At 57.1% G+C, this 57,671-nt stretch carries 52 protein-coding genes and 2 tRNA genes (2 of these 54 cut by a window edge); 22 read left to right on the top strand and 32 right to left on the bottom strand.

Annotated elements, in window-relative coordinates; all coding sequences use genetic code 11:
* Nucleotides 1-28, bottom strand: partial view of a complex I NDUFA9 subunit family protein gene (locus ACR0MJ_RS18605; protein ID WP_480762146.1) — the start only. It extends 956 nt beyond the left edge of the window; 28 of the gene's 984 nt are visible here — the first part of the coding sequence; the start codon lies at nt 26-28; the stop codon falls past the left edge of the window.
* A 198-nt stretch (nt 29-226) separates the two neighbouring features.
* Here ACR0MJ_RS18605 and ACR0MJ_RS18600 point away from each other — a divergent pair.
* A tRNA-Leu gene (locus ACR0MJ_RS18600) sits at nt 227-313 on the top strand.
* 310 nt (nt 314-623) lie between these two features.
* Nucleotides 624-1,985, top strand: coding sequence for a homogentisate 1,2-dioxygenase (hmgA, locus tag ACR0MJ_RS18595; RefSeq protein WP_370644329.1), 1,362 nt, complete (start codon nt 624-626; stop codon nt 1,983-1,985).
* 88 nt (nt 1,986-2,073) lie between these two features.
* On the opposite strand, the gene ACR0MJ_RS18590 is transcribed toward hmgA, so the two are convergent.
* Nucleotides 2,074-2,150 (bottom strand) — tRNA-Arg (locus ACR0MJ_RS18590).
* Nucleotides 2,151-2,264: 114 nt separating this feature from the next.
* Here ACR0MJ_RS18590 and ACR0MJ_RS18585 point away from each other — a divergent pair.
* Nucleotides 2,265-3,290 (top strand): LacI family DNA-binding transcriptional regulator, encoded by a 1,026-nt coding sequence (locus ACR0MJ_RS18585; protein WP_170399205.1) that lies wholly within the window; start codon nt 2,265-2,267, stop codon nt 3,288-3,290.
* Nucleotides 3,291-3,296: 6 nt separating this feature from the next.
* On the top strand, nt 3,297-4,511 hold the full coding sequence (locus tag ACR0MJ_RS18580) for a winged helix-turn-helix domain-containing protein (RefSeq protein ID WP_480762145.1): 1,215 nt from the start codon (nt 3,297-3,299) through the stop codon (nt 4,509-4,511).
* Here ACR0MJ_RS18580 and ACR0MJ_RS18575 read toward each other — a convergent pair.
* Nucleotides 4,504-5,418 (bottom strand): helix-turn-helix transcriptional regulator, encoded by a 915-nt coding sequence (locus tag ACR0MJ_RS18575; protein ID WP_170567234.1) that lies wholly within the window; start codon nt 5,416-5,418, stop codon nt 4,504-4,506. The genes ACR0MJ_RS18580 and ACR0MJ_RS18575 overlap by 8 nt on opposite strands.
* A gap of 163 nt (nt 5,419-5,581) precedes the next feature.
* Complete coding sequence (hpaR, locus tag ACR0MJ_RS18570; RefSeq protein WP_170408752.1) at nt 5,582-6,016, bottom strand: homoprotocatechuate degradation operon regulator HpaR; 435 nt, start codon at nt 6,014-6,016, stop codon at nt 5,582-5,584.
* Between the two features lie 127 nt (nt 6,017-6,143).
* Here hpaR and ACR0MJ_RS18565 point away from each other — a divergent pair, with 127 nt between their 5' ends.
* Nucleotides 6,144-7,553: a pyridoxal phosphate-dependent decarboxylase family protein gene (locus ACR0MJ_RS18565; protein ID WP_480762144.1), complete on the top strand. Its 1,410-nt coding sequence runs from the start codon at nt 6,144-6,146 to the stop codon at nt 7,551-7,553.
* Here the strand turns inward: ACR0MJ_RS18565 and ACR0MJ_RS18560 are convergent.
* Nucleotides 7,550-8,692: a DUF3095 domain-containing protein gene (locus ACR0MJ_RS18560; protein ID WP_480762143.1), complete on the bottom strand. Its 1,143-nt coding sequence runs from the start codon at nt 8,690-8,692 to the stop codon at nt 7,550-7,552. The genes ACR0MJ_RS18565 and ACR0MJ_RS18560 overlap by 4 nt on opposite strands.
* Nucleotides 8,693-8,837: 145 nt before the next feature.
* Between ACR0MJ_RS18560 and ACR0MJ_RS18555 the strand changes: the two genes are divergently transcribed.
* From ACR0MJ_RS18555 to ACR0MJ_RS18545, 3 genes are all read left to right on the top strand, one after another.
* On the top strand, nt 8,838-10,010 hold the full coding sequence (locus ACR0MJ_RS18555) for an MFS transporter (RefSeq protein WP_480754928.1): 1,173 nt from the start codon (nt 8,838-8,840) through the stop codon (nt 10,008-10,010).
* 15 nt (nt 10,011-10,025) lie between these two features.
* Nucleotides 10,026-11,060: a glycosyltransferase family 4 protein gene (locus ACR0MJ_RS18550; protein WP_480762142.1), complete on the top strand. Its 1,035-nt coding sequence runs from the start codon at nt 10,026-10,028 to the stop codon at nt 11,058-11,060.
* 113 nt (nt 11,061-11,173) lie between these two features.
* Nucleotides 11,174-12,196 carry an aspartate-semialdehyde dehydrogenase gene (locus ACR0MJ_RS18545; protein WP_480762141.1) on the top strand — a complete coding sequence of 341 codons (1,023 nt, stop codon included), beginning with the start codon at nt 11,174-11,176 and terminating at the stop codon, nt 12,194-12,196.
* A 143-nt stretch (nt 12,197-12,339) separates the two neighbouring features.
* Here the strand turns inward: ACR0MJ_RS18545 and ACR0MJ_RS18540 are convergent, their stop codons facing one another.
* From ACR0MJ_RS18540 to ACR0MJ_RS18530, 3 genes are all read right to left on the bottom strand, one after another.
* Nucleotides 12,340-13,032: a M48 family metalloprotease gene (locus ACR0MJ_RS18540; protein ID WP_480762162.1), complete on the bottom strand. Its 693-nt coding sequence runs from the start codon at nt 13,030-13,032 to the stop codon at nt 12,340-12,342.
* A gap of 401 nt (nt 13,033-13,433) precedes the next feature.
* Nucleotides 13,434-13,970, bottom strand: a complete 537-nt coding sequence (locus ACR0MJ_RS18535) for an SRPBCC family protein (protein ID WP_170408759.1) — start codon at nt 13,968-13,970, stop codon at nt 13,434-13,436.
* Nucleotides 13,971-14,056: 86 nt separating this feature from the next.
* A complete protein-coding gene (locus tag ACR0MJ_RS18530) occupies nt 14,057-14,536 on the bottom strand; it encodes a phosphoribosyl-AMP cyclohydrolase (RefSeq protein WP_480762140.1) in 480 nt (159 codons plus the stop codon).
* Nucleotides 14,537-14,750: 214 nt separating this feature from the next.
* Between ACR0MJ_RS18530 and ACR0MJ_RS18525 the strand changes: the two genes are divergently transcribed.
* From ACR0MJ_RS18525 to ACR0MJ_RS18515, 3 genes are all read left to right on the top strand, one after another.
* Nucleotides 14,751-15,140 carry a hypothetical protein gene (locus tag ACR0MJ_RS18525; protein ID WP_170399254.1) on the top strand — a complete coding sequence of 130 codons (390 nt, stop codon included), beginning with the start codon at nt 14,751-14,753 and terminating at the stop codon, nt 15,138-15,140.
* 63 nt (nt 15,141-15,203) lie between these two features.
* The gene (locus tag ACR0MJ_RS18520; RefSeq protein WP_480762139.1) at nt 15,204-16,586 is read left to right on the top strand and encodes a leucyl aminopeptidase family protein; all 1,383 of its coding nucleotides are present in this window, start codon (nt 15,204-15,206) and stop codon (nt 16,584-16,586) included.
* The gene (locus tag ACR0MJ_RS18515) at nt 16,583-17,320 is read left to right on the top strand and encodes an NlpC/P60 family protein (RefSeq protein WP_170408761.1); all 738 of its coding nucleotides are present in this window, start codon (nt 16,583-16,585) and stop codon (nt 17,318-17,320) included. The genes ACR0MJ_RS18520 and ACR0MJ_RS18515 overlap by 4 nt, the downstream gene beginning before the upstream one ends.
* On the opposite strand, the gene ACR0MJ_RS18510 is transcribed toward ACR0MJ_RS18515, so the two are convergent.
* The 14 genes from ACR0MJ_RS18510 to ACR0MJ_RS18445 all read right to left on the bottom strand — a co-directional run bounded on the left by ACR0MJ_RS18510 (nt 17,317) and on the right by ACR0MJ_RS18445 (nt 31,588).
* Nucleotides 17,317-17,667 (bottom strand): DUF2794 domain-containing protein, encoded by a 351-nt coding sequence (locus tag ACR0MJ_RS18510; protein WP_170399260.1) that lies wholly within the window; start codon nt 17,665-17,667, stop codon nt 17,317-17,319. The two genes, ACR0MJ_RS18515 and ACR0MJ_RS18510, sit on opposite strands and share 4 nt — an antisense overlap.
* 78 nt (nt 17,668-17,745) lie before the next feature.
* A complete protein-coding gene (locus tag ACR0MJ_RS18505; RefSeq protein ID WP_170613512.1) occupies nt 17,746-19,410 on the bottom strand; it encodes an ABC transporter permease in 1,665 nt (554 codons plus the stop codon).
* A 106-nt stretch (nt 19,411-19,516) separates the two neighbouring features.
* A complete protein-coding gene (locus ACR0MJ_RS18500; RefSeq protein ID WP_480762138.1) occupies nt 19,517-20,734 on the bottom strand; it encodes a phenylacetate--CoA ligase family protein in 1,218 nt (405 codons plus the stop codon).
* A 19-nt stretch (nt 20,735-20,753) separates the two neighbouring features.
* Nucleotides 20,754-21,587 (bottom strand): ABC transporter ATP-binding protein, encoded by an 834-nt coding sequence (locus tag ACR0MJ_RS18495; RefSeq protein ID WP_170399269.1) that lies wholly within the window; start codon nt 21,585-21,587, stop codon nt 20,754-20,756.
* A gap of 72 nt (nt 21,588-21,659) precedes the next feature.
* On the bottom strand, nt 21,660-22,943 hold the full coding sequence (locus ACR0MJ_RS18490; protein WP_170408764.1) for an ABC transporter substrate-binding protein: 1,284 nt from the start codon (nt 22,941-22,943) through the stop codon (nt 21,660-21,662).
* A gap of 73 nt (nt 22,944-23,016) precedes the next feature.
* Nucleotides 23,017-24,093, bottom strand: coding sequence for a branched-chain amino acid ABC transporter permease (locus ACR0MJ_RS18485; RefSeq protein WP_170627000.1), 1,077 nt, complete (start codon nt 24,091-24,093; stop codon nt 23,017-23,019).
* Nucleotides 24,094-24,096: 3 nt separating this feature from the next.
* The gene (locus ACR0MJ_RS18480; RefSeq protein WP_170408766.1) at nt 24,097-24,354 is read right to left on the bottom strand and encodes a hypothetical protein; all 258 of its coding nucleotides are present in this window, start codon (nt 24,352-24,354) and stop codon (nt 24,097-24,099) included.
* Between the two features lie 3 nt (nt 24,355-24,357).
* Nucleotides 24,358-25,344, bottom strand: a complete 987-nt coding sequence (locus ACR0MJ_RS18475) for a branched-chain amino acid ABC transporter permease (RefSeq protein WP_480762137.1) — start codon at nt 25,342-25,344, stop codon at nt 24,358-24,360.
* A 29-nt stretch (nt 25,345-25,373) separates the two neighbouring features.
* Entirely contained in the window at nt 25,374-26,192 is an 819-nt protein-coding gene (locus ACR0MJ_RS18470; RefSeq protein WP_480762136.1) for an ABC transporter ATP-binding protein, read from the bottom strand.
* Nucleotides 26,193-26,267: 75 nt separating this feature from the next.
* Nucleotides 26,268-28,241, bottom strand: a complete 1,974-nt coding sequence (locus ACR0MJ_RS18465) for an AMP-binding protein (protein WP_480762135.1) — start codon at nt 28,239-28,241, stop codon at nt 26,268-26,270.
* A gap of 301 nt (nt 28,242-28,542) precedes the next feature.
* Nucleotides 28,543-29,085 (bottom strand): hypothetical protein, encoded by a 543-nt coding sequence (locus ACR0MJ_RS18460; RefSeq protein WP_480762134.1) that lies wholly within the window; start codon nt 29,083-29,085, stop codon nt 28,543-28,545.
* Between the two features lie 28 nt (nt 29,086-29,113).
* Complete coding sequence (locus ACR0MJ_RS18455; RefSeq protein ID WP_480762133.1) at nt 29,114-29,512, bottom strand: (deoxy)nucleoside triphosphate pyrophosphohydrolase; 399 nt, start codon at nt 29,510-29,512, stop codon at nt 29,114-29,116.
* Nucleotides 29,509-30,735 (bottom strand): bifunctional glutamate N-acetyltransferase/amino-acid acetyltransferase ArgJ, encoded by a 1,227-nt coding sequence (gene argJ, locus ACR0MJ_RS18450; protein WP_480762132.1) that lies wholly within the window; start codon nt 30,733-30,735, stop codon nt 29,509-29,511. Before argJ ends, ACR0MJ_RS18455 begins: the two co-directional genes overlap by 4 nt.
* Before the next feature lie 4 nt (nt 30,736-30,739).
* Nucleotides 30,740-31,588, bottom strand: a complete 849-nt coding sequence (locus tag ACR0MJ_RS18445; RefSeq protein WP_223117288.1) for a peptidylprolyl isomerase — start codon at nt 31,586-31,588, stop codon at nt 30,740-30,742.
* Nucleotides 31,589-31,764: 176 nt separating this feature from the next.
* Between ACR0MJ_RS18445 and secA the strand changes: the two genes are divergently transcribed.
* From secA to ACR0MJ_RS18430, 3 genes are all read left to right on the top strand, one after another.
* On the top strand, nt 31,765-34,482 hold the full coding sequence (gene secA / locus ACR0MJ_RS18440) for a preprotein translocase subunit SecA (RefSeq protein WP_170636726.1): 2,718 nt from the start codon (nt 31,765-31,767) through the stop codon (nt 34,480-34,482).
* A gap of 100 nt (nt 34,483-34,582) precedes the next feature.
* On the top strand, nt 34,583-35,500 hold the full coding sequence (locus tag ACR0MJ_RS18435; RefSeq protein ID WP_480762131.1) for a hypothetical protein: 918 nt from the start codon (nt 34,583-34,585) through the stop codon (nt 35,498-35,500).
* A gap of 25 nt (nt 35,501-35,525) precedes the next feature.
* Complete coding sequence (locus ACR0MJ_RS18430; RefSeq protein ID WP_480762130.1) at nt 35,526-37,082, top strand: phosphate ABC transporter substrate-binding/OmpA family protein; 1,557 nt, start codon at nt 35,526-35,528, stop codon at nt 37,080-37,082.
* A gap of 3 nt (nt 37,083-37,085) precedes the next feature.
* On the opposite strand, the gene radC is transcribed toward ACR0MJ_RS18430, so the two are convergent.
* The 3 genes from radC to dnaK all read right to left on the bottom strand — a co-directional run bounded on the left by radC (nt 37,086) and on the right by dnaK (nt 41,133).
* On the bottom strand, nt 37,086-37,841 hold the full coding sequence (gene radC, locus ACR0MJ_RS18425; RefSeq protein ID WP_170399305.1) for a RadC family protein: 756 nt from the start codon (nt 37,839-37,841) through the stop codon (nt 37,086-37,088).
* A gap of 158 nt (nt 37,842-37,999) precedes the next feature.
* Nucleotides 38,000-39,151, bottom strand: a complete 1,152-nt coding sequence (gene dnaJ, locus ACR0MJ_RS18420; RefSeq protein WP_170399308.1) for a molecular chaperone DnaJ — start codon at nt 39,149-39,151, stop codon at nt 38,000-38,002.
* A 74-nt stretch (nt 39,152-39,225) separates the two neighbouring features.
* Nucleotides 39,226-41,133 (bottom strand): molecular chaperone DnaK, encoded by a 1,908-nt coding sequence (dnaK, locus tag ACR0MJ_RS18415; RefSeq protein WP_170399312.1) that lies wholly within the window; start codon nt 41,131-41,133, stop codon nt 39,226-39,228.
* Between the two features lie 213 nt (nt 41,134-41,346).
* Between dnaK and ACR0MJ_RS18410 the strand changes: the two genes are divergently transcribed.
* Nucleotides 41,347-41,949: an alpha-ketoglutarate-dependent dioxygenase AlkB gene (locus tag ACR0MJ_RS18410; RefSeq protein WP_170802745.1), complete on the top strand. Its 603-nt coding sequence runs from the start codon at nt 41,347-41,349 to the stop codon at nt 41,947-41,949.
* Between the two features lie 54 nt (nt 41,950-42,003).
* On the opposite strand, the gene ACR0MJ_RS18405 is transcribed toward ACR0MJ_RS18410, so the two are convergent.
* Nucleotides 42,004-42,831, bottom strand: a complete 828-nt coding sequence (locus ACR0MJ_RS18405) for an ABC transporter permease (RefSeq protein WP_480762129.1) — start codon at nt 42,829-42,831, stop codon at nt 42,004-42,006.
* A gap of 122 nt (nt 42,832-42,953) precedes the next feature.
* On the opposite strand from ACR0MJ_RS18405, the gene cysQ reads away from it, so the two are divergent.
* From cysQ to ACR0MJ_RS18370, 7 genes are all read left to right on the top strand, one after another.
* Nucleotides 42,954-43,751: a 3'(2'),5'-bisphosphate nucleotidase CysQ gene (gene cysQ / locus ACR0MJ_RS18400; protein WP_170426301.1), complete on the top strand. Its 798-nt coding sequence runs from the start codon at nt 42,954-42,956 to the stop codon at nt 43,749-43,751.
* Nucleotides 43,751-44,551 carry a 3-deoxy-manno-octulosonate cytidylyltransferase family protein gene (locus ACR0MJ_RS18395; RefSeq protein WP_480762128.1) on the top strand — a complete coding sequence of 267 codons (801 nt, stop codon included), beginning with the start codon at nt 43,751-43,753 and terminating at the stop codon, nt 44,549-44,551. The genes cysQ and ACR0MJ_RS18395 overlap by 1 nt, the downstream gene beginning before the upstream one ends.
* Nucleotides 44,548-45,531, top strand: coding sequence for a UDP-glucose 4-epimerase GalE (gene galE, locus ACR0MJ_RS18390; RefSeq protein WP_170613528.1), 984 nt, complete (start codon nt 44,548-44,550; stop codon nt 45,529-45,531). The genes ACR0MJ_RS18395 and galE overlap by 4 nt, the downstream gene beginning before the upstream one ends.
* Nucleotides 45,528-46,574 (top strand): glycosyltransferase family 2 protein, encoded by a 1,047-nt coding sequence (locus tag ACR0MJ_RS18385; protein ID WP_480762127.1) that lies wholly within the window; start codon nt 45,528-45,530, stop codon nt 46,572-46,574. The genes galE and ACR0MJ_RS18385 overlap by 4 nt, the downstream gene beginning before the upstream one ends.
* 146 nt (nt 46,575-46,720) lie before the next feature.
* Nucleotides 46,721-47,707: a glycosyltransferase family 2 protein gene (locus ACR0MJ_RS18380; protein ID WP_480762161.1), complete on the top strand. Its 987-nt coding sequence runs from the start codon at nt 46,721-46,723 to the stop codon at nt 47,705-47,707.
* Nucleotides 47,704-49,404, top strand: coding sequence for a DUF5927 domain-containing protein (locus ACR0MJ_RS18375; RefSeq protein WP_170515455.1), 1,701 nt, complete (start codon nt 47,704-47,706; stop codon nt 49,402-49,404). The genes ACR0MJ_RS18380 and ACR0MJ_RS18375 overlap by 4 nt, the downstream gene beginning before the upstream one ends.
* Before the next feature lie 6 nt (nt 49,405-49,410).
* Nucleotides 49,411-50,844 carry a nodulation protein NodH gene (locus ACR0MJ_RS18370; protein ID WP_480762124.1) on the top strand — a complete coding sequence of 478 codons (1,434 nt, stop codon included), beginning with the start codon at nt 49,411-49,413 and terminating at the stop codon, nt 50,842-50,844.
* A 7-nt stretch (nt 50,845-50,851) separates the two neighbouring features.
* Here ACR0MJ_RS18370 and ACR0MJ_RS18365 read toward each other — a convergent pair whose 3' ends face one another.
* The 6 genes from ACR0MJ_RS18365 to ACR0MJ_RS18340 all read right to left on the bottom strand — a co-directional run.
* Nucleotides 50,852-51,370: a L,D-transpeptidase family protein gene (locus tag ACR0MJ_RS18365; RefSeq protein ID WP_170399336.1), complete on the bottom strand. Its 519-nt coding sequence runs from the start codon at nt 51,368-51,370 to the stop codon at nt 50,852-50,854.
* A gap of 62 nt (nt 51,371-51,432) precedes the next feature.
* Entirely contained in the window at nt 51,433-52,218 is a 786-nt protein-coding gene (locus ACR0MJ_RS18360) for an ion transporter (protein ID WP_170515151.1), read from the bottom strand.
* Nucleotides 52,219-52,240: 22 nt separating this feature from the next.
* Nucleotides 52,241-53,464, bottom strand: coding sequence for a class I SAM-dependent RNA methyltransferase (locus ACR0MJ_RS18355; protein WP_480762121.1), 1,224 nt, complete (start codon nt 53,462-53,464; stop codon nt 52,241-52,243).
* A gap of 39 nt (nt 53,465-53,503) precedes the next feature.
* Nucleotides 53,504-55,336 carry an ABC transporter ATP-binding protein gene (locus tag ACR0MJ_RS18350; protein WP_480762118.1) on the bottom strand — a complete coding sequence of 611 codons (1,833 nt, stop codon included), beginning with the start codon at nt 55,334-55,336 and terminating at the stop codon, nt 53,504-53,506.
* Nucleotides 55,333-57,171 (bottom strand): ABC transporter ATP-binding protein, encoded by a 1,839-nt coding sequence (locus tag ACR0MJ_RS18345; protein WP_480762116.1) that lies wholly within the window; start codon nt 57,169-57,171, stop codon nt 55,333-55,335. The genes ACR0MJ_RS18350 and ACR0MJ_RS18345 overlap by 4 nt, the downstream gene beginning before the upstream one ends.
* Nucleotides 57,172-57,365: 194 nt before the next feature.
* Nucleotides 57,366-57,671, bottom strand: partial view of a CCA tRNA nucleotidyltransferase gene (locus ACR0MJ_RS18340; protein ID WP_170515472.1) — the 3' end only. Its footprint extends 849 nt past the window's final position; only the last 306 of its 1,155 coding nucleotides appear in the window; its start codon lies beyond the right edge, outside the window; the stop codon is at nt 57,366-57,368.

Raw genomic sequence — 57,671 nt, 5'->3', positions numbered from 1 at the left:
CACCGTAAATCGTGACGAGTTTCGACATGATGGCGCTCCTGCTGTCTTGGTCTGAATTGATCTAGCGCCCACGAGCCCGTCGAACAAGGCGCAATAACGCCGCGCTTCTCTGAAAATCCGTCGCGTGAACCAGAAGTTGGGGCACGCATCAAAAAACTTTCAAAAACACCCCCGAATCTGGTTGACGCCCCCTGCCAGTCAGCTTAAACGCCCCTCCACGACACCTGCCCAGGTGGCGGAATTGGTAGACGCGCTAGCTTCAGGTGCTAGTGTCCGTATGGACGTGGAGGTTCGAGTCCTCTCCTGGGCACCAAAATTTCCATAAAATTTGAACCCCTGGCACTTCCGGTCACTTGACCGATGTAGAATCAGACTGGTTTGGCCTGTCTGAGTCAATTTCTTTGTTTGACCCCGAGAATCGACCCTTAGCTACCGGAATTAACAATCTCTGTTGCACTACCTTTTGCCAGTCTAAGAAGGACATGGTGCAAGGCTATGGCAATTTCCTGCAAATCAAACTCATCTTTTTTGAAGATACCTTCCCGTCACGCTTGTTAGTTACAAAGTCAACTATTACCACACCGATTAAATTCGATCGTATCTGTCCGGAAGGAACGTGCAAAATGAATGAGCTGACCAAGAATGAACGCATGACAGTTGCCCCATCCTTGAAAGGGCCGCACGAAGGGTACATGCCGGGCTTTGGCAACGATTACGAAACCGAAGCGCTTCCTGATGCTCTGCCCCAGGGTATGAACAGCCCGCAGAAATGCAATTACGGCCTCTATGGTGAGCAGCTTTCAGGCACTGCGTTCACGGCACCTTCGCACCAGAACGAGCGTACCTGGTGCTATCGTATCCGCCCGTCGGTAAAGCATTCACATCGCTATGAAAAAATCGATGTTCCCTATTGGAAATCAGCGCCCAATGTAGATCCTGACGTTGTCAGCTTGGGACAGTACCGCTGGGATCCGGTGCCCCATACCGGTGAACAGACAACCTGGGTCACGGGCATGCACACCATGACCACTGCCGGGGATGTGAACACTCAGGTCGGGATGGCCAGCCATATCTATATGGTGAATACTTCAATGCAGGATGACTACTTCTTCTCGGCTGACTCCGAGCTGCTGGTGGTGCCGCAAGAGGGCGTTCTGAGATTCTACACCGAATTAGGGATCATCGACCTTGAACCCAAGGAAATCGCTATCATTCCACGCGGCCTTGTCTACCGGGTCGAAGTCGTGGAAGGCCCTGCGCGCGGGTTCGTGTGCGAAAACTACGGCCAGAAATTCGAACTGCCTGGCCGCGGCCCGATCGGCGCCAACTGCATGGCCAACCCGCGTGATTTCAAAGCACCGGTCGCGGCGTTTGAGGACCGCGAAGTGCCCTCAACCGTGACCGTCAAATGGTGCGGTCAGTTTCACCAGACCAAAATCGGTCACAGCCCGCTGGACGTGGTGGCGTGGCATGGCAACTATGCACCCGTCAAATACGACCTGCGTACCTATTGCCCGGTCGGAGCCATCCTGTTCGATCATCCGGATCCGTCGATCTTCACCGTTCTGACCGCACCTTCAGGCCAGCCCGGCACCGCCAATATCGACTTTGTTCTGTTCCGCGAGCGCTGGATGGTCATGGAAGATACCTTCCGCCCGCCCTGGTACCACAAGAACATCATGTCCGAACTGATGGGCAATATTTACGGCCAATATGATGCGAAACCGCAGGGCTTTATTCCCGGCGGTATGAGCCTGCACAACATGATGCTGCCCCACGGCCCGGATCGCGAAGCCTTTGAAAAAGCATCGAATTCAAACCTAGGGCCAGACAAGCTGGAAAACACCATGTCCTTCATGTTCGAAACCCGCTTTCCGCAGCATCTCACAGCGTTCGCCGCCAATGAGGCACCACTGCAGGACGATTACATCGACTGTTGGAGCGACATCGAAAAGAAATTCGACGGCACACCCGGCAAGAAGTGACGAGGGTATAATTTCTTCGTCTCCCAAAGGGCAGAGATTTAGAACGCTTGATCTGTAACGCATTTAAGCGGGTACGTTCAGAAAAGCTTGGCGACCCCGGCAGGATTCGAACCTGCAACCTGCCCCTTAGGAGGGGGCTGCTCTATCCAGTTGAGCCACGGGGCCGCGCGTCGTTTTCTCTAGCGGGGTTTTTTCAGATTGTCATGGGCTTTGCACAACAGTTGAACAATTCGCCCTGTTCACGCTACCATCGGCCAAACAAACAATGCAGGTATCTCGGTGACAACAGAAACAAAACGCCCGCTTACCCTTCGTGATGTCTCGGAAGCGTCCGGAGTATCCGAAATGACCGTTAGCCGGGTGCTACGTAATCGCGGGGATGTGTCGGATGCCACCCGTACCCGTGTTTTGGCCGCCGCAAAAGAGCTGGGATATGTGCCCAACAAGATCGCGGGAGCATTGGCGTCAAGTCGGGTGAATCTGGTCGCTGTGATCATCCCGTCATTGTCAAATATGGTCTTCCCCGAAGTTCTAACCGGTATCAATCAGGTGCTGGAAGATACTGAACTGCAGCCGGTGGTTGGCGTCACGGACTATCTGCCAGAAAAAGAAGAAAAAGTGCTGTACGAGATGCTCTCGTGGCGGCCCTCAGGCGTGATCATTGCCGGACTGGAGCATACCGAAGCCGCGCGCGCTATGCTGGATTCAGCTGGCATACCGGTGGTCGAGATCATGGATACTGATGGCAAACCGGTGGATGCGATGGTGGGAATCTCTCACCGCCGCGCCGGGCGCGAAATGGCGCAGGCAATCCTGAAGGCGGGCTATGAGCATATCGGGTTTATGGGCACCAAGATGCCGTTGGACCACCGTGCCCGTAAACGGTTCGAAGGGTTCACCGAAGTATTGGGCAAGCACGGGATCGAGATTGAGGACCGTGAATTTTATTCGGGTGGCTCGGCGCTGGCCAAGGGGCGCGAGATGACACAAGCGATGCTTGAACGCTCGCCCGAGTTGGATTTTCTGTATTATTCCAACGATATGATCGGCGCGGGTGGGCTGCTGTATTTGCTGGATCAAGGGATCGATGTGCCCGGTCAGATCGGATTGGCCGGATTCAACAATGTGGAGCTGCTGCAGGGGCTACCACGCAAGCTGGCCACCATGGATGCCTGCCGGACCGAGATTGGGCGCACCGCGGCCGAGATCATTGCGGCGAAGCTGGCCGATCCGGATTCCGAGGTTGAAACCCGCGTTACCCTAACCCCCAAGATCAGCTATGGCGACACGCTGAAACGGCGATAACGCCAGATGGCGCAGCAACGTCTGGACAACCGCGCTGCGCGGGCGCTGTTCATGGATCGGCACGCGCTTTTGGAACAGCCTACCGGAAGTTCCAAAGGCGATGACTTGTTACAGCTGATCCATCGTTTAGGGTTTGTCCAGCTTGACAGTATCAACACCGTCGCCCGCGCGCATGACATGATCCTATATGCGCGTAAGCCCAGCTATCGCGCGCGCCACCTCAAACACCTCTATGAACGCGACCGCGCGCTGTTTGAGCATTGGACGCACGATGCGGCGGTGATTCCAATGGAATTCTATCGCCATTGGCATCTGCGGTTCCTGCGCGATGCCGACATGCTGAAAGCTCGTTGGAAGAACTGGCGGCGAGACGGGTTTGAGCAAAAGTTCGAAACCGTCCTACAACATATCCGCGACCATGGTCCGGTTGGCTCGTCCGATGTGGGAAAAGACGAGAAAAAGGGATCTGGCGGTTGGTGGGACTGGCATCCATCCAAGACCGCGCTGGAATATCTCTGGCGATCCGGCGCGCTGACCGTGGTTGGACGCGATGGGTTTCAGAAACGCTATGACCTGACAGAGCGGGTTATAGAAACTCAACTTTGCCCCGGCAATTTGCACTGCGACGCAAATGAAACTGTGGATTGGTTGTGTAACGCCGCACTCGACCGGCTGGGGTTCGCCACATCGGGAGAGCTTGCCGCGTTCTGGGATACGGTAAGCGCTGCCGAGGCAAAATCCTGGTGCCAACAGGCTCTAACACAGGGTGAAATCGAAGAGATCTGCGTCGAATGCGCAGACGGGCGGGAACGAAAAGTGTTCGCCCGCCCCGGTCTATGTGAACACGCTACAGAGCTGCCCGATGCGCCGGGCCGGATCAGAGTTCTCAGCCCTTTTGACCCTATGTTGCGTGACCGGAACCGGGCCGAGCGGTTGTTCGGATTCCACTATCGGATCGAGGTGTTCGTACCCGAACCCAAGCGTACCTACGGCTATTATGTCTTTCCGTTGCTTGAAGGGCACCGGTTGATCGGACGCATCGACATGAAGGCCCAGCGAGACCGTGGACTGTTGCAAGTCCGATCCGTATGGCCAGAACGGTCGGTGCGTTGGTCTGACGCAAGAACCCGCCGCCTGCAGGCCGAATTGGACCGGGTACGGCGATTTGCGGAACTGGACGGGGTGGAATTTGAAAAGGATTGGCTGAAAGATCCTAAATAGAACCCAATTTTTCGATCAGGAAACCTTGTTCCTCAATCAGTAGGCGCAGCTCGTTCAGCGAAACATGGGGCGCCCTGCCCGATGTATCTAGCTGCGCATTTGCCCGCCCATACAAAGCCTCGCGACTGGCCAATATGTTCTTGAGCTGTTCCATCGCCTTAGGATTTCCGGCCATCGGGCGTTCGTCGCCTTGGGCGCGCACGCGGTCCATATGCTCGGTCGGTGACGCGCGCAGCCAGATGGTGTGAAACCGGCCAAGCAGGGTAGCATAGGTCGAAGGCTCTGATACGATCCCGCCCGCGACTGCCAGCACGACCCGATCATGCTCTGCAATCACCCGATCCAGCGCCTGCGCTTCCAGATTGCGATATCCGTCTTGCCCGTAGAACGCCATCACTTCAGACATGGGCATGCCGGCCATCTCTTCAATCATGGCTGTGAGCTCAACAAACGGCAGTCTTTGTGCAGCGGCCAGCATAGCGCCAAGAGTTGACTTACCCGCTCCGCGTAACCCAATCAGACAAACCCGATGCGCACGTGCATCCTCATCTGGGTGAGGTTGCAATGCACGCCTGACGCTTTCTTTGACGTCGTCGCTGGCTTGTCGGAAAAGCTCAACTATCTGCAAAGCATCCGAATCCCACGGATCATCTTCACCAATCAACCATTCGGCTTTGTAATCCAGTGCCTGTGCGACACGGTGCAACACGCCGATCGAGATGTTGCCCTCACCCGCCTCAAGCTGCGCCAAATAGCGTGGGGAAACGCCCGAGTTCTCAGACAGGATCCGGCGCGGGATGCCTCGCATTTGACGCGCCCGGCGTACACGCGCGCCCACTCGTTCGCTCAAATCCTGCTTTGCAATATGTGCAGGCGGTGCCGGTTCTGGCGGTTTGGGCCCATCCATCTGCATTGAACCGTTTGTTAAAGGTAAGGATGAGGCTACGACGCGAACCATCTACGGGCAACGAATATTACCTTCTCCGCCCACAATGCTTATCGTTTGGGGCCTTAAACGAGGTCTGAACGACGGCAAACAGCTTGGTTAGAGCCTGTTCTGAGCATTGCGCTCAGCCTTCCAGCTGGTGAAGCTCTACCAGAAGGTCCAGCAACTTCTCGTGCTGCTCTGCCCCGAGCAAAGAGCGGGTGTGTTCCGCCAGCTCCAACATTTCCGCCAGATTTGCGTCGATAATTTGCAACCCATTCTCGCTGATTTCGACAATCTGTCGGCGGCGGTCTTTGGTATCCGGCCGCCTCATGATCAGCTTGCTGTCTTCTAGCTTTTTCAGAATGCGCGTCAGGCTGGGCAACAAGAGGCAGGCGCGCTCGGCGATCTGAGTAGGCTCCTGAGGCCCTTCTTCCTGTAAAACGCGCAGAACGCGCCATTGTTGCTCGGTGACGCCAGCATCCGTTAGCACACCACGAATAGGCCCCATCACCCTTTCCCGAGCGCGCAACAGCGCTATCGGCAATGATCGGGACGTCTGTGGTAAGTTCTTTGACATATGGAATTTTCGCGCAATTCCAAATATTTCGCAATAGAACGTTGGTTGTGGTTGAGTTTCGTTGACTGGACTTTACTTAACTTGTTTAGCATATGATACTGACAAAAAGGCTACCGAGGCGGATAAGATGAAATGGAATGAATTCTCCGATTGGGGCAAGAAGGTTGCCGAGTGGACGCAAGACTATCACCTGACGGTGGGCGACAAGCCCGTGCGCGCCCGGACCGAGCCGGGCGATATCCTGAACGCTCTGCCCGCGCATCCCCCTGAGCAGGGCGAGCCGATCGAGGACATCTTTCATGATTTCGAACAAATCGTGATGCCCGGCATTACCCATTGGCAACACCCTCGGTTCTTCGCCTACTTCAATTCGAACGCCTCGGCCCCGTCTGTTCTGGCCGAGTTCCTGGCCAGCGCCATCGCGCCGCAATGTATGCTGTGGCAGACCTCGCCCGCCGCAACCGAGATGGAAACACGAATGATGGACTGGCTGCGCGAAGCGCTGGACCTGCCCAAAGGTTTTGCCGGGGTCATTCAGGATTCGGCGTCATCTGCGACATTGGCGGCTGTGCTGACCATGCGCGAGAAGGCGATGAACTGGCAGGGCAACACGCTGGGGCTGTTCGGTCAAAAGCCACTGCGCATTTATTGCTCTTCCGAGGTTCATACCTCAATCGACCGCGCCATCTGGGTTGCGGGGATTGGACAGGACAATCTGGTGCGCATCCCCGTGCAAGGTGATTGGCGTGGAATGAACCCCGATGCGCTTGAAGCAGCGATTCAATTAGATTTAGAGTCTGGTTTCCACCCGGCGGGCGTGATCCTTTGTGTTGGAGGGACCGGAACCGGGGCAACTGATCCAGTGGATCACTGCCTGGCGATCGCACAGAAATACGGCCTTTATACCCATGTCGATGCAGCCTGGGCGGGGTCGGCGATGATCTGCCCCGAATATCGTCACTACTGGCCGGGGATCGATCAGGCCGACAGCATTGTATTCAATCCCCATAAGTGGCTGGGCGTGCAATTCGATTGCTGTGCGCATTTCCTGAAAAACCCCGATGATCTGGTCCGCACGCTTGCGATCAGCCCGGAATATCTGAAAACCCACGGCAAGGACGGGATCATCAATTACTCGGAATGGTCGGTGCCATTGGGACGTCGGTTCCGCGCGCTGAAACTGTGGTTCGTCATCCGCACCTATGGGCTGGAGGGGTTGCGCGAACGGCTGCGGAATCACGTCAATTGGTCGCGCGCACTGCATGATCGTCTAGCAGCAGAACCGGATTTTCGGATCGTGACGCCTCCAATGTGGTCTCTTTGGACCTTCCGATACGAGCCGGATGGGGCCGACGATCTGGATGATCTGAACCTGCGGCTGGTGAATGCAATCAATGATGATGGGCGGATCTACCTGACACAGACCCGCGTGGATGGCGATCTGGTCATCCGCTTTCAGGCCGGTCAGTTTGAAACCACAGAACAGGACGTGATGATGGCCTATGACGTGATCACTGAAATCGCTCGAGGGCTTTAGGCCCTCATTGAAGCTGCAGCCTGCGCGTATCCCCCCGAGGCCCCGTCAACAAAATGCACATGGTCGTCGCGCATGGCCGAGGGAACAAAGCAGGTCATCATCGCCTCTTGCTGGGCGTGCATTCCATATCTGATTTTGCCTTTTGTTTGCGCGTCGTCCAGCATCTGAGTGAGCTGTTCCAACGTGCTCGAGTCACAATCCAGCGTCATTTTCAGACCGTCATCAAACTTTCGGAAATCAGCGTTGCGACTGACCATCTCTTTGTAATGCTTGGGTTCGAATTGACCCAGGCGCATCCCGGTTTTGAACAACAAGCCGATCAACATATTCCCGATCATCAAGCGTGTTTTCTGCATCAGAAGATTCCGACCTGCGCGTGAGACATGGGCATCGATATCGACGCCGGGCGGAGGGAAACTCATCGGAGGTCCTTTGGCCGGAACCGGGTGACCGGCGCGTTCTAGCCCTTCGGCGACGGACAGGATGGATTGAGTCAGGGCGGCGAATTCAGCCTCATTAGACTCTGATGTAGGCTGAATAACCAGTGAAACGATCTGACCAACCCTCGCTGGACTGTTGGACCAACGACAAGATAGGCCGGTCAGATCGGGCTGCGCGTCAGGTCCGGCTGGTTGCACAACAAGTTGCCCGGATTTCATCTGAGCCTCGGCCCAGGCCAGTCCCCCGCCGGTAAACATCGCATAGTCAACGCCGGTGGACGGCGCAAAGCGAGCAACACGCAGATCACGTCTAGCGGCGCGGATTTCGGCCACCGAAACCAGAGCCGCGCGCAGAGTGATGGCGAATTCCGTTTCGGCCCAGCTTTGCAATGTTGCCAGCGTGTCCCGCGCGATCTCGGCATCCTCACCCGATACGGCGAACCCAGCACCATCACCACCGAAGACATACGGGAATATGCGCCCGCCCAGCGCATTGATCATGCCTGAAATCACGGCCGCCCCCACCATGTTGACGGTCTTGTACCGGCCCCGCGCGATTTCACCGGTCGAATCTACGATATCGGCGACGCCCAAAACCCATGTCTCTGGCAAAGGTGTGAACTGCGCGGGGTCACTGAGGCTGAGGAAATTGTCCGAAATGGGGACGGAGTCATAAAATACAGAGTCTGAGAGGGTCATAACACACTCGGAAAATCCAAAATCTGCAGTGATGATAGCTCAATTGTGAAGAATGTCCGCCCCATTCGATTCAATCATGGCACTTGTGCCGATCAACGCGGCGTGCCAAGCATCGGGGCGAGGCAGCTAGACAATAGGTCAAGAAATGCAGGCAGGTTTGGTGATCTTGTGTCTGGCCTATGTACTCAGCCAGTTTTTCCGCGCTTTTCTGGCAGTTTTAAGCACCGATCTGGGACGCGATATCGGCGCAACACCCGAAGACCTCGCCTTTGCTTCAGGTCTTTGGTTTCTAATCTTTGCGGCGATGCAGATTCCGGTGGGCTGGGCACTGGACCGCGTCGGTCCTCGGCGCAGTTCTGCGGTGCTGCTGCTGATCGGCGGGGCTGGCGGGGCTGGTCTGTTCGCGGTCGCAACGACCCCGTTCCATGTGGCGCTCGCCATGGCGCTGATCGGGGTAGGATGCTCGCCGGTTCTGATGGCATCCTACTATATCTTTGCACGAGAGTTTCCACCCGCCAAATTCGCCACGCTCGCCGCCGTGATGCTGGGCGTGGGATCTGTCGGCAATCTGGTCGCCTCATACCCCACGGCGCTGGCGGTCGAGCTGATGGGCTGGCGCGCTACGCTGGCCGGTCTGGCGATTATCTCTGCTGCGGTGGCTGCGGGGATCTGGCTGACGGTGCATGACCCTGAAAAGGTAAAAACCGAGCAAAAAGGATCACTTCTGGACCTGCTGAAAGAACCTGCGCTGTGGACCATTCTGCCGCTCATGCTTGTGTCTTATGCGCCATCGGGTGCGATCCGAGGGCTTTGGGCCGGGCCGTATTTGAATGACGTGTTCGGGCTCAGCACCGCTCAGATCGGGACGGCAACGTTGATCATGGGGGCCGCGATGATCGCGGGAACCTTCGCCTATGGGCCGCTGGACCGTATGCTGGGCACCCGGAAATGGGTGATCCTGGGCGGTAACGTGTTGGGGGCCACGACGCTAGGCCTGTTGTGCCTGTGGGTCGACAGCGGCGTTTGGGTCTCGGTGCTGCTGTTGGCAGTGATCGGCTTTCTGGGCGCCAGTTTTCCGGTGATCATGGCCCATGGCCGGGCCTTCGTGCCGCCGCATCTGGTCGGGCGGGGCGTCACCCTGCTAAACCTTTTTGGCGTCGGCGGCGTCGGTCTGGCGCAATTTGCCACCGGGCGCATCCATGCAGCCAGCGCCGGGATCAGCCCCTCAGCACCTTATACGGCGATCTTCGGCTTTTTCGCGGTCACCCTTGCCATTGGCTGCGTGATCTATCTATTCAGTCGGGACAGCGTGGACTGAAACCGGAGACCGCCCGTGCAGGACATTGAGGTGATTGCACCCAATCTGAAGCATTCCCTGTCGGGCGTGACAACGACGGTGATCCGACTGCTGCCAATCCAGCAGAAAATGATCGGCATCCGTGCCACCGGTCCCGGCCTGCCGCCAGATTTGCCCCATATCAGACTCTGGAATCTTTTGTTTCTGTCCAATCGAAAACGCGTCTGGCATGCACGCCGGAATACCGAGATGTTGATGGGTCTGGTCTTGCGTTCGGTGCTTCGACGCAACTACAAACTGCTATTCACCTCAGCTGCGCAACGTGATCATTCCGGGTTCACCAAGCGGCTGATTTCGAAAATGGACGCGTTGATCGCGACGACGCCTCAGGCCGCTTCCTTTCTGGAGCATCCCGCTACTGTCATCATGCATGGCGTCAACACCAAGCTGTTTCACCCAGCCGAAGACAAAAGCGCCCTGCGCCAAAAACTTGGCCTGCCAGACGGGCTGCTGGTCGGCTGTTTTGGCCGTATCCGCCCTCAGAAAGGGGTCGACTTGTTGGTCGATGCCGCCCTGAAGGTGCTGCCTAATCACCCCGATGCGCATGTGATCTTCACCGGGCGTACCACCAACGAATTTGAGGCGTTTCAGGCTGAGCAGGAGCAAAAGCTGCAGGACGCCGGGCTGGGCGACCGCGTTCATTTTCTGGGTGAGCGTCCTTGGGATGAGATTGTCGAGACCTATCGCGCGCTCGATCTGTTCGTTGCGCCCGCACGGCACGAAGGTTTCGGCCTTACACCGCTTGAAGCAATGGCCTCGGGCGTTCCAGCCATAGCCAGTCACGGGGTCGGCGCGTTCAGTGCGCAAATCAAGGATGGTGAGACCGGAAGACTGGTCGAGAAAGACAATGCCCCTGCACTGGCCGACGCGCTGGAGGATATGGTGCAGGACCGCGCCGCGCTGGCCGCTGCGGGACTAGCCGCGCGCGCCCATGTCGAGCAGAATTTTCGAATCGAAGGCGAAGCGCAGGCGATTGTCGAGGTTTATCGATCCTTGCTGAAACAACCCTGAACGGTACTGAACTGTGTCAAATCGGTGTGACGGGGTGAAATAAGCCGAAACCCCTCTTTTTTCTTTGCCGCAACGCGGCTATGAACGCGCGTCCTTAACTTTGGAGACATGAAATGGGCTATCGCGTCGTAGTCGTCGGCGCCACGGGTAACGTGGGCCGCGAAATGCTGAACATCCTGGCGGAACGCCAGTTCCCTGTCGATGAACTTGCTGCTCTGGCAAGCCGTCGTTCGCTGGGTACTGAGGTGACCTTTGGCGACAAGACGCTCACTACCAAAGATCTGGACACATTCGATTTCACTGGTTGGGACATGGCGCTGTTTGCCGTGGGTTCCGAGGCCACAAAGGTTTACGCCCCCAAGGCGGCAGCGGCTGGCTGCGTGGTGATCGATAACAGCTCGCTCTATCGCTATGACCCGGAGATTCCGCTGATCGTGCCGGAATGTAACCCCGAGGCGATCCACGACTATAAAAACAAAAACATCATCGCCAATCCCAACTGCTCGACCGCGCAGATGGTCGTCGCGCTGAAGCCGCTGCATGACCGTGCACGCATTAAGCGCGTGGTCGTCTCGACCTATCAATCGGTGTCGGGAGCCGGCAAGGAAGGCATGGATGAGCTTTGGGATCAGACCAAGGCCATCTATAATCCCACGACCGAGGTTGAGCCGAAGAAGTTCCAGAAACAGATCGCTTTCAACGTCATCCCTCAAATCGACGTCTTCATGGAAGACGGCTCGACCAAGGAAGAGTGGAAGATGGTTGTCGAGACCAAAAAGATCGTCGATCCGTCGATCAAGGTCACCGCAACCTGCGTTCGCGTTCCGGTATTCGTTGGCCACTCCGAGGCCGTGAATATCGAGTTCGAAGAGTTCCTCGACGAAGACGAAGCCCGCGACATCCTGCGCGAAGCACCGGGCATCATGGTAATCGACAAGCGTGAAGCCGGTGGTTACGTCTCGCCCATCGAATGCGCGGGCGACTTCGCCACCTTCATCAGCCGTATCCGTCAGGACTCGACCATCGAGAACGGCCTGAACCTGTGGTGCGTATCCGACAACCTGCGCAAAGGCGCGGCGTTGAACGCTGTTCAAATTGCAGAATTGCTGGGCCGTGAAGTTCTGAAGAAGGGGTAACCTTCGCCAGTTGGTTATGACTCTATTAAACCCCACTGCACCGCCAGTGGGGTTTATTATTTTGTGGACGGGCAGAGATGGCAATATTGCGGGGCAAAGCCGCCCTGTGCATGCGTTGCCATTGCCTATCCAGCACCAGTTGGTCAGCCACCGATCTGGGACATTGTCGCTTTTACCGCATGGTATCTTTGAGAGTTTGGGGGATGCGTCCCTAGAAAGCGATCACCAGGATCAGGAACTCGTGCGAAGTACAGCGCACCCTTGAGTGGATCATAACCCGCTTTGTAGGCTATTACAGTGCCTAGTCGATCAGCTTCCAATTCAAAGTTCTTTGAATAGCTGCGGCCGCCAACAAAGGCTCCAATGTCTTGTGCTGCGGCAATGTCATTCGGCCCCGACCCCGCAATTGTTGCTAGACCGGCCAAAAGCACCGCACCAGCCGCCGCATTTTGGGCCTGTCGCGCCAAATGCCCTTGAATGTGGTGAGCGGCCTCATGCGCCATAACAAATGCAAGTTCGTCAGTGTTGTTTACATTCCGTATCAGCGCTTGAGTCATTGTGATAACGGGGCGCCCCGACTTGCTTAAACTCTGATACGCGTTTGAGGGTGCTTTTTTGTCTGGATCAATGCGGATCAAAAAATCACAATTCACATTCTTAGTGCGGCGGAGGCATTCTCGTTCTGCCACAGGTTCTATTCGTGAGGCGACCTGACGGAACCTTATTTGTGCCTGTTGTGAACTGACGGGCGCGCTCGCGCGACCGGGGTTTGGAATAGGTGCTGATGGAGGAGTGGTGGTTGAAGCGCATCCCGCTAATGCCAAAACAGCTAACATCAATACCGTTCGCCTCATAAACACACCTTTCCAAATGTTCAGAGCATCAAAATCGAATCTGTGGCTTTCGAGAAACCAACTTGCACATTCGAACCTACGGTCTTCACGATTTGATATTCAATAACAGACGGGTTGTCGGTGGTCGCCCCGATTAAGCTGTCGTCAATATGGTAGGCACTACAAATGGCATTGAAGCGAAGGACCAAACGATCCACGCCCCGTTCTGTATGGGCTTGAACCGAGTTGAACACCGCGTCAGCGGAGGTTATTTGCGCTGCACGATGGCTTGATCCCAGCCTCCTGCGCGGCAAAGGGACTGCTACGAGCGCACGTACATTTCAACAATCGTTTCTGGTATGGCCTCAAAGCAGTCATCAGAGAGATGCCTCCTGCCTGATCCTTCACCCCTGTCCCTCAACCAGCGTCTTCAAATTCTCCAACCCGCGCTCGTAATCTCCGCCGACCCAATTGTCCATCATTAGGCCCATCCAGCGGGACATGGGGTTCATACCAAGGTCGGATACGAATCCCCAGGTAACCTGTGTGCCTGATCCTTCTGGCCGCAACTGGAACGAGGCGGTGGCTGTCCCCATCGGGCCAAAATCCAGTGCGGTTTGCACGGACTGATCCGGGGTGCTCTCGGTGATTTCCTGCGAACCGGTTCCCACCTGCGGGTTGTCCGAGGCCCAGTTCAGCGTGTTTCCGACACCCGCTTCCGGGCCACTATAGCTCAGCTTGGTTTCGGGGTCTCGGGACAGCCAGGGGGACCATTTCTCGGTCTCCTGCATCGAATTCACATAGGGAAAGATCGCCGAGGCTGGTGCGTCGATCGTGATGCTGCGGGACACCTCGGCCTGACCAGGCAAAAGATATGATACTCCGACAAGCGCCAGAATGATCACCAGTAGGGTGACGAGAATACGTTTAATCAATTTCATGAGCTCGATCCGATTCTGACAACATCATCGGAAACATATCAAAAAATCGACGTAATTTCAGAGGTCCGATCGTATGACCCGCAGGATCAGGCCGGTGGCTGGTAAGGCAGCGACGAATGGTGCAGCACGATGCGAAGCACTCCGTCAGCGTCTTTTTTGTAGCCGAAGCTTTTGTCGACTTGCGTGATGTTACCTTGGCTATCCGTCAGAATGACCTTGCCCATCCACATGGCGACATCGCCTTCGACGAAGCTGGCCGATGTCTCACTTGTCATTTCGCGCCAACCCTTGATTCCGAAACCGCCATCAAGCGGAAATTCGGCATCGTGACCGACAAAATAGGCCAGTGCACCGTGGCGAGTCGGGCGAAAGGTTTGATCTCCGGATGCCATAGTTGGTTTGAACAGGACCGGACCCAGATTATAGCCGTATGCCGCATCTAGAACACCCTCGGCAACGGAACGGGCCGCATCGATCCCACCGTCTTCAAAAGCTTTGGAGATCGCAATCAACCCATCGCCCCAGGCGGTACGGGCAGCGGCCAGCTCGTCAGTGGTAATCGGCATGATCCTGTCCTTCTCTGTCCGGTTTCTATGGTACTGGCAGCAAGTGAGCGTCAACGCAAGAGGTGTGACCTGACTCTCGCCCGGTTTTGCCCACAGAACCGCGTGGAAGCCTGAATTCTCAGAAAATTCGACCCATTCTTTTGAACCGGTGCAAGGTTTTGCAAAGTATTTTGCCGCCAATCTCTGACAGTGCCGTGGGGGCACTTCAATTGGGGTGAATGTGGTGGACAAGATTATCACACTGGAACAGAAAGAACCCGTGCGTCTGGACCCGGACCGCCTGAGCAGCCTGTACAATCAGCTCGGCGACACCAACGCGATGGACGTGCTGTGCCGCACGGTTGAAGAACTGGCGTTGCGGCTGTCGAATTGTGAACGGTTTTGGCGGCAACGCGATTGGGCCGGGCTGCGCAAATGCGCAAAATCTCTCGTGGCCATATCCGAGCAAATCGGCATGACAGCACTGGCACGTGTGGCAGGCGATGTAGCCTGTACTGTCGACGCTGGCGATGCTGTGGCGACAGGGGCGACTCTGAGCCGCCTAATCCGGGTGGGTGAGCGATCGCTGACCGCCGTCTGGGACCAGCAAGATCTATCCGTCTGAGGGGGGTTGCGAGTGCGCCGCAGACAGATAGTCTGGGCGAAAATCCAACCAGCCGAGACACGCATGACCCTGTCCTTCGCCCCTGCCTCCGACCCATCGCTGCCACTACATGTGTTAGAGCAATCAGATTTTGAAAGCTGGCTGACCGATCAGCCGGATCATATCCGAGCTTGGGTTGCGGCCGATGGGTTTTCCGGAGCTCTGGGTCAAACACTTCTGGTGCCCGGCACAGATGGTAATCCGCAGTTTGCCTTGGCGGGATATGGCAGCGCGGCAAAACGGGTACGCAAGCGGTTTCCGCTAGCCGCTGCGACAGAATCGCTGCCCAAGGGCACCTATCATATCGCCTCGGGCGTTCCCGCAGATGTGCTTGAGGCCGAATGCCTGGGCTGGCTGATGACGGGATATGCCTTTGATCGCTATGCGGCGCAAAGCCCGGCTAACGCCACGCTGATCGCGCCCGAGGGCGTAGATGCCCGGCGGATCGAAATCATGGCCAATGCCGAGGCATTGACACGGGATCTGGTCAACACACCCGCTTCGGACATGGGCCCGGCGCAATTACAACACGCGGTTGAGGCACTGGCACGGGAACACGGCGCAGACATCTCGGTCATCACAGGCGATGCGTTGCTGGAACAGAATTTTCCGATGATCCACGCGGTCGGGCGTGCTGCCGAACAGGCCCCGCGTCTGATCGAGATGAACTGGGGTGACCACGGGCCAAAACTAACATTAGTTGGGAAAGGGGTCTGTTTCGATACCGGCGGCCTGAATCTGAAACCCGGTGCTTCGATGGGGTTGATGAAAAAAGATATGGGCGGAGCGGCCAATGTGCTGGGTCTGGCCCATATGATCATGGCGCTGGATCTGAAGGTGCAATTACGGGTCCTGATCCCGGCGGTCGAAAACGCAGTAGCGGGCAATGCTTTCCGCCCCGGCGACATCCTGACGGCGCGCAATGGGCTAACGGTTGAGATAAACAACACTGATGCCGAGGGTCGGTTGGTGCTGGCCGATGCCCTTGCTCTGGCGCATGAAGGGGCACCAAACCTGCTCATCTCGATGGCCACTTTGACTGGCGCGGCCCGGGTTGCATTGGGCGCTGATCTGGCCCCGTTTTATACCGATGACGACAAAGCCGCGGACGTGCTGGCGCATGCTGGCCGGGCTGCCGCTGATCCGGTCTGGCGTATGCCTTTTCATGACCCCTATGAAGCGATGATCGAACCCGGCATCGCTAACCTCGACAATGCGCCTTCTGGTGGATTTGCAGGCTCTATCACCGCGGCACTGTTCCTGCGCCGGTTCGCTGCCGAAAGTCGCTATATGCATTTTGACATCTATTCGTGGCAACGCAGTAAGGAACCCGGTCGCAGCAAGGGTGGTTTGGGCCAAGGCCCGCGTGCCCTTCTGGGTGCTTTGCCAGAGATCCTTGGCCTATGACTCAGGCGCGCATCATTCAACCGGTCATAGACCTGCTACGCCACCCTGACGGTCCGCGCGACCGGCAATTGTTGTTCGGCGACACGGTCACTGTTTTGGACGACCAAAACGGCTGGAGCAAGATCTCAGCCAGCAAGGACGGCTATACCGGATGGGTGGCGACGGACCATCTGGGACCAATTGAGCCACAGACTCACTGGATCGTCGCCGCTTCGACCCATGCCTATGAGAAGCCCGATATAAAAAGCCGCGATCTGACCTCGCTGAGCTTTGGCAGTAAAATCAGGGCTCTGTCTGAGGAGGGCGGATTTCTGGAAACGCCAATCGGGTTCATTCCGGGGGTGCATGCCGTGCCCGCCTATTCCCTGCTGACCGATCCCGTTTCCGCGGCCGAACTTTTTCTCGGCACCCCTTATCTTTGGGGTGGTAACAGTCGATTCGGGCTGGATTGCTCGGGCCTCGTACAGCTCGCACTGCTCGCCTGCGGCGTTCCTTGTCCCGGAGACAGCGGCGATCAGGAACGCGAAGTTGGTGGATCGGTGCCCGAGGGCGATCCCGCACGGCGCGGAGACTTGCTGTTCTGGAAAGGCCATGTTGCCTGGGTTGCCGCCGAAAACCTTCTACTTCACGCCAACGCCTATCACATGGCCGTTGCGCTCGAACCGATGGATCAAGCGATTGCCCGGATCGCTGCCCAGGGCGACGGGCCGGTTACAGCGCATAAAAGGCTCTAATCCAGGTCAACCGCACGGATGAGCTTGCGTTCCAGAACCCTCAGAACCGCGCGCAGATCGTGCCCGCGCTTCAATATACGCCCATCCATGCCGACCACGGAATACATGCCCTGACGTAGCCGCAGGCGCGGGTGCTTCTCGACTCTGTAAATGGGATGTTCCGCCGTGCGCCGAAAGATCGAAAACACCGCCATATCCCGCAGGTTCGAGATTCCGTAGTCGCGCCATTCACCGGCAGCGACCATTCGGCCATAAACAGACAGGATTTGAGACATCTCGCGCCGGTCAAACGCGACCGGCATCTGGGCAGAGCCGGACCCGAACCGGCTGGGAGGCTGCATGTTCATATGACAAGCCTTGCCGGAAATCGCCGTCGAATCAAGCCCACTGGCATCAAGGTGTTGTATTTTTGGATCGCGCGCTCGCTATCTGCGCCCAACCTGACGGCAAATCAGGATAACCGGCAACAAACCAACCGCCAGTATAACCAGCGACGGAACCGCTGCGCCTTCAAGCCTCTCATCCGAGGCCAGACGGTAAGCCTGTACCGCCAATGTGTCGAAATTAAAGGGCCGCATGATCAGGGTCGCGGGCAGCTCTTTCATCACATCCACAAAGACAATCAGCAGTGCCGTTAGCAGCGAAGGCGTAAGGATCGGCAGATGCACCCGGCGAAGCGTTCCTAACGGGGTTTGACCCAGTGACCGCGCCGCGGCATCCATATTGGCGTGAACGGTACTCTGCCCACCCTCATACGCGCTGAGCGCGGCGGCCAGAAAGCGCACCATATAAGCCGCGATCAACAACCAGATGGATCCAGTGACCAGTAGTCCGGTCGAGATACCAAAGGTTTGGCGCATCCACGCGTCCAGCGCGTTGTCGAAACCCGCAAATGGGACGATCAGCCCCACGGCAATCACGCCACCCGGCACCGCATAGCCCAACCGCGCCACATAAGCCGCCATTGCGGCCCCGCGTCCGGGGCGCAGGCGTTGGAAGAATCCTATCGAAATCGCCGCGCTGACGGTGATAACCGCCGCAGTCCCCGCCAGTGTCAGCGAGTTCTGTATGAACCCGATATATCGGCGCGACAGCAGGTTCTGCTCGGATTCCAACCCCATCTGCACCAGGATAACCACAGGCAGAAGGAATCCGAACAGGACGGGAATTGCGCATAGCAGAAATGCCGCAAGTGATTGCCATCCCTTGAGTTGCGCCGCTGGCAGGCCTGCGTGGCGCTTGCCTGCCTGATAGTATTTGGCCTTGCCGCGCTGTGTCCGCTCGGCCACGGCCATGACAAGCGCAAAACCCAACAGACAAAGGGCGAGTTGCGCCGCAGCAGCGCGATCAGCCATGGAAAACCAGCTTGTGTAGATGCCAGTGGCAAAAGTCTGCACACCGAAATAGGCGACTGTGCCGAAATCGGCGATGGTTTCCATCACCGCCAGCAAGACGCCCCCTGCAATCGCCGGGCGTGCCATCGGCAGGGATACGCGCCAAAAGGCATGCCAGGGGCCGTTGCCCAGCGCCCGGGCCGCCAGAAAGGCCGTGGCGCTTTGCTGCAGAAACGCCGCGCGCGCAAGCAAGTAGACATAGGGATACAGCACCAGGATCAACATCACCGCCGCACCCTCGGTCGAGCGAATCTCGGGGAACCAATAGTCGCGCGGGCCCCAGCCGGTCACATCCCGCAGCGTGGTCTGAACGATTCCGGGGTGATCCAGAATGAAGGTATAGGCATAGGCCAGCACATAAGCCGGAAAGGCCAGCGGCAGGACCAGAGCGATTTCCAGCCACCGCACTCCGGGAAAGCGGGTCATCGTGACCAGCCAGGCAGCGCCGACACCAATCGAAAACGTCCCTGCTGCGACCAGCACCACCAGGATCACCGTGGTCAGCGCATAGCCAGGCAAAACAGTCTCTAACAAATGGGAAATTGTGTCGGTGCCACCGGTCACCGCCGCTAGAACAACCGCCACCATTGGCAACAGACAAGCGGCCGCCACGACATAGGCAATGCCGCCCACAAAGCGTGTACCTAGGGCGCCGCGATTATGCGTTCCGTGTTCTGAATATTCGACTTCGGCCATGGCGTCTGACTGAGAATCCCATAGGGTCTGCCTTTAATCGACTAAAACTCTAAGAAACACCAGTGGGCCCACTAACAAAAACTGCGGCAATGTTTGCCGCAGATCCCTATTCATAAACGCGCTGATCCTCGATCACCAAGCCATCTTTGGGCAAAGAGCCCGGCGCCACAACTTCAATCGCGCCTTTCAGTTTCAGGACTTCGACCACCGATTTTGCATAGGCACCATCGTTCTCGCAGGGGCTTTCGATCTGAACGGTCATGGTATCCATCTCGCCCTGTCGCGCCGCAATGACACGCGCCTTGACGATTTCATCATGCTTGTCGACCAGCGCGGCCACCTGTTCGGGGCGGACGAACATGCCCTTGATCTTGGTGGTCTGATCGGCGCGACCCATCCAGCCATTGATACGCATATTTGTGCGCCCGCACGGAGACTCTCCGGGCATGATCGCCGACAGATCACCGGTGGCAAAACGGATCAACGGGTAATCGGGGTTCAGCGTGGTCACAACCACCTCACCTACTTCACCAGGTGCAACCGGGGTTCCTGTGCCGGGGGTGACGATCTCAACGATCACGTGTTCGTCGATGATCATACCCTCCATCGCAGGGCTTTCATAAGCTATGTTGCCCAGATCAGCGGTCGCGTAGCATTGCAGGCAGACGATGCCCCGATCGGCGTAATCCTGTCGTAGGCTTGGAAACAGCGCCCCGCCACCCACAACGGCCTTGGAAAATTTCAGCGCGACGCCCATGGCTTCGGCTTTATCCAGAATGACTTTCAGATAGTCAGGCGTACCTGCATATGCGGTGCAACCCACATCGCGCGCAGCTGTCACCTGCAACTCGGTCTGACCTGTACCTGCAGGCAGGACCGACGCGCCAACGGCCTGCGCGCCGCTTTCAAAGATCATGCCCGCGGGGGTGAGGTGATAGCCAAAACAGTTCTGAACGATATCGCCCGGACCAACCCCTGCAGCATTCAGGAACCGGCCCATGCGCCACCAGTCGTGATCAGTGCTGCCGGGTTCATAGATTGGCCCCGGAGATTGAAAGACATGCTGGAAATTCCGCGCCGGTTTGACGGTGAACCCTCCAAACGGAGGCCGGGTGCCCTGCGCCTTTGTCAGATCGGATTTTCGCAGAACCGGCAGTTGTGCCAGCGCCTGCATGTCTGTCACTGTGCCGGCGTCCACGTTGGACAGGATGCCGGCATATCCGGGCGCTTTTTGCGCGCGGGCAATCTGTTCTGGCAAGGCGCGCGCGTGATCAGCGGTGCGCTCGTCAGCGGATCGGGTTTCAAGCTTATCAAAATAGGTCATTGAAATATCCTCCACACGCTTACAGCCATCTCTTGCGGCGGCGGTATGAGCGCACGTCTCGAAAGCTTTTGCGGCCCTCGTCTGACATGCCGAGATAAAATTCCTTTACGTCCGGGTTTTCGCGCAATTCCGCGGCGGGGCCGTCCATCACCACGCGGCCAGATTCCAGAATATAACCGTAATGAGCAAACCTTAGAGCCACATTTGTATTCTGTTCAGCCAGCAGGAAGGACACGCCTTCCTTCTCGTTCAGGTCCCTTACGATGCCAAAAATCTCTTCGACAAGTTGCGGAGCCAGACCCATTGAGGGTTCATCAAGAAGGATGGTCTCGGGGCGCGACATCAGAGCCCTGCCCATCGCAACCATCTGCTGCTCACCGCCCGAAGTATAACCGGCCTGACTACGACGGCGTTCCTTCAAGCGTGGGAAGTAATTGTAAACCAATTCAAGGTCCTGCTGGATCGCGGCAGACCCGTCCTTCCGGGTATAGGCACCGGTCAGCAGATTTTCCTCGACTGTGAGGTGTTCGAAACAGTGGCGGCCTTCCATGACTTGAATGACGCCCTTCTCCACCAAGGCAGCCGGGTCGCTTTCATGCACGCCCTCGCCGCGATATTTAATCGAGCCTTTGGTGACCTCGCCCCGTTCCGAATGCAGCAAGTTCGACACGGCCTTCAATGTGGTTGTCTTGCCCGCACCATTGCCACCCAGTAGGGCTGTGATGCCGCCCTTGGGCACAGTCAGGCTGACGCCTTTCAGAACAAGGATCACATGGTTGTAGATCACCTCGATATTGTTGACCTCAAGCAGGGTTTCCGCCTGCACGTCAGTGGTTTGTGCCGCATCCAACATCAGCGCGTGTCCTTGTGCGAGTGTGGGGTTCGGGGCGGCAGCGATCCGCCGCCCCGTTTGGTTCAGAGCACCTTATTCGCAGCGCTGAGAAATATTGTTCTCAGCAGCATATGCGCCCGAGTCTTCGTCGATCAGTGCGTTGATGACCTCAGCGTCAGTCGGTTCGAAGCCCTGAATCGAGTTCCAGGTACCCGCCGCTGCATCCCACTGAACAACGCCGACAAGGCCTGGGCCGCCGTGGTTTTCGCATGAGACCGCGAATTCAGGTCCGAAACCGGCCATACCCAGCGCTTCCATCTTGGCGTTGGTGATCTCCAGCGCCTCCATGCCATCGCGCATCATCGATGCGTCGATCTCGGCAGTGCCGTGCATTTCTTGCGCGGTTTTCACTGCTTCTGCGGCCAGCATCGCAGCATAGAGGCCGCGGTTGTACTGCACCGTACCCAGTTGATCACCGGCGCCTGCAGCTTTGCCCGCATCGACGACATATTTCTTCAGGTCGTCATAGACAGGATAGTCGTCGCCCAGACCGGTGAAGGTCAGCGCTTTGTAACCGGTGGCCTTATCACCCGCAGGCTCAACATCAAACTCGGCCCCGGACCACCAGACGCCGATGAAGTTCTCCATCGGGAAGCGGATATTGGCGGCTTCTTGCACGGCGACCTGGTTCATCACGCCCCAGCCCCACATGATCACATAGTCGGGCTTTTCCCGGCGGATTTGCAGCCACTGCGACTTCTGCTCCTGACCGGGGTGGTCGACCGGCAGCAGGGTCAGGTCATAGCCATGTTTTTCAGCCAGTGTTTCCAGCGTACGGATCGGTTCCTTGCCATAGGCCGAGTTGTGATAGACCAGCGCGATCTTCTTGCCGCTCAAGTCGCCACCGTTTTCGTCCAGCAGATAGTTGATCGCGCCCGACGCCCCGTTCCAGTAGTTGGCAGGATAGTTGAACACGTTGCTGAACACCTTACCGTTTGCCGCCGAGGTGCGGCCATAACCCATTGTGTGCAGCGGAATGCCGTCTGCGGTCACTTTAGGGATCAACTGATAGGTGATGCCGGTGGACAGGGGCTGATAGACCAGAGCACCTTCGCCCTTGGTCGATTCATAACATTCCACGCCTTTTTCCGTGTTATATCCGGTCTCGCATTCGATCACGTTGGCCGCAACACCGCCGATACCGCCATCGCGTTCGTTCAGCAGTGTGAAGTAGTCGGCATATCCGTCCGCAAATGGGATACCGCCGGCCGCATAAGGCCCGGTCCGGTAACTGAGCGACGGGAATACGAGGTCGGCCATGACCGGACCTGCGGCCATCACGGCGCCCAGCGCCAGGGTTGCCAGTTTCTTTTTCATCGGGTGTCTCCTCCCTTGGTTGATCCGATGTTGGGTTTCGGGTTTCACACCCGTCTTTTCGTTGGGCCGGTCCTTAGTGCGGGAACGGCCAGAGTCTGAGTTTCTCTTTCGCCACACGCCAAAGCTGCGCCAGACCGTGCGGTTCGAGGATCAGGAACATGATGATCAGAGCACCGACGATTACGAGGTTCAGGTGCGCGACGATATCCGTGGGCCAGCCCAGCAGATCGACGCCCAGCAGCTTCAGTACAACCGGCAGCAAAACCAGGAAGGCAGCCCCCGCAAAGGATCCAAAAATAGACCCTAATCCGCCGATAATCACCATGAACAGCACCAGGAACGATTTTTGAATGCCGAACACTTCTCCAACCTCGACCGCGCCCAGATAGACCGCAAAGAACAGCGCCCCGGCGATGCCCACAAAGAACGAGCTGACGGCAAAAGCTGTCAGCTTGGCCTTGAGCGGGTTCACCCCGATGATCTCGGCCGCGATGTCCATGTCGCGGATTGCCATCCAGGTACGACCAGTGGTGCCGCGGGTCAGGTTACGCGCGATGATTGCGCAGACGGTCAAGAAGATCAGGCAGAACAAATAAGTCGCCCATGCCGGAGCATTCGGGCCAGTGATAATGATACCGAACACATCGCGTTCCGGCGCATTGATCTGTCCCGAGGCCGAGTAGTTGTAGAACCACGGCACCCGGTTAAACAGCCACACAAGGAAGAACTGCGCCGCCAGCGTGGCCACCGCCAGATAGAATCCCTTGATCCGCAGAGATGGCAGTCCAAACAAAACACCAACAATCGCAGTGATCCCTCCAGCAAGGATCACATGGATGAACATGCTGACATCCGGAAAAGCCGTCATCAACTTGTAACAGGCATAGGCCCCCACAGCCATGAACCCGCCGGTGCCCAGCGACACCTGTCCGCAATAGCCCACCAGAATGTTCAGCCCGATCGCCGCAATCGCATAGATCAGGAATGGCAGCAGCAGCGCGTTGGCCCAATAATCGTTGATGATGAACGGAATTATTCCAAACGCCACCGCCAGAACGACATAGTACCGATACCGGTCAAACTTGATCGGGAAAGTCTGGCTGTCGGCGATATATGAGGTTTTGAAATCCCCGGCCTCACGATAGAACATGTCTTACTTTCCCCATTCTTCCTGCGCCCGATTGCGGGCAGCGGCGTCCAGTTGATTGGACCCTTTGGCATATCCGGTGGCCTCGGAAGCGCGCACCAGTTTCATGTAAGCCAGGATGCCCATGACCAGCCCGGCAAAGGCCAGAATTACAGCGATCACAAGTTGGCCCTCGGTCAGATCGCTCGATGTCAGGGCGATGTAGCCGAAGGCCCAAAACCCCGCCCATGCGATCACGTTGATGATGGCAATCAGCTTGGTCACGCCCTACACCCTCTCGATGATCTTCTCGCCGAACAGGCCCTGAGGTCGGAACACGAGGAATATCAGCGCCAATACATAGGCAAACCAGTTCTCAGTCGCACCGCCAACCATTGGGCCGATGGCGAACTCGAACAGTTTCTCACCCACACCGATGATCAGGCCACCGACGATGGCTCCGGGGATCGAGGTGAACCCGCCTAGCATCAGCACCGGCAGCGCCTTCAGCGCGATCAGCGACAGCGAGAACTGAACGCCCGACTTGGTGCCCCACATGATGCCCGCGACCAGCGCCACGAAACCAGCCACCGACCAGACCATCACCCAGATGAAGTTCAGCGAAATCCCGACCGACAGCGCCGCCTGATGGTCATCCGCCACCGCACGCATCGCCCGGCCCTGCTTGGTGTACTGGCTGAACGCGACCAGAGCCGCCACCAGAAGTGCTGCGATGATCGTGGCCACGATGTCCAGATTGTCGATGAAGAAACCGTAGTCGAAGATATTAAAGGTCGTCTCGTCAATCCACAGGTTGATACCCTGCGGCAGACCCACATCCAGCGTCTTGATCTCGGACCCCCACATCAGGTCGGCGACGCCCTCAAGGAAATAGGCCAGACCGATGGTCGCCATGAACAGGATGATCGGTTCCTGTCCGACCAGATGGCGCATCACGAACCGCTGCACGCACCAGGCCAGCAACACCATCACGGCCATGGTCAGAATAATCGCAAGCAACGCGGGCACATTCCAACCAAAATTGTACACGTGCGTGCCGAAAGTCGCGTTGATCAGGTGCGCAAAAGGCACCTGCCCGTTCATGATTCCGACCAGCGTCATCGCGGCAAACAGGGCCATAACCCCTTGGGCATAATTGAAAATCCCCGACGCCTTGTAGATCAACACAAAGCCGAGCGCGACCAGCGCATACAGCACCCCAGCCATCAGACCGTTGAGGATGACCTCCATCGCGAAGATTAATTGTTCAGGCATGCCAGCCCCTCCCCAATTCTGCCCGGACCTCAGTCATGGCTGACCCCCAAATAGGCATCAATGACTTCTTGGTTGTTGCGCACCTCATCCGGGGTGCCGTCACCAATCTTTTTGCCGTAATCCATCACAACCACACGGTCGCTCAGATCCATTACCACGCCCATATCGTGCTCGATCAGCGCAATCGTGGTGCCAAACTCGTCATTCACGTCGAGGATAAAGCGGCTCATGTCCTCTTTCTCTTCGACGTTCATCCCGGCCATCGGCTCATCCAGCAGCAGCAGTTTCGGTTCCGCCGCCAGCGCGCGCGCCAGTTCGACGCGTTTCTTCAACCCGTAAGGCAGGCGGGACACCGGCGTTTTGCGGATGTGCTGAATCTCAAGGAAATCAATGATCTTCTCGACCGCCTCGCGGTTCTCGGTCTCTTCTGCCTCGGCCTTGCCCTTCCACAGCGCTTGCTGAAGAATATTGGTCTTCATAAAACCCAAACGCCCGGTCATCACGTTATCCAACACGCTCATGCCTTCGAACAGAGCGATGTTTTGAAACGTCCGCGCGATCCCCTGCTGCGCCACCTCGAACGGCCGCATCAGAGGGCGCTTGGAGCCGTGAAACCAGACCTCACCTTCTTGCGGGACATAGAACCCCGAGATCACATTCAACATCGAGGATTTGCCCGCGCCGTTTGGCCCGATGATCGCCCGGATCTCACCCTCGCGAATATCGAACGAGATATCCTTGATTGCCACCACGCCGCCAAAGCGCAGGGTGATGTTCTTCATCTCCATCACCACACCGCCGATCTTGCGGCCGTCTTCGGTGACATATCCTTCGGAGTTATCCAGCATCAGAACCTCCCTGACACAAAAACGGGATGGCGGGCGGGGCGATGACCGCAGGTCGAGCGGCGCGCTTCAGCCCACTCATTCCGCCGCCACCTTGTGCTGCGCGACCGGAACCACTGGCGCATCGACAATTTCCAACGTCGCAGAAATCGATCCCTTTCGACCATCTTCATAGGTCACTTCAGTCGTGGTCGAAACGCTCGACGACCCGTCGTACAACGCCGCTATAATGTCGCTGAATTTGTCCTCGACAAACCCACGCCGCACCTTGCGGGTCCGGGTCATCTCGCCATCATCGGCATCCAGTTCCTTGTGCAACACCACGAAGCGATGCACCTGACAACCCGATAGCATTTCATCGGCGGCAACCGACTTGTTTACCTCTTCCACATGCGCCTTAATCGTCTCTAACACACGCGGATGTCCCGCCAGTTCTTGGTAAGATGCATAAGCAACGTTGTTGCGTTCCGCCCAGTTTCCAACCGCTGTCAAATCGATATTGATGAAAGCCACGCATCGATCCTTGCCATTCCCGAACAGCACGACTTCAAGAATATCGGGATAGAATTTCAGCTTGTTCTCGACATACTTCGGCGCAAACATCGAACCATCAGCCATCTTGCCCACGTCTTTGGCACGATCAATGATCCGCAGATGGCCTGAATTCTCCTCGATGAACCCGGCATCCCCCGTCGCCACCCAACCTTCGGCATCCTTGGTCGAAGCCGTCGAATCCGGGTTGTTGTAATACTCGACGAACACGCCGGGTGAGCGGTAATGAATCTCGCCCTTATCATCGATCTTCAGCTCGACATCTGGGGCCGGAACACCAACCGTATCCGCCCGTACCTCGCCATCCGGCTGCACGGTGATGAACACGGTCGCTTCGGTCTGACCGTAAAGCTGCTTCAGGTTAATGCCCAAAGAGCGGTAGAAATCAAAAATTTCCGGCCCGATCGCTTCACCCGCCGTATAGCCCACACGGAACCGGCCATAGCCAAGCGTATCTTTCAGCGGGCCATAGACCAGCAAATTGCCCAGCGTGTATTTCAGCTTGTCGCCAAAGCCCACCGCCTTGCCGTCCAGCAACAGGCCACCCACCTTCTTGGCATGGGCCATGAAATAATGGAACATGCGCTGCTTCAGCTTGCCCGCATCCTCCATCCGGATCATCACGTTGGTCAGCTGGGTTTCGAACACCCGCGGCGGGGCAAAGAAATAGGTCGGCCCGATCTCGCGCAGGTCTGTCATCATCGTGTCGGCGCTTTCGGGGCAGTTCACGCAGAAGCCGCACCAATAAGCCTGACCAATCGAGAATATGAAATCGCCAACCCAAGCCATCGGCAGGTAAGACAGGATGTCTTCGTTCCGGGTCAGATGATCGAATTCCGCCGAGTTCTTAGCGCTTTCGATAACATTGCGGTTCGACAGCACCACGCCCTTGGGCTTGCCCGTGGTGCCCGAGGTATAAAGCATCACGCAGGTATCATCGTAAGTGATCGCCGCAATGCGCTTGTCCAGTTCCGCATCAAACCGCGCGTGCCCCGCACTGCCCTCGGCCATGATGTCCTCAAGCGCGTTCATCTGCGAGTGGTCATACTTCCGCATCCCGCGCTTGTCGGTATAGAGTATGTGTTTGACTTGATGCAGGTTTTCCTGAATCTCGATGACTTTGTCGACCTGCTCCTGGTCACCGCAGACGACATATTTCGCGCCGCAATGCTCCAGCACATAGGCCATCTCTTCGGCGACCGAATCCTGATACAGAGGCACCGGCACCGCGCCTACCATCTGTGCGGCAACCATCGACCAGTAATGGGCGGGCCGGTTCCGACCAATCACAGCAATATGGTCACCCTTTTCAACGCCAAGTTCTAGAAACCCAAGCGCGATGGCACGGATTTCTTTGGCGGCTTCCGCCCAGGTCCAGCATTGCCAGATCCCGAATTCCTTTTCCCGATAGGCCGGGGCATCCCCGAACTGGGTCACATTGCGGTGTAATAGCGCCGGAAGAGAGTCCTTCCCTTCAGCGCCCGACTGCGTCTGAGCCAATCTTTCTCTCCTCCCCACCCGACCCCTCCCCGGGTCGGAAATGGCGGGTCCGGGTCAGGCCCGAACGCCAATGCCCCGATTAGGAGCACTGGCACGATCAGCGTCAAGTTTTGCCTGATGTTTTCTCAATTCTTACGAATTGTAACAGGGGTGGAGGGGTGATCTTTCGAGTTGTACGAAACGCGTAAGAAGGCTTACCAGCTGTCATGCGTTGGCGAAGAGTGGCCGTTTAACGGCATGAGTGACTTTGGTTCCAGTTACATCAATTGATAATTCCTACGAGCTAAGAAATACAGGAATGTTAACTTGAGAAGGAGCAGTACTTGCTGACGTATGCGTCATAAGCCTCTGTAAACGTAATAGCTTTTGTTTCTACACCGGGCCCTGTCATCGAAATCACCATGCTATCTCGCCACTCGTAGTAGTGGCTATTTCCGTCACCTCTAGGAGAAGGAGACGTATCCGACGAGGGCTCTCTTAACACCGATCGTTCTTGTCTCGTAAGCGTGCCATCTCGCATTGTGAATCCGTACAGCGCCAAACCTACCTCAGGTGTACCGTCGTAAAGCTTGCCATAGGCGTACTTCTTTCCAGGAAAACGATTGTCCTCATTGAGTTGAGCGTCAATCATATCGAATTGGAATGAAGTCCAGAGAACCCAGCCATGGTTGGGTAATTCGCGCCACCTAAAGGTGGTCATTTGACACCCATCAACCTGAACTTCACGGCGTTCATCTTCGAATTGATGGCTTCCCCCTTGCATCAGAGCCGCGACGAGTTCTTCCCTTTCGCCCGCGTACGCAGTCGTAGAAAGAAAAATCAAAACTGCAGGAATATTCTTCACAACTTTTTCTCGATATATATGGAAAAAACTACAACCAATCCCGCAAAATCGGAATCAACGGGACATCCGCCGCGGGCATCGGATAGTTCCGCAGGTCATTTGCCCGCACCCATTTCAACGCCTGGCCTTCCTTGGACTGTGGGATGCCTTCCCACTTCCGGCAGGCAAATAGCGGCATAAGCAGATGGAAATCGTCATAGCTGTGGCTAGCAAAGGTCAGCGGGGCGAGGCACGAGGCCCAGGTGTCGATGCCCAGTTCCTCGTGCAACTCGCGGATCAGGGCGGCCTCGGGGGTTTCGCCGGGTTCGATTTTGCCGCCAGGGAATTCCCAGAGACCGGCCATGGATTTGCCCTCGGGACGTTCGGCCAGCAGGACGCGGCCCTCGATGTCGATCAGAGCGACAGCAGACACCAATACTGTCTTCACGAGCGATAATCCGCGTTGATCTCGATATATCCGTGGGTCAGATCGCAGGTCCAGACGGTGGAAGCGCCCTGACCCAGTCCCAGATCGACTGCGATCACCAAATCCTGACCTTTCATATAGGCCGCAGCGTCTTCCTCGCGGTAGTCGGGGCTGACCCAGCCTTTTTCAGCCACAAGGATGTCTCCGAACGATATGCTCAAAAGGTCGCGGTCTGCAGCAGCACCGGATTTGCCGATGGCCATGACGATGCGGCCCCAATTCGGGTCCTCGCCCGCGATGGCGGTTTTGACCAGCGGGGAGTTGGCGATAGCCAGCCCGTGGGTTTTGGCATCAGCATCCGTGGCGGCGCCGGTCACACGAATTTCGACGAATTTCGTGGCCCCTTCGCCGTCGCGGACCACTTGCTGCGCAAGGTCCAACATCACTGTTTCCAGCGCTTGCGCGAAAGCGGCATTGCCGGCGGCATCGACGCCCGATGCCCCGGTGGCGCAAAGCAAGAGGCTGTCGGATGTCGAGGTATCGCTATCCACGGTGATGCAGTTGAAGGTCCGGTCAGTCTGCGCGCTCAGCATCGCCTGCAGCGCTGATTGCTCGATCTGAGCATCGGTGAAGATATAGACCAGCATCGTCGCCATATCGGGCGCGATCATGCCGGAACCCTTCGCAATCCCCGCAATAGAGACTGTTTGGCCGCCAATATCGACCTGCGCCGACGACCCCTTCGGGAAGGTGTCGGTGGTCATGATCGCGCGCGCCGCGTCCTCGATCGCGTGACGGCTGAGGCCCGCCTTCAACGCCTCAAGCTGTGCAACGATGCGGTCATGGGGCAGCGGCTCGCCGATGACACCGGTCGACGAGGTAAAAACCCGATCTACCGCGACTCCGGTAGCTTTGGAGACGGCTTGCGTCACCTCGGCCACTGAGGTCTGCCCGTAATGGCCGGTAAACGCATTGGCGTTGCCCGAATTCACAAGGATCGCTGCAGGCCCGTCGCCGGGCCCGCCGATCTTGTCCTGACAATCCAGAACGGGGGCCGCACGGGTGGCCGAGCGGGTGAACACCCCCGCCACCGAAGTGCCCGGATCAAGAACGGCCAGCATCACATCGGTGCGGCCTTGATATCGGACACCAGCCTCGACAGTGGCGAAGCGCACACCGTCGATCGCGGGCAATTCGGGGAAGGCCGCCGGGGCCAGCGGTGAAACCTTGGTTATCGTGGCCACGGGGTTACTCCTGCAGCAGCTCCAGCTGGCGCATGACCTCGGGGCCGGCGCCCTCGAGCTCGGGACGCTCGATCTGCGCTTGCTCCGTCAACTCGTCAATCTTGGCCTGAATTGCTTCTTGCCGAATGGTCTGAGCCAATTCATCGCGCACGACCGCCAATTCGGGGGCCTCGGTCTTGCGCTTGTCGTTCAGCGTGACCACGTGCCAACCGAACTGGGTTTGCACCGGATCCGAGACCTGACCCTTTTCAAGGCCAAGCACGGCACCTTCAAACTCGGGCACCATCTGGCCTTTGCCGAACCAGCCCAGCGCACCGCCATTGGGGCCAGAGGGTCCTGTGGATTTTTCTTTCGCTAGCTCAGCGAAATCTGCACCTTCTTCCAGTTGGGCTTTGACAGCTTTGGCTTCGTCCTCGGATTCGACCAGAATGTGGCTGGCATTGAACTCGTCTTCGCCCTGAAACTCGGCGAATTGCGTGTCATAGGCGGCCTGTATGGCCTCATCAGTGACACTGGCGGCTGTCAGCGCTTCGACGGTTTGCACGGCGCGCAGGGACCGGGTTTCGTTTTCCAGTCGAAGGGCGTTGAGTGTATTCAGCTCTTCCTGTTCAAGGCTCAGAAGGTGCTGCTGGACAAGTTGCTCGAGGATGAAATCATATAGCACCTCATCTTCAAGCTGCTGATACTGCGCCGGCAGCGCCGAGGCGGTGGCGATGACGTGACCCAATGTGATCTCGTCGCCGTTCACGCGGGCAACCACGGTGTTGGCATCCGGTGCGTCCTGGGCGGCCAGCGGCAACGCCATCACGGCAGCAAGCGCAAGCGATGGCAGAAAAGTGAGGCCTTTGGGCATGGAATTATCCTATTTCTTTGCCGCGACAGGGCGCAGCGTTGACACTGTGGAACCTGCCCCTTACATCGCTTTGAAGCCTTGGACAGGGCCGCCTTTCACCCCCCGTATCTAGGGGCTGCGCGCAAGGTGGGCAAGCCTGTCGCAACCAAGAAAAAAACAGATCCGCTGGAGTGAACATGCTGGGACTCGGAACGCTCGCCAAAAAGGTGTTCGGAACACCGAACGACCGCAAGATCAAGGCGGCCCGCCCGCTGGTCGAAAAGATCAATGCGCTGGAGCCGGAGTTCGAGATCCTGACCGACGATGGCCTGATCGAGAAAACCGCTGAGCTGCGCAAACGAGCGCTGGACGGTGAAAAGCTGGATGACTTGCTGCCGGAAGCATTTGCCAATGTCCGCGAAGGGGCCAAGCGCGCCCTAGGTCTTCGGGCCTTTGATGTGCAGTTGATGGGTGGTTTGTTCCTGCACCAGGGCAACATCTCGGAAATGAAAACGGGTGAAGGCAAAACCCTGGTCGCCACCTTCCCCGCCTATCTGAATGCACTGACCGGCAAGGGCGTACATGTGGTCACGGTGAACGAATACCTGGCCAAGCGCGACTCGGAATGGATGGGCAAGGTGTTTGCGTCCGTTGGCATGACGACCGGTGTGATCTGGTCGGGCCAACCGGATGCCGAGAAGATGGCGGCGTACAAGTGTGACATCACCTATGCCACAAATAATGAGTTGGGCTTCGACTATCTGCGCGACAACATGAAGGCCGATCTGGAACAGGTCTATCAGAAGCACCACAATTTCGCGATCGTCGACGAAGTCGACTCGATCCTGATTGATGAGGCGCGGACGCCGCTGATCATCTCGGGGCCGGCACAAGACCGATCGGACCTTTATACTGCCATCGATACCGTGATCCCGACGCTGCAGGACGATCATTACTCGCTCGATGAAAAAAGCCGCAGCGTGACGTTCACCGATGAAGGCAACGAGTTTTTGGAGCAGCAACTGCTTTCAGCGGGTCTGCTGCCCGAGGGGCATTCGCTGTACGACCCCGAAAGCACCACTGTAGTGCATCATGTCAATCAGGGCCTGCGCGCGCATAAACTGTTCCAACGCGACAAGGACTATATCGTTCGGGATGGCAATGTGGTGCTAATCGACGAATTCACCGGTCGGATGATGCCGGGCCGCCGCTTGTCGGAAGGTCTGCACCAAGCCATCGAAGCCAAGGAAGGCGTACAGATTCAGCCCGAGAATGTGACTCTGGCCAGTGTGACATTCCAGAACTATTTCCGCCTCTATGACAAGCTGTCCGGCATGACCGGTACTGCGCTGACCGAGGCGGAAGAATTTCAGGAAATCTATGGTCTGGGTGTGGTCGAGGTTCCGACCAACAAACCAATCGCGCGTGAGGACAAAGACGACCAGGTCTATCGCACGACAGCCGAAAAATACGGTGCCATTATTGAACAGGTCAAAAAGGCCGGTGAAAAAGGTCAGCCGGTTCTTGTCGGCACCACGTCGATCGAAAAGTCCGAAGTAATCAGCCAGATGCTGACTAAGGAGGGTATCGAGCACAATGTTCTGAACGCCCGTCAGCACGAACAGGAAGCCCAGATCGTGGCAGATGCCGGCCGTCTGGGTGCGGTGACCATCGCCACCAACATGGCGGGTCGCGGTACTGACATCCAGCTGGGCGGTAACGTTGAGATGAAGGTGCTGCAGGCGCTGGCGGAAAACCCCGAGGCTGACCCGGCCGAGTTGCGTGCGGCAGAAGAAGCCAAGCACGCTGAAGAAAAGGAAAAGGTGCTGCAGGCCGGTGGTCTTTACGTAATGGCGTCCGAACGTCATGAAAGCCGCCGGATCGACAACCAGCTGCGCGGGCGTTCGGGACGCCAAGGTGACCCGGGCCGCACCGTGTTCTACCTGAGCCTGGAAGATGACCTGATGCGCATCTTCGGTTCGGAACGTCTGGACAAGGTCCTGACCACGCTGGGTATGAAAGAGGGCGAGGCAATCATTCACCCCTGGGTGAACAAATCGCTGGAACGGGCGCAATCCAAAGTCGAAGGTCGCAACTTTGACATGCGCAAAAACGTTCTGAAATTCGACGACGTGATGAACGATCAGCGGAAAGTCGTGTTCAGCCAGCGGCGTGAAATCATGTCAGCGGATGATCTGTCGGATGTCGTGTCCGATATGCGTGAGCAGGTGATCGACGATATGATCGACGAATTCATGCCGCCAAAATCTTATGCAGATCAATGGGATACAGAAGGTCTGCACGAAGCGGTCAAAGACAAGCTGACCATCGATGCGCCGGTTCAGGACTGGGCCGCCGAGGAAGGCGTAGACGACGAGCAAATCCGCGAACGTCTGATCAAGGCCGCCGATGAAATGATGGCGCAGAAGGCCGTGGCCTTTGGCCCGGAAAACATGCGCAACATCGAAAAGCAGGTTCTGCTGCAGACTATCGATGGCAAATGGCGCGAACATCTTTTGACGCTTGAACATCTGCGCTCGGTCGTGGGTTTCCGTGGCTATGCACAGCGCGATCCGCTGAACGAGTACAAGAACGAAAGCTTCCAGCTGTTCGAAGGGATGCTTGATTCCTTGCGCGAAACCGTCACTCAGCAATTGTCGCGCGTGCGCCCGCTGAGCGAAGAAGAACAGAAGGAAATGCTCGCGCAGATGGCGGCGCAACAGGCACAGGCGCAGAATGCTGTGGATCAAGCTGCCGGGAATGCTGAGGCGATCGCCGAAGCCGAAGCGTCTGGTGACAGTCGTCCGGGTTTTGTCGAGGATGATCCTTCGACTTGGGGTAACCCGTCACGCAATGATCCTTGCCCCTGTGGCTCGGGGAAAAAATTCAAACATTGCCACGGCAGGTTGACTTAACGTCACCTGCTTTCCACCACAATGAGTCCGCCTCACGGCCACATATTGGCCTTGATTGGGAAGCAAATTGCGACTCGCTCCTTCAACTGGGGAGGGTGTCTTGTTTGTCATTAAGAACTACGTGACCACGGGCGGAACCGTTGCCTGCGCTCTGGCCATTGGATATTTGATGCAAAGCGGATCGGCGCAGCAACCCAATGCTGAGCCGAGCGGTGAACGCGTCGCTTCGATCTCGGAACAGGACTCGGACCTGACCGGACTGGAAAGCGTTGTCCTGACCTCTTCTTCCCCGACAGAAACGCGTCCCAAGGATGTATCTCAATCCATACGCTCAGCGCCAGAAACCAGCCGTTTGCCTTCGAATTGCGATATGAGCGCTCGCGCCATGGCTGTGCCCGGCGCCAACGTACGGCTGCGGGTCAAGGCCCCCTGCCACGCCAATGAGACCATCGAGGTTCATCACAACGGGCTGGTTTTCAGCACCGAGACCGATGCGCTTGGCGGCTTGAACCTGACCATCCCGGCGCTGTCAGAATACGCTATTTTCCTGATCTCGCTGCCGGATGAGAAAGGCACCGTTGCGACGACGCATGTGCCCGAGATCAACAGCTTCAACCGGGTTGCCTTGCAGTGGCAGGGCGAAACCGATCTGCAGCTTCATGCGCTGGAATTCGGCGCAGGTTACGGGGAAGAAGGCCACGTGTGGTCAGGGTCCCAGACCGGCGGCGCGGGCTCGGTGATCCATCTGGGTCAGGGCGGTTCGGACGTCGCGCGCAACATCGAGGTTTATTCATACCCCATCGAGACCGCAACCGAGGCCGGAAGTATCACACTGTCAGTTGAAACTGAGGTCACTGAAGCAAATTGCGGCAAGCCCCTAAACGTGCAATCATTGGAATGGCGCGCGGAACGGCTACGCTCACGCGACCTGTCGCTGGATATGCCCGGTTGTGAGGCAGCTGGCGATTTTCTGGTGTTGAATAATCTGTTCTCAGACCTGACAATCGCTGCCAAATAAGCAGCAGGCAGATCTACGGTTTCCAATGAACATTCTTCGTGCGGCGTTCGCCGCGCTTTTTGCCTTATCCTTGGCACAAAGCGTATTCGCGCAGGACATCACTTTGACCTCGCATGACGGCAAGGTAGAAGTGGTCGGCACCCTTCTTGGTTACGACGGTGAATTCTACCGTGTCGATACGCAATTCGGAGAGCTGACGGTCGATGGATCGGGGGTCACCTGCGACGGCCCAGCTTGCCCCAACCTGACGGATTTTGTGGCCGAAGTTCGTTTCTCTGGCTCATCAGTAATCGCCGAGACACTGCTGCCCGCGCTTGCACAGGGCTTTGCCATCGAGGAAGGGTTAACCCTGTCACAGCCCGAGGGCACCGGAGACCTGCGGGTCTACGCCCTGAATCAGCCTGATCGGCAGGCGCCTTTGGCGAGGTTCATATTTCGTGCAACGGATACGGCTGACGGCTTTATTGATCTGGTTGAGAACACCGCAGATGTCGTGTTGGCGCAGCGGGAAATTCGATCAGACGAACTGGAGTTGACCAAAGCCGCTGGGCTCGGAGATCTGACGCAAACCCGCCGGTCGCGCGTCTTGGCTCTGGATGCAATCGTGCCAATCGTGTCGGCCGACAATCCCGTGCGCCAGATATCGCTTGCTGATCTGGTGAAGGTTTTCACCGCCGAGGTCGCAAATTGGGGCGATCTCGGTGGGCCTGATGCGCCGATCTCTCTGCATCTGCCACAGGTCGGTTCCGGGCTGGATCAGGCGGTCGAGGATTTTCTGTTAGCACCTGCCAACGCACATATGACCGCTCAGGTCACGCGCCACGATCGAAACAGCAATCTGGTGCGCACGGTCTCGAACGACCCGTTCGCGCTCGGCGTCGCCAGTCTTGCCGAGGCCGGGACTGTGCGCGCCCTGCCTCTGACCGGTGGGTGCGGACATGCCCTGTCGGCAACACGGCAATCGGTCAAGACCGAAGATTATCCGCTGACCTCACCCATGTTTTTCTATTTGCCACAAAGACGATTGCCCAAAGTCGCGCGACAGTTTTTGGCCTATACCCAAAGCAGCGCCGCACAGATGGTCATCCGGCAAGCCGGATTTGTCGATCAATCCCTTGAAACAATCCAGGTTGGGCTGCAAGGCGATCGGCTGGCCAATGCGATCAGCACCGGTGGAGCTGAGGTCGGGTTGGAAGAGTTGCAGCGCATGATCGAAACTCTCCGTCCACTTTCGCGGCTATCTTTGTCCTTTCGGTTCGAACCGGGGTCTTCGCGGCCCGATGCTCAGTCCCGGTCAAACATCTTGAACCTTGCGCAAGCTTTGGAAAGCGGAACGTTGGAGGCGCGTCAATTGATCTTTGTTGGGTTTAGTGACGGCGAGGGCGCGGCGGTCGCCAATTCACGTATTGCCCTGCAGCGAGCCAAAACCGTCCGAAACGCAGTGCTGGCATCGGTCGAAACCAGCCTCCCCGACAGCATCGAAATCAGTGTCGAGGGCTTTGGCGAGGCCATGCCGATGGCCTGCGACGACACCGAATGGGGCCGTAAGGTGAATCGTCGGGTCGAAGTTTGGATCCGATAACCCTTACAAATAGCCTTGCGAGCGGAAACTCAGTTCAGCCGATTTCCCGATGATCAGGTGATCATGCAAAGTCAGCCCAAGGGCGGAACACGCATCCTGAATCCGGTTGGTCATATCGATATCCGACTGCGACGGCGTCGGATCACCGGATGGATGATTGTGGACCAGGATCAGAGCCGAGGCATTGAGTTCCAACGCCCGCTTCGCGACCTCTCGCGGATAGACCGGCACATGATCCACCGTGCCTTTGGCCTGCTCTTCATCCGCAATCAGCACATTCTTGCGATCTAGATAAAACACACGAAACTGCTCGATCTCGCGGTGCGCCATCGTGGTGTGACAATAGTCCAGAAGCGCATCCCATCCCGAGATCACATGCCGTTGCATCACCCGGGCACGCGCCATGCGATGGGCACAGGCCTCAAGGATTTTCAGATCGGTAATCACCGTGTCCCCAACGCCTTTGATCTGACGCAGCCGTTCCTCGGGTGCAGTCAACACACGATTGAAATCACCAAACTCTTCCATCAGTGCCCGAGCCAGCGGTTTCACATCCTGACGCGGGATGGATCGGAACAGAGCAAGTTCCAGCAGTTCATAATCCGGCATCGCTGCTGATCCGCCAGACATGAACCTTTCGCGCAGCCGCTTGCGATGGTCTTTGATGTAGGAGGGTAACCGACCAACGGGCAGCGGCTGCGCCGGTGCTTCATCCGTATCGAACAGCATGGGGGCTTCGGCAAAGGCGTCTTGGGTCATAACACCACTCTGACGCAGAATCGGTTTCCGAAAAGTTAACGCGCCTTATCCCTGCCCGCCGGATCGGCAACACACGGATCCCCTGTTTCATCTGGCCATAAATATCTCGGGGGGGTCGCCCAAAGGGTGATGGGGGCAGAGCCCCCCTGCTCAACCGTTTAACCCTTCATGCCATCCCAGAAGGACTTTACAGAAGAGAAAAAGCTTTTAGATTCCGGGTGGTTATCTTCACCCAAATCGTCAAACTCACGCAGAAGTTCTTTCTGACGACTGGTCAGATTGACCGGAGTTTCCACGGCAAGTTCGATGAACATATCCCCGATGCCTCCGCCGCGCAGGGCGGGCATGCCTTTGCTACGCAGGCGCATCTGGCGGCCCGACTGGCTGCCGGCAGGAATCTGAACACGACCGCGACCACCGTCGATGGTCGGCACCTCGATCGAACCGCCAAGTGCTGCCTTGGCCATGCTGACTGGCACACGGCAATAGAGGTTCACGCTGTCACGTTCGAACAGCTTGTGCTCGGAAACTTCGACAAAAATATAGAGGTCACCGGGAGGACCACCACGCATTCCGGCCTCACCCTCACCAGCCAGACGAATCCGGGTGCCGGTCTCGACACCGGCAGGGATGTTCACGGACAATGCACGATCTTTTTCAACGCGCCCCGCACCTTGGCACGACTTACAAGGGTTCTTAATGATCTGACCCAAACCAGAGCAGGTCGGGCAGGTGCGCTCAACCGTGAAAAAGCCCTGTTGCGCGCGAACCTTGCCCATGCCGGAACAAGTCGGACATGCGGTAGGTTCAACACCACCTTCGGCACCAGTTCCCTCGCAAGAGGAACAGGCCACAGCCGTAGGAACGTTTATGGTTTTCTGCAGGCCTGCATAAGCCTCTTCCAACGTGACCCGCAGGTTATAGCGCAGGTCTGAACCGCGTGCAGCGCGACGGCCCCCGCCTGCCCCACGCTGGCCACCCATGAAGTCGCCGAACAGGTCGTCGAACACGTCAGAGAACGCGCTGGAGAAATCGCCCTGACCGAAGCCGCCACCGGGACGGCCGCCGCCACCGCCCATGCCGTTTTCAAACGCGGCGTGACCAAAGCGGTCATAAGCGGCTTTCTTGTCAGCATCGCGCAGAACATCGTAAGCCTCGTTGGCCTCTTTGAACTGCGCTTCGGCATCGGGGTTGTCCTTGTTGCGATCGGGATGCAGCTGTTTGGCTTTCGAGCGAAAGCCTTTTTTGATCTCATCCGCAGAAGCGCCCTTGGACACGCCGAGCACTTCGTAATAGTCGCGTTTGGACATCAGTATTTCCTTCTGCCTCAACGTAATCGGGCCGGCCCGGCAACCGGACCGGCCCAAATTGGCCCGGTTACCCGTTAGTTACGCTTGTCGTCGTCCAGATCTTCGAACTCGGCGTCGACAATGTCATCGTCACCCGGCGCGGCATCTGCGGCTGCGGGCTCATCTTCGCCCTCTTCCGCCTGTGCCTTATAGATCGCCTCACCCAGTTTCATGGCCGCTTCGGTCACGTTCTGGATGCCCGACTTGATCTTGTCGGCATTGTCCGTTTCCAGCTCATCCTTGAGCGCAGCAACGGCCAGCTCGATCGCTTCGACGGTCGACGGGTCGACCTTGTCGCCATGTTCCTCGATCGATTTCTCGGTCGCGTGAACAAGGCTTTCGGCCTGGTTCTTGGCTTCGACAAGCTCTTTGCGGGCCTTGTCCGCCTCGGCGTTTTCCTCGGCATCCTTGACCATCTTGTCGATATCTTCGTCCGACAGACCGCCCGAGGCCTGAATGGTGATCTTCTGCTCTTTGCCGGTGCCTTTGTCCTTGGCCGAAACCGAGACAATGCCGTTGGCGTCGATGTCAAAAGTCACCTCGATCTGAGGCATGCCGCGCGGTGCGGGTGGGATCTCTTCTAGATTGAACTGACCCAGGATCTTGTTGTCCGCAGCCATTTCGCGCTCACCCTGGAAACAGCGGATGGTCACGGCGTTTTGGTTATCCTCGGCGGTCGAGAAGACCTGAGACTTCTTGGTCGGAATGGTCGTGTTGCGGTCGATCAGTCGGGTGAATACGCCACCCAGCGTCTCGATGCCCAAGCTGAGCGGGGTCACGTCCAGCAGAACCACGTCTTTGACGTCGCCCTGCAGAACACCGGCCTGAATGGCGGCGCCCATGGCAACAACTTCGTCCGGGTTCACACCTTTGTGTGGCTCCTTACCGAAGAACTTGGTGACCTCTTCGATCACTTTCGGCATCCGGGTCATACCACCGACCAGAACAACCTCATCCACGTCGCCAGCCGACAGGCCTGCGTCTTTCAGGGCAGCCTGGCAAGGCTTCATCGACTTCTTAATCAGGTCGCCAACCAGCGATTCCAGCTTGGCACGGGTCAGTTTCATGACCATGTGCAGCGGTTGACCGTTCGAGCCCATCGAGATGAACGGCTGGTTAATCTCGGTCTGCGAGGTCGAGGACAGCTCGATCTTGGCTTTTTCAGCGGCTTCTTTCAGACGCTGCAGGGCCATCTTGTCGGCAGACAGGTCGACACCGTGTTCCTTTTTGAACTCATCCGCCAGGTAGTTGACGATGCGCATGTCAAAGTCTTCACCACCCAGGAAGGTATCGCCGTTGGTCGACTTCACCTCGAACAGGCCGTCGTCGATTTCCAGAATGGTTACGTCGAAAGTACCACCACCAAGGTCATAAACCGCGATGGTTTGGGTTTCTTCCTTGTCAAGACCATAGGCCAGAGCAGCCGCTGTCGGTTCGTTGATGATCCGCAGCACTTCCAGACCGGCAATTTTACCGGCGTCTTTGGTGGCCTGACGCTGTGCGTCGTTGAAGTATGCCGGAACGGTGATAACCGCCTGCGTGACTTCCTCACCCAGATAGCTTTCTGCGGTTTCCTTCATCTTGCCCAGAGTGAAGGCCGAGATCTGGCTTGGGGAGTACTTTTCACCGCGGGCTTCAACCCACGCGTCGCCATTGCCGCCATCAACGATGGCGTAGGGCACCATTTTCTTGTCTTTTTCGACTTCTGCATCATCCACACGACGACCGATCAGACGCTTGACGCCAAAGATCGTGTTGTCGGGGTTGGTGACCGCCTGACGTTTTGCAGGCTGACCGACCAGACGCTCATCTTCTGTAAAAGCGACGATCGAGGGCGTGGTCCGCGCCCCTTCGGCGTTTTCGATGACCTTCGGCTGCGAGCCGTCCATGATGGCCACACACGAGTTGGTGGTACCGAGGTCAATCCCGATTACTTTTCCCATATTTTCAATCCCTTTCTCTTCAAGGCGATGTCCCGAGGGTTGGACCCGTTGCGGCATCCTGCCCCCGATTGATGTGCGCGACAGCACTACACCATCGCGCGTCGAGGCGTATATAAGGGCGAGAACAGGGGCCTGCAAGCGTTCAGAAACGCAGGTTTTCGGGAATCTGTGGCCTTTTTTGGCAAGGTTTTGGCAAGGTTTGGGGATTCTGGAATGGCGCGGCTGTTATTGCGCGGATTTGATATTCGGAAAGGCTATTTGGATGCGGCGGCGCAGTCGCATCTAGTTGACCTGCTTAGGCCGATTCTGAAAGTGGCACCGCTTTATCGGCCCGTGACACCTTCGGGCAAGGAAATGTCAGTGCGCATGACCTCGGCCGGGGTGCTGGGATGGGTCACTGACCGGGCGGGCTATCGGTATCAGGACACGCACCCAAAGGGCATGACATGGCCCGCGATTCCAGATGAGATTTTGACCATCTGGCAGGACCTGACCGGCGCGGATCGCCAGCCCGATTGCTGTCTGATCAACTATTACGGTGAAGGCACCAAGATGGGCCTGCATCAGGACAAGGATGAGGCCGATTTCTCGTGGCCCGTGCTGTCGATCTCATTGGGCGATGACGCGCTGTTCCGTATCGGTAACACCACGCGGGGCGGCAAGACCGAGTCGATCTGGCTGAGCTCGGGCGATGTGGTGATCATGGGCGGCCCGGCACGCTTGACCTATCACGGGGTTGATCGCATCCGGTTTGGATCATCCAAACTTTTGCCAAAAGGCGGACGCATCAACCTGACATTGAGGGTCGCAACGTGAAGTGCGATCCAATATCCGGGAACAGTTTTTAGAGTACAGCACGTACAGCAAAGATCAGCGTCGCGCATCCCAGCTTTTCGAGACCTGCTTACGGGTATAGAACTCGCCCAGCAGGCCGATCATCGTTAAAACTATTCCGACCCAAAGCGCATATTCCCAACTGGTATTTCGGGGAAAGTAATTTCGGAACACAAAACCACGGCATTGATCGATGATGTGAAACAGTGGGTTCCAGGCAAACATAGTCAGCATGAAGCCGCCCAACGCGTTGCCGACGAACATCTTGCCAGAAAATATCATGTTCAGACGACGGTACATACTTGTCAGGATGCTTACCGTATTTGGAAACCAGGGCTTTAGCGCCAGAAACACAAGACCGACCGAGCATCCTACAAACCATGCCAGCAAAAGCATCCCAAAAGCACCGCCGGGCTCCTGAATTACAAGGGGCGAGACGGCTACGCTGTAGACGAACAGGATGACCAGGATCGAGACAAGCTGCGTGTACAGAATACCGAAGGCAGATGCTGACAACATCACCATCATGGTCATCGGCGAATGCAGTGTCATCGGATTGTTGCCGGATCCAACCCCGGCGATAGCAGCGACAGACTTGATATGCGTCAGGAACAGAAAAACTCCGGAGAGCAGGAACAAAACCATCTCGCCCCGGATTTTGGCCATGCCGGTCATTCGACCAATTAGCGTCATAAGTATATAAAACGCCGTCACCAGAAGAACGACCTGAACAATGTTTATCAGGATTGCGATCACCGCATTTGAATGCTGCGAGCGGATATTGCGGACCACCGCATGGAATATAAGCTCGGCGGTGGTGAAAACCCCGCCCAGCAACGACTGATTTCGCTTGTAGTGAAACACTCGAATACTCTTTCCTGCTGTGTCAGCCGCAAATTGGCACGAAATTCTTGCTGTTCCGTATCCATCGCATCATAAGTCCGTGAGATGCCCTGATCAACAAACCACAGGAACGGAGCTTTTTTGTGACTTATGACGCGCTTATTCCCGTCATCCGGCGGCTGGCCTTGCAGGCAGGCGACAAGATCATGCAGATCTATGAAGCAGATGATTTCGACGTCAAGGTCAAGTCAGACTCAAGCCCGGTAACCGAGGCGGACGAGGCGGCGGATGCTTTGATCTCGGCCGGATTGCGCGAGGCTTTTCCAGATATCCTGCTGGTGACCGAGGAACAGGCGGCTTCGCATTCCGAAAAGGGCGAGACCTTTCTGATTGTTGATCCACTTGACGGCACCAAGGAATTCATAAATCGGCGCGGCGATTTTACCGTAAATATCGCTTTGGTCGAAAACGGCGTACCGACGCGTGGCGTGGTCTACGCCCCTGCACGCGGCCGGATGTTCTATACGCAAGCTGACGGGCAATCGGTTGAAGAAATCGGGGATCTGGACAAAGATCAGCCGGGTGCGTCAACGCCAATATCAGTCTCTAAACCAAACAATTCGGCGCTGATGATCGTTGCATCCAAGTCGCATCGGGATCAGGCGACCGAGGATTACATCAACAAATATCAGGTGCGCGACAGCAAAAGTGCCGGGTCGTCGCTGAAGTTCTGTCTGGTGGCGACGGGAGAGGCCGACCTCTACCCCCGTGTTGGCCGCACCATGGAGTGGGACACCGCTGCGGGCCACGCGGTTCTGGCCGGTGCGGGCGGACATGTGGTGCGCTTTGACGACCATTCGCCGCTGACCTATGGCAAAGACGGCTATGCCAATCCATTTTTCATCGCCTATGCTCCAGGCGTTGAGCTGAAGGAAGCCTGATGTCAGTATTGATTGCCATTCCCGCGCGCTACGCTTCGACCCGCTATCCAGGCAAACCTCTGGTTCCGCTGACCGGGGCAAACGGAACCAGCATGACTCTGATCGAACGATCCTGGCGCGCCGCGATTTCCGTGTCAGGCGTAGATCGCGTGGTTGTGGCAACCGACGATGACCGTATCCGCGAAGTCTCAGAGGGATTTGGTGCCGAGGTGGTGATGACTTCAGACACCTGCCGCAACGGTACCGAACGCTGCGCCGAGGCGCACTCGGCTCTGGGTGGCGGTTATGACATCGTCGTCAACCTGCAAGGGGATGCGCCTTTGACCCCGCATTGGTTTGTTGAAGACCTGATCTCGGGTCTGCGCAACGCGCCAGATGCGGGTGTGGCCACCCCCGTGCTGCGCTGTGACGGGGACGCACTGAACGGATTACTGAACGATCGCAAGCAAGGCCGGGTCGGGGGCACTACAGCGGTGTTCGGCAATGACCACAGCGCGCTTTACTTCTCGAAAGAAGTGATCCCTTTCACAGCCGAGACCTATGCCAGCAGTGACCCGACACCGGTATTCCACCACGTCGGAGTTTATGCCTATCGGCCTGACGCTCTGGCTGCTTATCCGGGCTGGACTAGCGGTCCGCTGGAGACACTGGAAGGGTTGGAACAGCTGCGCTTCATCGAAAACGGCCGCAAGGTTCTGTGTGTCGAAGTTGAAGCCAAAGGTCGTCAGTTCTGGGAGCTGAACAACCCGCAGGACGTGGCCAAGATCGAAGAAATGATGGCCGCTATGGGGCTTGAATGACAAATATTCTGGTTACAGGTGGTGCAGGTTATATCGGCTCTCATGCCTGCAAGGCACTGGCAAGGGCGGGGTATACGCCCGTAACCTATGACAATCTTGTCACCGGATGGCAGGACGCGGTGAAATTCGGCCCTTTCGAGCAGGGCGACCTGCTGGACCGCGCCCGGCTGGACGAAGTGTTCGCCAAATACCAACCCGCCGCCGTGATACATTTCGCCGCCCTCAGTCAGGTCGGCGAAGCGATGGCTGAGCCCGGAACGTATTGGTCGAACAATGTCACCGGTTCGCTGACACTGATACAAGCGGCTGTGGATGCGGGATGTTTGAACTTTGTGTTCTCGTCGACCTGCGCCACCTATGGCGAACATGACAACGTTGTGCTAGACGAGAGCACTCAGCAGCAGCCATTGAATGCCTATGGTGCTTCGAAACGAGCGATCGAGGACATCTTACGTGATTTCCAAGCCGCATATGGCCTGAAGCACGTGATCTTCCGCTATTTCAACGTGGCCGGGGCCGACCCGGATGCCGAAGTTGGAGAGTTTCACCAACCAGAAACCCATCTGGTGCCGCTGATGCTGGACGCCATCGATGGCAAGCGGGGTGGCTTGACTGTATTCGGCACCGATTACGACACACCCGACGGCACCTGCATCCGCGATTATGTACACGTCTGTGATCTGGTCGATGCACATGTACTGGGGCTAAAGTGGCTAGAACAGGGCAAAGAAAGCCGCGTGTTCAATCTGGGCACCGGGTCGGGGTTTTCGGTGATGGAAGTCATCGAGCATTCCAAAGCCGTCACCAACCGTGCGGTGCCGTATAGCATCGGCCCGCGCCGGGCCGGGGATTGTACGCGTCTAGTTTCAGGCTCGGTCCGAGCCAAGGAAGAGCTGGGCTGGACACCAAAAAGATCAACGTTAGAGACGATGATCACGGATGCCTGGCGTTGGCATCAGAATGGCGGCTACACCAAGTGAGGCTTGAGGATCAGCCGCTAAGCTGGGTGCAGCGCTACAAGCTGCGCCTGAAACGCAAGCGGCTGTTGTGGCGATCCTTTCGCAGCCGCCATCAACTGAAGTCGTTGACTGACAACACGCAAAAGATCACACCCGGCGCCATTCTGGCCTTTACCACGCTGCGGAATGAGATCACCCGTCTGCCGTGGTTCTTTCACCATTATCGCACGCTGGGCATTGATCATTTTCTGATGGTGGATAATGACAGCGATGACGGCTCAGTCCCGTATTTGCTCGAACAGCCGGATGTGTCGCTGTGGCGGACTACGGCAAGCTATCGCGCGTCCCGGTTCGGGTTGGATTGGCTGTCTTGGCTGCAGTGGAAACTTGGGTACGACCACTGGACGTTGATGGTCGACGCCGATGAGTTACTGATCTACGCCCATCACAACACCCATACGATGCGCGATTTAACTGCATGGCTGGACGCGCGCGGTCAAACCACGTTTGGGGCGATGATGCTGGATCTCTATCCCAAAGGTCGGCTGGGCAAGCAAAGTTATGATCCGCATTCCGATCCAACCGATTGCCTGAACTGGTTTGACCCCGGCCCCTATCGTGCCCAGCGCCAAAGGCCGATGGGCAACCTTTGGGTTCAGGGAGGCGTACGCGAGCGGGTGTTTTTTGCAGATCAGCCCCAAAAATCACCGACCCTGAACAAAATCCCTCTGACCCGGTGGTCACGGCATATGGCCTATGTGAATTCGTGCCATTCCGCGCTGCCCCGGTTCTTGAATTTTGAATATGACGGTCCGGGTGGGCAGACCGCCTCGGGCGTGTTGCTCCACACGAAATTCCTGCCTGAGGTTGTCGACAAATCGCGGATCGAAAAACAGAGGCGGCAACATTTTCACGACCCCGATCGGTTCGGCGCCTATTATGACGGGATCATCAGCGGGCCTGATCTTTGGACTTCTGACTCGGTCAAACTAGGTGATTGGCAACAGTTACAAGACCTTGGGCTCATGAACGCGGGCGGATTTCCTGCCACAGGGGGGAAGTAAACCGGATTTAAACCCGTTGCCTCACAAGGTGCAGAGATGTCATAAAACGTTAATGTCCGGCACCACTCAGGCCTCAGGCGGCCCCGGGCAGACGCGCGTATCAAAAAAGGTTGGGCAGCCGCGTGAGCCTTTTGGATTCCTATCGCATGAGACTGCGGCGCAAGCGCCGCCTGCTGCGTTGCCTACGTCGGCGTCGGGATCTGAAAGCGGTGCAAGATAACACCAACAAGTTCAAAAAAAACGACATCTTGTTGATGAGCGTGATGCGGAACGAAAAGATCCGCCTTCCCTATTTCTTAGACTACTATCGAAAGCTTGGCATCAATCACTTCCTGTGCGTGGACAACAACAGCGATGACGGCACCCGCGAATACCTGAGCGGCCAGCCGGACGTTTCGCTGTGGTGGACGGATGTAGGTTACAAGAATGCGACCTTTGGTCTGGATTGGTCCAACTACCTGCTGCGCCGCTATGCGCATAAGCACTGGGTTCTGACGGTCGATCCGGATGAATTCTTTATCTATCCTTTTTGCGATACCCGCCCGATCCGCGCCCTGACCGACTGGCTGGACGATACTGGTGTGCGCAGTTTCGGCACCATGCTGATCGACATGTATCCCGAAACCGGAATCATGGATGCGCCCTATCATGAGGGCCAGAACCCCTTTGAAGTCGCGCCTTGGTTCGATTCAGGCAACTTCATGATTACCCGCAACCCGACCTATGGGAATCTGTGGATTCAAGGCGGTGCACGCGCACGGGTTTTCTTTCAGAACAATCCCCTGAAGGCTCCGGCCCTGAACAAGATACCTCTTGTGAAATGGCACCGGCGCTACGCCTATGTCAGCTCAACCCACGCCTTGCTGCCGCGCGGGCTCAATCAGGTCTATGAAGAGCAGGGCGGTGAAAAAACCAGCGGAGCGCTGCTGCATGCAAAGCTGATCAATACGCTTGGGGAAAAAGCTAAAGAAGAGTTGCTGCGTGGACAGCACTATGCTGCGTCGGGCGAGTACAAGGCTTATGCCAAGCAGTTAGAGGATAATCCGGTTTTCTGGAACAAATGGTCCGAGAAATACATCAACTGGCGACAGATTGAGATCCTCGGCCTGATGTCCAAGGGGAACTGGGCATGAGCAGCTTGGGCATCGTAATGCTGGTGCACACCGCGCTGGATCGGGTTGAGCAGGTGGCACGCCATTGGGCCGCCTCGGGCTGTCCTGTGGTCATTCATGTAGATCAGAAAGTCGGCGATCCGGCTTATTCCGATTTTGTCGCCGCTTGTTCGGATGAACCGCTGATCCTGTTTTCAAAACGCCATGTCTGTGAATGGGGCGGCTGGGGTATTGTCGCCGCATCACAATCTGCCGCATCGCTGATGTTGGAGAGGTTTCCAGATGTCCGGCATGTATATCTGTCTTCAGGCGCGTGTCTGCCGCTGCGTCCGGTCGCTGATCTGATCGACTATCTGGCCGACCGGCCCCGTGTCGATTTCATCGAAAGCGCAACCACGCGCGACGTCAGCTGGACGATTGGCGGGTTGGATCTGGAACGTTTCACCCTGAGGTTCCCCTTCTCATGGCGCAGGCAACGAAAACTGTTTGACAATTACGTGCGGTTGCAACGCGCCCTCGGTCTGCGCCGCAGAATTCCCGAAGGCCTTGTACCGCATATGGGCAGTCAATGGTGGTGTCTGACCCGCCAAACCTTGTCGGCCATCCTTCAGGATCCCAAGCGCGCCGAATATGATCGCTATTTCCGCCAGGTCTGGATTCCCGATGAAAGCTATTTTCAGACACTGGCACGACTCTATTCCACCCATATCGAAAGCCGATCGCTGACCCTGTCGAAGTTCGACTATCAAGGTCGGCCGCACATGTTCTACGACGATCACCTGCAATTGCTGCGCCGGTCCGACTGTTTCGTGGCGCGCAAAGTCTGGCACAGCGCGAACCGGTTGTATCAGACCTTCCTGACCGACCACGAAGGCGCACTGACCCCGGCCGAGCCCAACCCCGGCAAGATCGACCGGGTGTTTTCCAAAGCGGTCGAGCGGCGCGTTCGCGGTCGTGATGGTCTTTATATGCAAAGCCGCTTCCCTCGCGCGGCTACGGAACGTAGCCTGACAGCCTTTCCCTATTCGGTGTTTCAAGGCTTTACCGAGTTGTTCGAAGATTTCGAACCCTGGCTGACAAACGCCATCGGCGGGCGGGTGCATGGGCATCTGTTCGGTCCCGAACGGGCGCAATTTGCCGAAGATGAGACGATCATCAACGGTGCGCTCAGCGATTGCGCCACGCTACGCGACTATAACCCCTCGGCCTTTCTGTCGAACCTCATCTGGAATACAAGAGGCGAGCGTCAGTGCTTTCAATTCGGGCCAACGGATATTCAGAAAATCAATGAATTCCTGACGCAAGATCAGAATGCACATATTGCGGTCATCTCGGGGGCCTGGGCGGTTCCATTGTTCCGTTCGAACCTGAATTTTGCCGATATCCGGTGCGAAGCTGCCCGCCTACAACAGATCGAAAGCAAACAGCTCAAGCTACTGGATGCCGCTCGGGCAAAGACGCGCATCCGAATATGGACAATGGCAGAGTTTGTGGAATCCCCCATGGAACAACTACAGACCGTTCTGGAGGACATGGGCGCGCCCAAACCCACGCATCTGACCGAGGCACCGACGATGGTCGATCTGACCGGGTTCGGAAAGTTCCTGCAAAACCTCAAGAACCAAGGGATGCATCCCTATCTGATGGGGGATTTCCCTGTGAATGACGTGTTTGGCGCACAGTCCAAATCGTTCAAGAAGCCCTATTTGGTGCAGTAACCTAAAATGACCCGCCGCTTCGATTATTTCATCGTTCTGGCCGATATGCGCACAGGTTCGAACCTGCTTGAATTACAGCTGAACACGCTGGATGGCGTCACGTGTCACGGAGAAGCGTTTAACCCCTATTTCGTCGGCCTGCCAAAACTGGACAGCGTTCTGGGCTTTACCCTGGAAGATCGTGAACGCGACCCGATGGCGCTGATCGACGCCATCCGAAACGCGCCGGGCGAGATGAACGGCTTTCGCTTTTTTAGCGACCACGATGCGCGGGCGCTGCCACCGGCGCTGGATGATCCGCGCTGCGCCAAAATCATTCTGATGCGCAACCCTCTGGATAGCTACATATCGTGGAAAATCGCTTTGGAAACAAAGCAGTGGCGGTTGGTGAACATTAAGCAACGGCGGGAGGCTCAGATCAACTTCGATGCCGAAGAATTCGCCGAACAGCTCGACCAGCGGCAAGCATTTCAACAAACAGTGCTCAAACATCTGCAGACCACCGGGCAAACACCGTTTTACATCGACTATGACGATCTAACAGATTTGGACGTTCTGAACGGCCTTGCCGCGTGGCTTGGCGTCAGCGCACGTCTTAAGGAGCTGAACCAGCATCTCAAACGCCAAAACCCAGCGCCTGCCCTGTCGAAAGTGACCAATCCGGATGATATGGAGCTGGCCCTGTCGCAACGTGACCGCTTCAAAGTACACCATATCCCAAGTTACGAGCCGCACCGCGGGCCGGCTGTTTCGCGCTATGTGGGTGCTGCGCAAACTTCGCTGATGTACCTTCCGGTGCGCGGCGGCCCCGAGGCTGAAGTGGTGCAGTGGATTGCCGATCTAGACGGGGTGTCTCAAGCCGACCTGATCACCGGCCGCAATCAAAAACAGACCCGTCAATGGATGCAGGATCATCCCGGTCACCGCAAATTCACGGTGCTGCGCCATCCGCTGGCGCGCGCGCACGCTGTGTTCTGCGACCGTATTCTGCACACAGGCCCCGGCGCATATGTCAGCATTCGCAATATGCTGAGCCGACGGTACAAGGTGCCTCTGCCTGCCAAGGGTGATCTCAGCAATTATACCCGCGATCAGCATTCCGAGGCGTTCGCGGCCTTTCTGGGCATGCTGCGCAGTATTCTGGCGGGTCAAACCCCGATCCGTGTGGATGGGGAATGGTGCGGACAGGCGCAGACGCTGGAAGGCATGGCCGGTTTCACCATGCCCGACCTGATCCTGCGCGAGGATGAGATGGAAACCGCCTTGCCCGACCTTGCCTACAAAGTTGGGCATACAGCCCCGCCAGCCCCAAACAGGGCCAAGCCGGACGCGCCGTTTGCACTTGATCAGATTTACGACGCACAGCTTGAAGTGCTGGCGAAGGAAGCGTACCAGCGCGACTATACAATATTTGGATTTGGTGACTGGAAACCGCTTTGAACCTTGCTTAGGGGCGCAGGGTAATCACGGTTCCTTCATTCACCATGGCGTAGATCTCTTCGATCTCATCATTCTTGACCGCAATACAACCTGCCGTCCAATCCGGGGTCTTCTTCGCCCGCTTGAACTCGGATCGCAGATTGGGTTGTCCGTGAATGAAGATGTCGCCGCCCGGATCAACACCTGCGGCCTTGGCTTTAGCCAAGTCTTCCGAATTGGGATACGATATACCCAACGATAGATGATACCTGCTGCGCGGATTGCGGCGGTCGATCAGATAGGTACCCTCGGGCGTACGACCATCGCCTTTTTTGTTTTTCGTGCCGGTGGGCGCAAATCCTAGATCGATATCATACTCCCGCAAAATCTGCTCGTTATGGAGCAAATACAGCTTGCGTGCACCTTTGTTGATGACCATCGAGGTCACCTCGGGCCCGCGATAAGAAAGAAATCTGGGTTTGGCTGAGGCACATGCTGAAAGGCTCAGCGTTGCCATTGCGCCCATTCCGAATGCTCGACGATCCATTATTTTCACTGCCTGATGCTCTTTTTTGTCAATTATTATGTCAGATTTTCGCGAAACTTAAATCACTTTTTGCTGTTCGACTGTTCCGTCAGGCGGCGTTCGATCGATTCCAGCCTTTCAAGAACCTCATCACGATAGGCATCGGTCTTGACCTCATCCTCGGCATGGTGCGCGTCCTGCATCGAGTTCACGATGAGACCGACCAGCAAGTTCACCACCGCAAAGGTGGTCACCATGATGAAGGGAACAAAGAAAAGCCAGGCGTAGGGATACACCTCCATCACAGGGCGGACGATGCCCATGGACCAGCTTTCCAGCGTCATGATCTGGAACAGCGTATAGGCCGACAGACCCAGATCACCGAACCAATCGGGGAACGTGCCCGAGAAAAGCTTGGTTGAGATCACAGCGCCGATGTAAAACAGGATCGCCATCAACAGGAACACGCTGGCCATGCCCGGCAGGGCTGAGATGAAGCCTTCGACCACTCGGCGCAGGCGCGGCGCGACCGAGATGACGCGCAGGACCCGGAGGATACGCAGTGCCCGCAGAACTGAAAGCGCCCCTGCACTGGGAACTAGGGCCACGCCCACGATCACGAAATCAAACACATTCCAGCCGCTGGTGAAGAACCGGCGCCCTGTGGCGATCAGTTTCATGACGATTTCGATGACGAATATGGTAAGGCACAGCTTGTCCAACGTCACGATCAGCGGGCCCGCTGCGTCCATCAGCGTGGGCGATGTCTCCATCCCCAGCAGTACCGCGTTGAACAGGATCACACCGGTGATGAATTTCCCGAAAGCCGGTGCTTCGATGATGGGCAGCAGTCGTTGGGCGATCACCATGCGGGCGGTCCTTATCTCAGGGTTATTTGTTCAAAATGAACCGAGCGGCAAGTTCGGTGTGTGACGACCATCGAAATTGGTCAACCACCTGTACCCATTCAAGGGCATATCCGGCGTTAACCAGCATTTTTGCGTCACGGGCAAAGGTGATCGGGTTGCACGAGACATAAACAACCACCGGGCGCATGGCCTGCGCCAGCTCGGCCACCTGCGCCTCGGCCCCAGCGCGCGGCGGGTCAAGCACAACGGCGTCGAATTTCTTGAGTTCATCGGGCATGAGCGGGCGGCGGAACAGGTCTCGGGCCTCGACTGTGACCTGTTTCAAGCCTTGCGCCTTGCGCCAGCCCTGATCCAAGGCCTTCGTCATCTCGGCCTCACCTTCGACTACATGAACTTCAGCAGTCTGTGCCAGCGGCAGCGAGAATGTCCCGCATCCGGCGAACAGATCGACAATCCGCTTTGCCCCCGACGTAGCGTCGGAAACAGCCTGTAATAGAGCCTGTTCTCCGTCTTTTGTGGCTTGTAAAAACGCGCCGGGCGGTGGGGTGACGCCAGCGGTTCCAAAGCGTTGGATCGGAGGCTCACGCATGGCGATAACCTCATCATCCCAACTAAGCCGGGCAAGAACGTGATGCTCGGTCGCTTGCGCGAGCGCCAGCTCCAACGGTCCATCCAGCGGTTTGCCGCCCTTGACCGCAACATCCAAACCGCCTTCGGACAGGGTCAGCGTTACGGCCAACACACCTTTCCGACTGCCACCCAACAACGCCAAGGCTTCGGCCACCGGGATGGCAGCAATCAAGGTTGGGTGCAGCAAATGGCAATCCGGGATTTCGGTAATCGTGTCAGAAGCGCGACCATGAAACCCGGCCAGCGTACCCTTCTTGGTGCGCCGCACGGCGATGGTGGCCCGACGGCGGGATCGTTCAGGCGAAGTGTGAATGGGCCGCATCAGGGCATTGAGCCCCTGCGCGGCCAACGCGTTGCGCACCACCTCAATTTTCCACTCGGCGACAAAATTATCGGTCGCGTGTTGCAACTGGCAGCCGCCGCAGGCCTTGTAATGACGGCAGGGTGCCTTGACCCGCTGATCCGAGGGTGTTTCGACGCGAATATCGTTCAGAAACTGACCCAGCAACGTACCGCTGACCACTTCACCCGGCAGAGTGCGTGGCGCATAGATCGGACCATCGGCGATTCCGTCGCCCTGATGTCCAAGGCGGTTTATTATGTATTGCTGCGTCATGGAGGCCTGATAACTGGGGTTTGAGCGCAACAAAACCCTTTATTCTGCAGCCTCGGCCTGAATGAAGCCGCCCGATTGGCGATGCCAGAACCGGGCGTACAACCCGCCACGCTCCAGCAGAGCCTCGTGCGTCCCGCTTTCAACGATGTGACCGTGGTCCAGAACAATAATCCGATCCATCTCGCTAAGTGTGGACAGGCGGTGGGCAATAGCCAGCACAGTCTTGCCCTGCATCACCCGGTGCAGTGCCGTCTGAATCGCTGCCTCGACCTCGGAGTCCAATGCCGACGTCGCCTCGTCCAGAACCAATATCGGTGCGTCTTTCAGGATAGCGCGAGCCAGAGCGATCCGCTGTCGTTGCCCGCCGCTCAGCTTCACGCCGCGTTCGCCCAGATGCGCGTCATAGCCCTTGCGTCCTTGCGCATCCTCTAGACCGAGTATGAATTCATGCGCCTCGGCTTTGGTCGCGGCCTCTATCAGCTCATCTTCAGTCGCGTCAGGACGACCATAGAGGATGTTCTCGCGCGCCGAACGATTGAACATCGCGGTTTCCTGCGTGACCATCCCAATCTGTTGCCGCAGGCTGTCCTGAGTCACGTGAGAGACATTCTGCCCGTCGATGGCAATAACGCCATGTTCCCCGTCATAGAGCCTTAGCAAAAGTGAAACCAAAGTGGATTTCCCAGCACCTGAGGCCCCGACTATGCCCAACTTTTCACCCGATGCGGCGGTGAAATTAAGATTAGCAACACCACCGATATCGCGGCCATAGGCAAAGCTGACGTTGTCAAAGGCAATCTCGCCCTCTGAGACCACAAGTGTCGATGCGTTCGGAGCATCCTCGACCCGAACGCGCTTGGTCAGTGTGTGCATTCCGTTTTCAATCTCACCGACATTTGCGTAAAGGCCCATCAGTGTGAAACTGACCCAGCCGGTCATTTGCGAGATGCGTATCGCCACGGCCCCGGCCGCCACGATGTCCCCGGCCGTCGCGATGCCCGCCTGCCACAACCACAGTGTCGCGCCGATCAACAGGACCGGCAGCACCCCCGCCAGAGTCATTAGGATGAACCGGAAACTGGCCGATAGCTTGCCGAATTCCAGCGACCGTTCACGCAGGTCGACCATGGAATTTCGGGCGGTATGATCTTCGAACTCGGAATGGGCAAACAGCTTGACGGTCTTGATGTTGGTGATCGTATCGACCACCTGCCCCGACACCATCGCCCGCGCCCCCGCCCGCGCGGCGGAGCGTACGCGTATGCGTGGAAGATACCAGCGCACCAGCAGGAAATAGACAACAAGCCAGGCAACAAATGGCAGCATCACAAGCGGGTGAATAGATCCTAATAAAAGCAATGAGCCCGCAAGTGAGGCTATAGCAAAGACAATAGCGCTGATTGTTTCGGACACCACTTGCGTCATGGCGTTCGATGTCTGCATCTGTTTTTGGGCGATACGTCCGGCGAAATCGTCATCGAAATAGGTCACAGACTGGCCCAGCGTCCAGCGGTTCAGTTTTGCCAAAACCAACGGCGTGATGTTGGGCATGACGATGTAGTTATTTGCCACCGACGACAGGCCGAACAGTGCGGGGCGTAGAAGCATGAAGAATGCGACAGCACCCAAAATGATCGCGAGATTGCCGCCGGTCAGAAACGTCTCGGGACTGCTGTTGGTGGTCAGATCAATGACGCGGCCCAGGACCCAGGCGGTGCCAGCCTCCATCGCACCCGCGATCGCCGAGAAGGCTGCTGCGACGAACAGCATCGGCCAGGCGCCGGACAAGCTCCAACGGATGAACGCCCCCAGCGTTTGCGGCGGGGGCGTTTCGGTGTCTTTGAACGGTTGGATGAGGTCGGCAATCCTCATTCAGCGGCCTCCGGGTTCAGGAAGCCTCCAGATTGCCGCGCCCAGAACTGGGCGTAAAGCCCTCCTTGCGCCAACAGATCGGAATGACCACCTTGTTCAACGATCCGGCCGCTATCCATCACAAGGATGCGATCCATCTGAGCAATCGTGCTGAGCCGGTGCGCAATGGCGATCACGGTTTTACCTTGCATCATGCCGTAGAGTGTTTCCTGAATCGACGCTTCGACTTCGGAATCTAGGGCGGATGTGGCCTCATCCAACAGCAAAATCGGAGCATCTTTGAGGATCACCCGCGCAAGCGTCACCCGCTGTCGCTGACCACCCGAGAGTTTCACGCCCCGCTCGCCCACATGCGCATCGTAGCCGGTGCGGCCCTCCGGGTCCTGCAGGTCAAGGATGAAATCATGCGCCTCGGCCTGTTTCGCAGCGGCGACCATCTGTTCCTCGGTCGCATCAGGACGACCATAGAGGATGTTAGCCCGCACCGATCGATGCAGAAGAGCGCTGTCTTGTTGGACCATCCCGATATGGCTGCGCAAACTGTCCTGCGTGACCTTCGAGATATCCTGGCCATCGATCAGGATCGCGCCCTTCTCGACGTCGTAAAATCGCAAAAGCAGCTTTACTAGGGTCGATTTTCCGGCTCCTGAGCGACCGATCAGGCCGATCTTTTCGCCTGGCCGGATGGTCAAGTTGACGTGATCCAAACCACCGGTTTCCCGTCCATAGTGATGAGACAGATCGCGTATTTCGATCTGGCCATTACCCAGCCGCAAAGGTTTCGCATCAGGTTCATCCAACAGATCGATGGGCTGCGCGATGGTCTGCATACCCTCGGCAACGATACCCAATTCGCGAAAGAAGCTGGTCAGCGCCCACATGATCCAACCGGTCATGGCATTCAGCCGCAGCGTCAAGGCTGTGGCGGCGGCCACCACACCGACCGTTGCGCTTCCTTGCGCCCAAAGCAGGATTGCCCAACCAACGACACCCACGATCAGCACACCGTTCAACGCAACAAGCGCGGCATCCATAATGGTGAAAATCCGCATCTCGATCTGGAAAGTGCGGCGGGTTTCCGCAATCGCCTCGCGCGCATAGTCCTGTTCCTGAGTGTCATGGGCAAACATCTTGATCGAGTGGATGTTGGTATAGCTATCCACGACCCGGCCCGTCACGGTCGAGCGTGCATCCGACGCCGCCTGAGATGCCGGACCGACCCGCTTAACGGTCCATCGCACAAGCGCGCCGTAAAACACCAGCCAGATCAGCAACGGCAACAACAGGCGCGGATCAGCCGCCATCAGCAGAATGGCCGCACCGATCATGTAGGCGATCGAGAACGAGATCGCGTCAAAGACCTGAAAGACCACCTCGCCCGCGGCGGGTGGGGTCTGCACGACCCGGTTTGCGATGCGCCCGGCAAAGTCATTCTCGAACCAGCCAACCGATTGACGCAGAACGTGTTTATGCGCCCGCCAACGGATCAGAGTGCCAAAGTTCGGCAGGATTGTGTTGTTGAGCAGCAAGACGTCAACAAGCTGAAGGATGGGACGAATAAACAGGATCAAGGTGGCAACCACGATCAATTCAGTCCCGTGCGCCTGCCAGAATTCAGCAGGAGAACTGCCCAACAGGTCCACAACGCGACCCATATAAAAGATCAGCCCGACCTCGACAGCAGCAACGACCACGGACATCAGCGCGGCCAATACGAAAACGCGTTTGAAAGGCTGCGAGTAGCCCAGCATGAAAGGCCACAGCCGCGTCGGTGGCTTGTCTACCTGTTCATAGGCAACAAAAGGGTCAATGAGATTTTCGAAGTAGCGAAACATGGAGAGTGCTCCGATTGAGCAGAAAATAGGTCATGCGAAGAAAGATGGCGCCAGAACACCACCCCTACGGGTCAAAGTGTTCCGGGCTTTAGCCGAACCAGATCCCGTAATACATTCGCATTCCTCCCTCCATATGAGTCAGGCGCACCCTGCCAAATCAAATCGGGTTTGTCATCCCTTTTTGAGACTTCAAATCAGTCGGCCAGCAATTCTTCGCGGCTAAGCGCGAAATCCGACGCGATCCAACGCGCCTCAAGCTCGGCCAGTTTTGCGCCCAGCGCGGGGCCCGAGAAGGCGGGGATCAAATCCGCCGCCTTGATCGGGAAACTGGCCGCGGACCCTTTTTGCAAAGCTCGGTTCAGGTCTTCGGACCAAGGCTGTTCAAGAAATGCATGACGCAAAAGTGTCTCGTGCAATCCGCCTTCCGACCCATAGCGATAACCCAATTCTGCGACACTGGTCGTCGCCATCGCTTCGTCGCGCATCCGAGCCAGACGCTG

The organism is Ruegeria sp. C6, from assembly GCF_056537625.1.
This window is presented reverse-complemented; position numbering and strand designations above follow the sequence as displayed.

What these genes read in the sequence shown, in the direction of transcription:
- ACR0MJ_RS18375 (WP_170515455.1), top strand. Translation starts at nt 47,704, where the DNA reads ATGAGCAGCTTGGGCATCGTAATGCTGGTGCACACCGCGCTGGATCGG.
- ACR0MJ_RS18355 (WP_480762121.1), bottom strand. Translation starts at nt 53,464, where the DNA reads ATGACGCAGCAATACATAATAAACCGCCTTGGACATCAGGGCGACGGA.
- ACR0MJ_RS18580 (WP_480762145.1), top strand. Translation starts at nt 3,297, where the DNA reads ATGGCGCAGCAACGTCTGGACAACCGCGCTGCGCGGGCGCTGTTCATG.
- ACR0MJ_RS18575 (WP_170567234.1), bottom strand. Translation starts at nt 5,418, where the DNA reads ATGGATGGGCCCAAACCGCCAGAACCGGCACCGCCTGCACATATTGCA.
- hpaR (WP_170408752.1), bottom strand. Translation starts at nt 6,016, where the DNA reads ATGTCAAAGAACTTACCACAGACGTCCCGATCATTGCCGATAGCGCTG.
- hmgA (WP_370644329.1), top strand. Translation starts at nt 624, where the DNA reads ATGAATGAGCTGACCAAGAATGAACGCATGACAGTTGCCCCATCCTTG.
- ACR0MJ_RS18520 (WP_480762139.1), top strand. Translation starts at nt 15,204, where the DNA reads ATGACCCTGTCCTTCGCCCCTGCCTCCGACCCATCGCTGCCACTACAT.
- ACR0MJ_RS18555 (WP_480754928.1), top strand. Translation starts at nt 8,838, where the DNA reads ATGCAGGCAGGTTTGGTGATCTTGTGTCTGGCCTATGTACTCAGCCAG.
- ACR0MJ_RS18360 (WP_170515151.1), bottom strand. Translation starts at nt 52,218, where the DNA reads ATGGTGATCGCCCAACGACTGCTGCCCATCATCGAAGCACCGGCTTTC.
- ACR0MJ_RS18500 (WP_480762138.1), bottom strand. Translation starts at nt 20,734, where the DNA reads ATGACCTATTTTGATAAGCTTGAAACCCGATCCGCTGACGAGCGCACC.
- ACR0MJ_RS18565 (WP_480762144.1), top strand. Translation starts at nt 6,144, where the DNA reads ATGAAATGGAATGAATTCTCCGATTGGGGCAAGAAGGTTGCCGAGTGG.
- ACR0MJ_RS18380 (WP_480762161.1), top strand. Translation starts at nt 46,721, where the DNA reads ATGAGACTGCGGCGCAAGCGCCGCCTGCTGCGTTGCCTACGTCGGCGT.
- ACR0MJ_RS18510 (WP_170399260.1), bottom strand. Translation starts at nt 17,667, where the DNA reads ATGAACATGCAGCCTCCCAGCCGGTTCGGGTCCGGCTCTGCCCAGATG.
- ACR0MJ_RS18515 (WP_170408761.1), top strand. Translation starts at nt 16,583, where the DNA reads ATGACTCAGGCGCGCATCATTCAACCGGTCATAGACCTGCTACGCCAC.
- ACR0MJ_RS18475 (WP_480762137.1), bottom strand. Translation starts at nt 25,344, where the DNA reads ATGCCTGAACAATTAATCTTCGCGATGGAGGTCATCCTCAACGGTCTG.
- dnaK (WP_170399312.1), bottom strand. Translation starts at nt 41,133, where the DNA reads ATGGGAAAAGTAATCGGGATTGACCTCGGTACCACCAACTCGTGTGTG.
- ACR0MJ_RS18505 (WP_170613512.1), bottom strand. Translation starts at nt 19,410, where the DNA reads ATGGCCGAAGTCGAATATTCAGAACACGGAACGCATAATCGCGGCGCC.
- ACR0MJ_RS18560 (WP_480762143.1), bottom strand. Translation starts at nt 8,692, where the DNA reads ATGACCCTCTCAGACTCTGTATTTTATGACTCCGTCCCCATTTCGGAC.
- ACR0MJ_RS18485 (WP_170627000.1), bottom strand. Translation starts at nt 24,093, where the DNA reads ATGTTCTATCGTGAGGCCGGGGATTTCAAAACCTCATATATCGCCGAC.
- ACR0MJ_RS18370 (WP_480762124.1), top strand. Translation starts at nt 49,411, where the DNA reads ATGACCCGCCGCTTCGATTATTTCATCGTTCTGGCCGATATGCGCACA.
- ACR0MJ_RS18445 (WP_223117288.1), bottom strand. Translation starts at nt 31,588, where the DNA reads ATGCCCAAAGGCCTCACTTTTCTGCCATCGCTTGCGCTTGCTGCCGTG.
- galE (WP_170613528.1), top strand. Translation starts at nt 44,548, where the DNA reads ATGACAAATATTCTGGTTACAGGTGGTGCAGGTTATATCGGCTCTCAT.
- secA (WP_170636726.1), top strand. Translation starts at nt 31,765, where the DNA reads ATGCTGGGACTCGGAACGCTCGCCAAAAAGGTGTTCGGAACACCGAAC.
- ACR0MJ_RS18530 (WP_480762140.1), bottom strand. Translation starts at nt 14,536, where the DNA reads ATGCCGATTACCACTGACGAGCTGGCCGCTGCCCGTACCGCCTGGGGC.
- ACR0MJ_RS18545 (WP_480762141.1), top strand. Translation starts at nt 11,174, where the DNA reads ATGGGCTATCGCGTCGTAGTCGTCGGCGCCACGGGTAACGTGGGCCGC.
- dnaJ (WP_170399308.1), bottom strand. Translation starts at nt 39,151, where the DNA reads ATGTCCAAACGCGACTATTACGAAGTGCTCGGCGTGTCCAAGGGCGCT.
- ACR0MJ_RS18410 (WP_170802745.1), top strand. Translation starts at nt 41,347, where the DNA reads ATGGCGCGGCTGTTATTGCGCGGATTTGATATTCGGAAAGGCTATTTG.
- ACR0MJ_RS18395 (WP_480762128.1), top strand. Translation starts at nt 43,751, where the DNA reads ATGTCAGTATTGATTGCCATTCCCGCGCGCTACGCTTCGACCCGCTAT.
- ACR0MJ_RS18535 (WP_170408759.1), bottom strand. Translation starts at nt 13,970, where the DNA reads ATGAAATTGATTAAACGTATTCTCGTCACCCTACTGGTGATCATTCTG.
- ACR0MJ_RS18350 (WP_480762118.1), bottom strand. Translation starts at nt 55,336, where the DNA reads ATGAGGATTGCCGACCTCATCCAACCGTTCAAAGACACCGAAACGCCC.
- ACR0MJ_RS18495 (WP_170399269.1), bottom strand. Translation starts at nt 21,587, where the DNA reads ATGTTGGATGCGGCACAAACCACTGACGTGCAGGCGGAAACCCTGCTT.
- ACR0MJ_RS18430 (WP_480762130.1), top strand. Translation starts at nt 35,526, where the DNA reads ATGAACATTCTTCGTGCGGCGTTCGCCGCGCTTTTTGCCTTATCCTTG.
- ACR0MJ_RS18345 (WP_480762116.1), bottom strand. Translation starts at nt 57,171, where the DNA reads ATGTTTCGCTACTTCGAAAATCTCATTGACCCTTTTGTTGCCTATGAA.
- radC (WP_170399305.1), bottom strand. Translation starts at nt 37,841, where the DNA reads ATGACCCAAGACGCCTTTGCCGAAGCCCCCATGCTGTTCGATACGGAT.
- ACR0MJ_RS18470 (WP_480762136.1), bottom strand. Translation starts at nt 26,192, where the DNA reads ATGCTGGATAACTCCGAAGGATATGTCACCGAAGACGGCCGCAAGATC.
- ACR0MJ_RS18490 (WP_170408764.1), bottom strand. Translation starts at nt 22,943, where the DNA reads ATGAAAAAGAAACTGGCAACCCTGGCGCTGGGCGCCGTGATGGCCGCA.
- ACR0MJ_RS18540 (WP_480762162.1), bottom strand. Translation starts at nt 13,032, where the DNA reads ATGTTAGCTGTTTTGGCATTAGCGGGATGCGCTTCAACCACCACTCCT.
- ACR0MJ_RS18365 (WP_170399336.1), bottom strand. Translation starts at nt 51,370, where the DNA reads ATGGATCGTCGAGCATTCGGAATGGGCGCAATGGCAACGCTGAGCCTT.